The organism is Shinella fusca, assembly GCF_014203155.1.
Classification (GTDB): Bacteria; Pseudomonadota; Alphaproteobacteria; order Rhizobiales; family Rhizobiaceae; genus Shinella; species Shinella fusca.
The window spans coordinates 56770-114011 of record NZ_JACHIK010000015.1 but is presented as its reverse complement, the minus strand read 5'-3'; the positions used below and the strand labels follow the sequence as shown (position 1 = coordinate 114011).

At 65.3% G+C, this 57242-nt stretch carries 51 protein-coding genes (1 of these 51 running past the window's edge); 27 read left to right on the top strand and 24 right to left on the bottom strand.

The features are described 5' to 3' along the window. Positions 1–206 precede the first annotated feature (206 nt). A complete protein-coding gene (locus HNQ66_RS18600) occupies positions 207–413 on the bottom strand; it encodes a DUF1737 domain-containing protein (protein WP_184145674.1) in 207 nt (68 codons plus the stop codon). Continuing rightward, on the bottom strand, positions 410–1321 hold the full coding sequence (locus HNQ66_RS18595; RefSeq protein WP_184145673.1) for an HpcH/HpaI aldolase/citrate lyase family protein: 912 nt from the start codon (positions 1319–1321) through the stop codon (positions 410–412). The genes HNQ66_RS18600 and HNQ66_RS18595 overlap by 4 nt, the downstream gene beginning before the upstream one ends. Before the next feature lie 107 nt (positions 1322–1428). On the opposite strand from HNQ66_RS18595, the gene HNQ66_RS18590 reads away from it, so the two are divergent. From HNQ66_RS18590 to HNQ66_RS18570, 5 genes are all read left to right on the top strand, one after another. Then, a complete protein-coding gene (locus HNQ66_RS18590; RefSeq protein WP_184145672.1) occupies positions 1429–1677 on the top strand; it encodes a hypothetical protein in 249 nt (82 codons plus the stop codon). 149 nt (positions 1678–1826) lie between these two features. After that, the gene (gene leuD, locus HNQ66_RS18585; protein ID WP_184145671.1) at positions 1827–2432 is read left to right on the top strand and encodes a 3-isopropylmalate dehydratase small subunit; all 606 of its coding nucleotides are present in this window, start codon (positions 1827–1829) and stop codon (positions 2430–2432) included. Positions 2433–2436: 4 nt separating this feature from the next. Further along, entirely contained in the window at positions 2437–2817 is a 381-nt protein-coding gene (locus HNQ66_RS18580; RefSeq protein WP_184145670.1) for a RidA family protein, read from the top strand. Positions 2818–2914: 97 nt separating this feature from the next. Beyond that, positions 2915–4027 carry a 3-isopropylmalate dehydrogenase gene (leuB, locus tag HNQ66_RS18575; protein ID WP_184145669.1) on the top strand — a complete coding sequence of 371 codons (1113 nt, stop codon included), beginning with the start codon at positions 2915–2917 and terminating at the stop codon, positions 4025–4027. Positions 4028–4142: 115 nt separating this feature from the next. Continuing rightward, positions 4143–4838, top strand: a complete 696-nt coding sequence (locus HNQ66_RS18570) for a phosphatase PAP2 family protein (RefSeq protein WP_184145668.1) — start codon at positions 4143–4145, stop codon at positions 4836–4838. A gap of 55 nt (positions 4839–4893) precedes the next feature. Here the strand turns inward: HNQ66_RS18570 and HNQ66_RS18565 are convergent, their stop codons facing one another. Beyond that, entirely contained in the window at positions 4894–6783 is a 1890-nt protein-coding gene (locus tag HNQ66_RS18565) for an MFS transporter (protein ID WP_184145667.1), read from the bottom strand. 86 nt (positions 6784–6869) lie between these two features. Between HNQ66_RS18565 and HNQ66_RS18560 the strand changes: the two genes are divergently transcribed. The 3 genes from HNQ66_RS18560 to HNQ66_RS18550 all read left to right on the top strand — a co-directional run bounded on the left by HNQ66_RS18560 (position 6870) and on the right by HNQ66_RS18550 (position 9300). Further along, positions 6870–7145, top strand: coding sequence for a hypothetical protein (locus HNQ66_RS18560; RefSeq protein ID WP_184145678.1), 276 nt, complete (start codon positions 6870–6872; stop codon positions 7143–7145). A 113-nt stretch (positions 7146–7258) separates the two neighbouring features. Next, on the top strand, positions 7259–8293 hold the full coding sequence (locus HNQ66_RS18555; RefSeq protein ID WP_184145666.1) for an aspartate-semialdehyde dehydrogenase: 1035 nt from the start codon (positions 7259–7261) through the stop codon (positions 8291–8293). A gap of 185 nt (positions 8294–8478) precedes the next feature. Further along, positions 8479–9300 carry a lytic murein transglycosylase gene (locus HNQ66_RS18550; RefSeq protein ID WP_184145665.1) on the top strand — a complete coding sequence of 274 codons (822 nt, stop codon included), beginning with the start codon at positions 8479–8481 and terminating at the stop codon, positions 9298–9300. Between the two features lie 63 nt (positions 9301–9363). On the opposite strand, the gene HNQ66_RS18545 is transcribed toward HNQ66_RS18550, so the two are convergent. Then, positions 9364–10008: a carbonic anhydrase gene (locus tag HNQ66_RS18545; RefSeq protein WP_184145664.1), complete on the bottom strand. Its 645-nt coding sequence runs from the start codon at positions 10006–10008 to the stop codon at positions 9364–9366. A 98-nt stretch (positions 10009–10106) separates the two neighbouring features. After that, positions 10107–10982 carry a pyridoxal kinase PdxY gene (gene pdxY, locus HNQ66_RS18540; protein WP_184145663.1) on the bottom strand — a complete coding sequence of 292 codons (876 nt, stop codon included), beginning with the start codon at positions 10980–10982 and terminating at the stop codon, positions 10107–10109. Positions 10983–11255: 273 nt separating this feature from the next. On the opposite strand from pdxY, the gene HNQ66_RS18535 reads away from it, so the two are divergent. Further along, a complete protein-coding gene (locus tag HNQ66_RS18535) occupies positions 11256–16034 on the top strand; it encodes an NAD-glutamate dehydrogenase (RefSeq protein ID WP_184145662.1) in 4779 nt (1592 codons plus the stop codon). Positions 16035–16116: 82 nt separating this feature from the next. Next, positions 16117–17502: an MFS transporter gene (locus HNQ66_RS18530; protein ID WP_184145661.1), complete on the top strand. Its 1386-nt coding sequence runs from the start codon at positions 16117–16119 to the stop codon at positions 17500–17502. Between the two features lie 52 nt (positions 17503–17554). Here the strand turns inward: HNQ66_RS18530 and purH are convergent, their stop codons facing one another. From purH to htpX, 4 genes are all read right to left on the bottom strand, one after another. Next, on the bottom strand, positions 17555–19165 hold the full coding sequence (gene purH, locus HNQ66_RS18525) for a bifunctional phosphoribosylaminoimidazolecarboxamide formyltransferase/IMP cyclohydrolase (RefSeq protein WP_184145660.1): 1611 nt from the start codon (positions 19163–19165) through the stop codon (positions 17555–17557). A gap of 101 nt (positions 19166–19266) precedes the next feature. Beyond that, the gene (locus HNQ66_RS18520) at positions 19267–20949 is read right to left on the bottom strand and encodes a heparinase II/III family protein (RefSeq protein WP_184145659.1); all 1683 of its coding nucleotides are present in this window, start codon (positions 20947–20949) and stop codon (positions 19267–19269) included. A 114-nt stretch (positions 20950–21063) separates the two neighbouring features. Next, positions 21064–22473 carry an RsmB/NOP family class I SAM-dependent RNA methyltransferase gene (locus HNQ66_RS18515; RefSeq protein ID WP_380780304.1) on the bottom strand — a complete coding sequence of 470 codons (1410 nt, stop codon included), beginning with the start codon at positions 22471–22473 and terminating at the stop codon, positions 21064–21066. After that, the gene (gene htpX / locus HNQ66_RS18510; protein ID WP_184145658.1) at positions 22470–23435 is read right to left on the bottom strand and encodes a zinc metalloprotease HtpX; all 966 of its coding nucleotides are present in this window, start codon (positions 23433–23435) and stop codon (positions 22470–22472) included. The genes HNQ66_RS18515 and htpX overlap by 4 nt, the downstream gene beginning before the upstream one ends. A gap of 138 nt (positions 23436–23573) precedes the next feature. On the opposite strand from htpX, the gene HNQ66_RS18505 reads away from it, so the two are divergent. Continuing rightward, a complete protein-coding gene (locus HNQ66_RS18505; protein ID WP_184145657.1) occupies positions 23574–23771 on the top strand; it encodes a DUF1674 domain-containing protein in 198 nt (65 codons plus the stop codon). 276 nt (positions 23772–24047) lie between these two features. Here the strand turns inward: HNQ66_RS18505 and acs are convergent, their stop codons facing one another. Beyond that, positions 24048–26003, bottom strand: coding sequence for an acetate--CoA ligase (gene acs / locus HNQ66_RS18500; protein WP_184145656.1), 1956 nt, complete (start codon positions 26001–26003; stop codon positions 24048–24050). A gap of 233 nt (positions 26004–26236) precedes the next feature. On the opposite strand from acs, the gene HNQ66_RS18495 reads away from it, so the two are divergent. After that, positions 26237–26938, top strand: coding sequence for a DUF1013 domain-containing protein (locus HNQ66_RS18495; protein ID WP_184145655.1), 702 nt, complete (start codon positions 26237–26239; stop codon positions 26936–26938). 169 nt (positions 26939–27107) lie between these two features. Here the strand turns inward: HNQ66_RS18495 and HNQ66_RS18490 are convergent, their stop codons facing one another. Beyond that, complete coding sequence (locus HNQ66_RS18490; RefSeq protein WP_184145654.1) at positions 27108–29006, bottom strand: propionyl-CoA synthetase; 1899 nt, start codon at positions 29004–29006, stop codon at positions 27108–27110. A gap of 121 nt (positions 29007–29127) precedes the next feature. Beyond that, positions 29128–29787 (bottom strand): YggS family pyridoxal phosphate-dependent enzyme, encoded by a 660-nt coding sequence (locus HNQ66_RS18485; RefSeq protein ID WP_184145653.1) that lies wholly within the window; start codon positions 29785–29787, stop codon positions 29128–29130. A 171-nt stretch (positions 29788–29958) separates the two neighbouring features. Between HNQ66_RS18485 and leuS the strand changes: the two genes are divergently transcribed. The 3 genes from leuS to holA are packed head-to-tail and all read left to right on the top strand — an operon-like array spanning position 29959 to position 34142. Continuing rightward, positions 29959–32589: a leucine--tRNA ligase gene (gene leuS / locus HNQ66_RS18480; protein ID WP_184145652.1), complete on the top strand. Its 2631-nt coding sequence runs from the start codon at positions 29959–29961 to the stop codon at positions 32587–32589. After that, positions 32576–33100 (top strand): LPS assembly lipoprotein LptE, encoded by a 525-nt coding sequence (locus HNQ66_RS18475; RefSeq protein WP_184145651.1) that lies wholly within the window; start codon positions 32576–32578, stop codon positions 33098–33100. The genes leuS and HNQ66_RS18475 overlap by 14 nt, the downstream gene beginning before the upstream one ends. Before the next feature lie 7 nt (positions 33101–33107). Then, positions 33108–34142, top strand: coding sequence for a DNA polymerase III subunit delta (gene holA, locus HNQ66_RS18470; protein ID WP_184145650.1), 1035 nt, complete (start codon positions 33108–33110; stop codon positions 34140–34142). 15 nt (positions 34143–34157) lie between these two features. Here holA and HNQ66_RS18465 read toward each other — a convergent pair whose 3' ends face one another. The 8 genes from HNQ66_RS18465 to hemE form a co-directional block, all read right to left on the bottom strand. Further along, on the bottom strand, positions 34158–35048 hold the full coding sequence (locus HNQ66_RS18465; protein WP_184145649.1) for a ParB/RepB/Spo0J family partition protein: 891 nt from the start codon (positions 35046–35048) through the stop codon (positions 34158–34160). Positions 35049–35070: 22 nt separating this feature from the next. Then, positions 35071–35865, bottom strand: a complete 795-nt coding sequence (locus tag HNQ66_RS18460) for a ParA family protein (protein WP_184145676.1) — start codon at positions 35863–35865, stop codon at positions 35071–35073. A gap of 11 nt (positions 35866–35876) precedes the next feature. Further along, positions 35877–36512 (bottom strand): 16S rRNA (guanine(527)-N(7))-methyltransferase RsmG, encoded by a 636-nt coding sequence (locus HNQ66_RS18455; protein ID WP_184145648.1) that lies wholly within the window; start codon positions 36510–36512, stop codon positions 35877–35879. Then, positions 36509–38395, bottom strand: coding sequence for a tRNA uridine-5-carboxymethylaminomethyl(34) synthesis enzyme MnmG (mnmG, locus tag HNQ66_RS18450; protein WP_184145647.1), 1887 nt, complete (start codon positions 38393–38395; stop codon positions 36509–36511). The genes HNQ66_RS18455 and mnmG overlap by 4 nt, the downstream gene beginning before the upstream one ends. 69 nt (positions 38396–38464) lie before the next feature. Beyond that, positions 38465–39790 (bottom strand): tRNA uridine-5-carboxymethylaminomethyl(34) synthesis GTPase MnmE, encoded by a 1326-nt coding sequence (mnmE, locus tag HNQ66_RS18445; RefSeq protein ID WP_184145646.1) that lies wholly within the window; start codon positions 39788–39790, stop codon positions 38465–38467. 120 nt (positions 39791–39910) lie between these two features. Further along, positions 39911–41176, bottom strand: a complete 1266-nt coding sequence (gene rho, locus HNQ66_RS18440; protein ID WP_184145645.1) for a transcription termination factor Rho — start codon at positions 41174–41176, stop codon at positions 39911–39913. 186 nt (positions 41177–41362) lie between these two features. Beyond that, a complete protein-coding gene (gene hemJ / locus HNQ66_RS18435) occupies positions 41363–41902 on the bottom strand; it encodes a protoporphyrinogen oxidase HemJ (RefSeq protein WP_184145644.1) in 540 nt (179 codons plus the stop codon). Further along, on the bottom strand, positions 41899–42933 hold the full coding sequence (gene hemE, locus HNQ66_RS18430; protein WP_184145643.1) for a uroporphyrinogen decarboxylase: 1035 nt from the start codon (positions 42931–42933) through the stop codon (positions 41899–41901). The genes hemJ and hemE overlap by 4 nt, the downstream gene beginning before the upstream one ends. Before the next feature lie 406 nt (positions 42934–43339). On the opposite strand from hemE, the gene HNQ66_RS18425 reads away from it, so the two are divergent. From HNQ66_RS18425 to dnaQ, 5 genes are read left to right on the top strand one after another with little or no spacing between them, the layout of a single operon-like run. Continuing rightward, entirely contained in the window at positions 43340–44161 is an 822-nt protein-coding gene (locus tag HNQ66_RS18425; RefSeq protein WP_184145642.1) for a pyruvate, phosphate dikinase/phosphoenolpyruvate synthase regulator, read from the top strand. A gap of 24 nt (positions 44162–44185) precedes the next feature. Further along, positions 44186–44785 (top strand): Maf-like protein, encoded by a 600-nt coding sequence (locus tag HNQ66_RS18420; RefSeq protein WP_184145641.1) that lies wholly within the window; start codon positions 44186–44188, stop codon positions 44783–44785. Next, positions 44778–45638, top strand: coding sequence for a shikimate dehydrogenase (locus HNQ66_RS18415; RefSeq protein WP_184145640.1), 861 nt, complete (start codon positions 44778–44780; stop codon positions 45636–45638). Before HNQ66_RS18420 ends, HNQ66_RS18415 begins: the two co-directional genes overlap by 8 nt. Continuing rightward, the gene (gene coaE, locus HNQ66_RS18410; RefSeq protein WP_184145639.1) at positions 45635–46225 is read left to right on the top strand and encodes a dephospho-CoA kinase; all 591 of its coding nucleotides are present in this window, start codon (positions 45635–45637) and stop codon (positions 46223–46225) included. Before HNQ66_RS18415 ends, coaE begins: the two co-directional genes overlap by 4 nt. After that, entirely contained in the window at positions 46225–46929 is a 705-nt protein-coding gene (gene dnaQ / locus HNQ66_RS18405) for a DNA polymerase III subunit epsilon (RefSeq protein WP_184145638.1), read from the top strand. The genes coaE and dnaQ overlap by 1 nt, the downstream gene beginning before the upstream one ends. Positions 46930–47010: 81 nt before the next feature. On the opposite strand, the gene secB is transcribed toward dnaQ, so the two are convergent. After that, the gene (gene secB / locus HNQ66_RS18400) at positions 47011–47487 is read right to left on the bottom strand and encodes a protein-export chaperone SecB (RefSeq protein ID WP_184145637.1); all 477 of its coding nucleotides are present in this window, start codon (positions 47485–47487) and stop codon (positions 47011–47013) included. A 71-nt stretch (positions 47488–47558) separates the two neighbouring features. Then, complete coding sequence (locus tag HNQ66_RS18395; protein WP_184145636.1) at positions 47559–48017, bottom strand: FxsA family protein; 459 nt, start codon at positions 48015–48017, stop codon at positions 47559–47561. Between the two features lie 142 nt (positions 48018–48159). Here HNQ66_RS18395 and HNQ66_RS18390 point away from each other — a divergent pair, with 142 nt between their 5' ends. The 5 genes from HNQ66_RS18390 (at position 48160) to gyrB (ending at position 53486) form a co-directional block, all read left to right on the top strand. Continuing rightward, positions 48160–48861 carry a Tim44/TimA family putative adaptor protein gene (locus tag HNQ66_RS18390; RefSeq protein WP_184145635.1) on the top strand — a complete coding sequence of 234 codons (702 nt, stop codon included), beginning with the start codon at positions 48160–48162 and terminating at the stop codon, positions 48859–48861. An 11-nt stretch (positions 48862–48872) separates the two neighbouring features. Beyond that, positions 48873–49988, top strand: coding sequence for a murein transglycosylase A (mltA, locus tag HNQ66_RS18385; RefSeq protein WP_184145634.1), 1116 nt, complete (start codon positions 48873–48875; stop codon positions 49986–49988). After that, complete coding sequence (locus HNQ66_RS18380) at positions 49975–50541, top strand: Smr/MutS family protein (RefSeq protein WP_184145633.1); 567 nt, start codon at positions 49975–49977, stop codon at positions 50539–50541. Before mltA ends, HNQ66_RS18380 begins: the two co-directional genes overlap by 14 nt. Next, on the top strand, positions 50538–50918 hold the full coding sequence (locus HNQ66_RS18375) for a helix-turn-helix domain-containing protein (protein WP_184145632.1): 381 nt from the start codon (positions 50538–50540) through the stop codon (positions 50916–50918). Before HNQ66_RS18380 ends, HNQ66_RS18375 begins: the two co-directional genes overlap by 4 nt. A 135-nt stretch (positions 50919–51053) precedes the next feature. Beyond that, the gene (gene gyrB / locus HNQ66_RS18370) at positions 51054–53486 is read left to right on the top strand and encodes a DNA topoisomerase (ATP-hydrolyzing) subunit B (RefSeq protein WP_184145631.1); all 2433 of its coding nucleotides are present in this window, start codon (positions 51054–51056) and stop codon (positions 53484–53486) included. A 123-nt stretch (positions 53487–53609) separates the two neighbouring features. Here the strand turns inward: gyrB and HNQ66_RS18365 are convergent, their stop codons facing one another. Continuing rightward, the gene (locus HNQ66_RS18365) at positions 53610–54203 is read right to left on the bottom strand and encodes a nitroreductase family protein (RefSeq protein WP_184145630.1); all 594 of its coding nucleotides are present in this window, start codon (positions 54201–54203) and stop codon (positions 53610–53612) included. 120 nt (positions 54204–54323) lie between these two features. On the opposite strand from HNQ66_RS18365, the gene gabD reads away from it, so the two are divergent. Further along, on the top strand, positions 54324–55775 hold the full coding sequence (gene gabD / locus HNQ66_RS18360) for an NADP-dependent succinate-semialdehyde dehydrogenase (RefSeq protein ID WP_184145629.1): 1452 nt from the start codon (positions 54324–54326) through the stop codon (positions 55773–55775). A 61-nt stretch (positions 55776–55836) separates the two neighbouring features. Next, positions 55837–56637: an aldolase/citrate lyase family protein gene (locus HNQ66_RS18355; RefSeq protein ID WP_184145628.1), complete on the top strand. Its 801-nt coding sequence runs from the start codon at positions 55837–55839 to the stop codon at positions 56635–56637. A gap of 19 nt (positions 56638–56656) precedes the next feature. Here HNQ66_RS18355 and HNQ66_RS18350 read toward each other — a convergent pair whose 3' ends face one another. After that, on the bottom strand, positions 56657–57242 hold the 3' portion of the coding sequence (locus HNQ66_RS18350; RefSeq protein ID WP_184145627.1) for a GntR family transcriptional regulator. Its footprint extends 293 nt past the window's final position; 586 of the gene's 879 nt are visible here — the last part of the coding sequence; its start codon lies off the right edge, out of view — the gene reads right to left on this strand; the stop codon is at positions 56657–56659.

Here is a 57242-nt window from a genome sequence, read left to right as displayed (position 1 = left end):
AAGGGAGCAGGCAGGGCCTTGCTCGACCGCGGCCTTCAAAGCCAACCCGAGGGAACGGCCACCTGCCTGCATCGGCCGGGATGCGCATCCCGGCCCCTGCCTGCATCGGCCGGGATGCGCATCCCGGCCGATGCAAGCAAGTAAACCACATCTCATCCACACAAGCCCGAGGATGACGGAGGAGGGAGAGCTGGCTTAACGCGCCCTCACTGCTCCGACAGCTTGATATCCGGCGTATACTCCTTGCCCGGAACGTCCTTCACCACGGCCTGGCCGCATTGCATGACCTTGGCCTCGGCATTGTAGGCGTAGGTCGGCGAGCCGTGCAGGTCCCAGCCCTTGTTGAGGGCCAGCGTCACCTTGTGGCAGAAGGATGCATCGTCCGGGGCGGTCAGGAAGCGGTAGACTTTCATGTTTTCGTCTTTCTCTCGTTGATCAGGTCGACCTTGGCGAGCAGGCGCCCGGCCTGGTCGGCGTGGAGCTTTTCGACCATGCGGCCGGCAATGTTGACGACGGCCTTGCCGGCATTGTCCGGCGCGGCGAAGGCGGCGACGATGGCGAGCGCCTCGGCGGCCTCGGCCTCCGTCACGCCGAAGGCTGCGTTGGCCGCCTCGATCTGCACGGGATGGATCAGCATCTTGCCGTCGAACCCCATCTGGCGGGCCTGCCGGCATTCCGCCTCGAAGGCGTCCTCGTCGGAAAAGTCGTTGAAGACGGCGTCGACGACGTCGAGCCCCGAGGCGCGCGCGGCGACGACCACCTGAAGCAGCAGCGGCACGAGGAAGGGACGGCCGGCCATGTCGGCGATGCCGGTCTCCTTGCGCAGGTCGTTGAGGCCGACGACGAAGCAGTCGAGCCGGCCGCCATGGGTGCGGCCGATCTCGGCGATGGCGGCGAGGTTGAGGAGGCTGGCCGCCGTCTCGATCATCGCCCACAGGCGCGGCCCGTCATCCGCCCCGGCCTCGGAAAGCCAGTCGGCGACAGTGAGCACCTCCTGCGGCTCCGAGACCTTAGGCAAAAGCACCGCATCGGGCATGCAGGCGAGCACCGTTTCGAGGTCGAGCGCGCCGTCCGGTCCTTCGAGCGGATTGATGCGGATGACATGCTCGCGGCCGGACGTGCGGTCGAGCGCGGTGAAATGCGAAACGAGCGCGGCGCGCGCCTCCGCCTTCTTCTCCGGCAGGACGGAATCCTCGAGGTCGAAGATGATCGCGTCGCAATCGAGCGTCCTCGATTTGGCGAGCGCCCGGCCGTTGGCGGCGGGAACGCTGAGCACGGAGCGGCGAAGGCGAAGCGGGTGGTGGTGCGGTGTCCTGTTCATCCCACCTTTGTGCCGCGCTTTGCCGCAGCCGGCAAGCACCTGCGATTTCGGCCTTGCAATGGACAAAATCGACCCCCACATTGCTCTCAGAGAAAGGGCAAATCAAAATGCAGCGTATCCGCTCCATCGTCTTCACCATCCTCGCCATGATGATCGCCGGCGCGACGTTCCTGTTCGCCGCCTCCGTTGGCCTTGCCATCGCCGGCATCGTTTCCGTGCTGATGATCGGCTCCATGCTTGCCGCAAAGCTCCAGCCGGCTCCCGTGCGTGCGACCGCCCGCAACGATCGCCGGGCACCCGGCCAGCGCGAGCCGCGCATCTGGAACGACGGCCGCGGCACGATCATCGACCTCTGAGAGAGGCTTCGTTCCGACAAGGACACCCGGGCGTTTTTCACGCCCGGCGGCTGCGTTTGCGGCCCATCGGCAAGTTTTCCCTTCAAATCCCGGGAAAACTGCTCTAAACGCTTCAGCAACCGACATCACCGTATTCCGAGGGTTTCCGCATGGACAAGTTCGTCAAGCTGACCGGCGTCGCCGCGCCGCTTCCCGTCGTCAATATCGACACGGACATGATCATTCCGAAGGATTACCTCAAGACGATCAAGCGCACCGGCCTCGGCACGGGCCTCTTCGCCGAGGCGCGCTACAACGAGGACGGCACGCCGAACCCGGATTTCGTGCTGAACAAGCCCGCCTACCAGAACGCCACGATCCTGGTGGCCGGCGACAATTTCGGCTGCGGCTCCTCGCGTGAGCATGCGCCGTGGGCGCTGCTCGACTTCGGCATCCGCTGCGTCATCTCCACGAGCTTCGCCGACATCTTCTACAACAACTGTTTCAAGAACGGCATCCTGCCGATCGTCGTCAGCCCCGAAGACCTCGACAAGCTGATGGACGACGCCAGCCGCGGCTCCAACGCCGTGCTGACCGTGGACCTCGAAGCCCAGGAAATCACCGGCCCCGACGGCGGCCGCATCGGCTTCGAGATCGATGCCTTCCGCCGCCACTGCCTGCTGAACGGCCTCGACGACATCGGCCTGACGCTGGAAAAGGCGACCTCCATCGACAGCTTCGAGAAGAAGACCGCGTCCTCCCGCCCCTGGGCGTAAGGCCATGCGCCGGCTGATCTCGTCCGGCTCCCCATTCGAAGCGACGGCGGGCTATTCGCGCGCCGTCGTTTCCGGCGACTGGTGCTTCGTGTCCGGCACGACCGGCTACGACTATGCCACCATGGCCATGCCGGAGAGCGTCGAGGACCAGACGCGCAACTGCCTTGCCACCATCGGCAAGGTTCTGGACGAGGCCGGCTTTTCCTTTTCCGACGTGGTGCGCTGCCATTACTACGTGACCGAGGCCGCCTTCGCGACCCGCGTCTTCCCGATTCTCGGCGAGACGTTCGGCACGGTCCGCCCCGCCGCCACCATGGTGGTCTGCGGCCTGATCCGGCCGGAAATGCTGATCGAGATCGAGGTCACGGCGCTACGCCAAAGCTGAGCGGACCCGCGCAAAAATCTTTCCTTCGAATGATTTTCCTTGAACGGAAGTTGCGCTAAGAAGCGCGCAACCCTTCCGTGACATCAAGGAAAATCCCATGACAGCGCGTACCCTCCTCCTCCTGCCCGGCGACGGCATCGGCCCGGAAGCCATGGCGGAAGTCCGCAAGATCATCGCCTATATGAACGCCGAACTCGGCGCCGGCTTTGAGACCGACGAAGGCCTCGTCGGCGGCTGCGCGTACGATGCCCATGGCGCGGCGATCTCGGAAGGCGACATGGAGAAGGCGCTTGCGGCGGACGCCGTGCTGTTCGGCGCCGTCGGCGGCCCGAAATGGGATGCCGTTCCCTATGAAGTCCGTCCGGAAGCCGGCCTCCTGCGCCTGCGCAAGGACCTGAAGCTCTTCGCGAACCTGCGCCCGGCCATCTGCTATCCGGCGCTTGCCAACGCCTCCTCGCTGAAGCCCGAGCTCGTCGAAGGCCTCGACATCCTCATCGTGCGCGAACTGACGGGCGGCGTCTATTTCGGCGAGCCGAAGGAGATCATCGACCTCGGCAACGGCCAGAAGCGCGGCATCGACACCCAGGTCTACGACACCTACGAGATCGAGCGCATCGCCGGCGTCGCCTTCGAGCTGGCCCGCACCCGCAACAACCGCGTCTGCTCGATGGAAAAGCGCAACGTCATGAAGTCCGGCGTTCTCTGGAACCAGGTCGTGACGGAGACGCACAAGCGCAGCTATTCGGACGTGCAGCTCGAGCACATGCTGGCCGATGCCGGCGGCATGCAGCTCGTGCGCGCGCCCAAGCAGTTCGACGTCATCGTGACGGACAACCTCTTCGGCGACATGCTCTCCGACGTCGCGGCCATGCTGACGGGCTCGCTCGGCATGCTGCCGTCCGCCTCGCTCGGCGCCCCGGACGCCAAGACCGGCCAGCGCAAGGCACTCTACGAGCCCGTGCACGGCTCGGCGCCGGACATTGCCGGCAAGGGCATCGCCAACCCGATCGCCATGATCGCCTCCTTCGCCATGTGCCTGCGCTACTCGTTCAACATGGTCAAGGAAGCCGACAACCTTGAAAAGGCCATCGCCGAAGTCCTCGACAGCGGCGTGCGCACCGGCGACATCATGGCCGAAGGCTGCCGCAAGGTCGGCACCTCGGAAATGGGCGACACCATCCTTTCCGCCTTCCGGAAACTCTCGGCCTGAACCGGCTTATTGGACAGCGAGGCTCCCGGCATGTCCGGGAGCTTTTTTCGTTCGCCTCCCTTGAAAAGCCGGCTTTTCCCGACACATGGAAGCCACGTCTTTTCAAGGGATACTCATGAACCGATCGTTCGCGACCTCCTCGCTCTGGATCCTCGCCGCCACCGTCGTCCTCCTCGCGGCGCTCGTTCCCTTCGATCCCGCCATCTCCCGGCACGCCCGGGGCCTTCCCGGCGCCATCGTCGCCTTCAATGCGCATATCACCGATTTCGGCACGTTCCGGTGGATGATCTACGGCTCCGGCGTCCTCGTCATCCTCGCCTATGCCGTCCATCGGGCGCTCGGCAACGGAACGGCCGCCGGCCGGGCCCGGTCCGTAACGCGCCTGTCGCTCTACTTCTTCCTCACCATCGGCGCGACGAGCGCATTCGTGCACCTCGCCAAGCTGATCGTCGGGCGCGCCCGGCCGGAGCTTTTCGCCGATCTCGGCGCCTACAGCCTGACGCCCTTTGCCTATGACAACCTCTATGCCAGCTTCCCCTCCGGTCATTCGGCGGCGGTGGGTGCCTTCTTCGGCGCCTTTTCCATGCTGGTTCCGCGGCTGCGCCCGCTCTTCCTTGCCGGCGCGCTGGCGATCGGCGTCTCGCGCGTCATCCTCGGCGCGCACTATCCGAGCGATGTCGCCGCCGGGCTGCTGCTGGGCCTGTGGACGGCCATCGCCGTCGCCTTCCTCTTCGCCCGCCGGGACTGGCTCTTCCGCTTCGACGCGCGCGGCTGGCCGTTGCCGAAGGCGCTTTCCGGCAAGCCGAAATAAAACCGGCCCGCGTTAACGCGGGCCGGTTCGCCATGAACGGATCGGAAGGGGGAGATCAATCCATGGCGTGGATGTCGCGGTCCTTCGTTTCCGGCAGGAAGAGAAGGCCGATGACGAGCGTGATGCCTGCGAAGACGATCGGATACCACAGGCCGTAGTAGATATCGCCCTCCGCCGCGCTCATGGCGAAGGCCATGGCCGGAAGCAGGCCACCGAACCAGCCGTTGCCGATATGATAGGGCAGCGACATGCCAGTGTAGCGGATGCGGGTCGGGAAGAGCTCGACCAGCAGCGCGGCGATGGGGCCGTAGACCATCGTGACGTAGATCACGAGGACCGTCAGCACGGCGATGATCGTGACCCAGTTCACGTTGGCGGGGTCGGCGACCATGGTGTAGGCACCGCCGCCGGCAATCGTGTAAACGGCCATATCGGTGACGCCGTTGGCTTCGTCGGCCGTCAGCAGCTTGCCGGCGACGAGATCGGCGGCGGGCATGCTGGCCTTCTCGCCGGCGCGGATCGCGGTCGCATCCAGAGCGAGCTCCGGATTGGCGGCGACGAAGGCGTCGAGCTTGGAGTCCGGAACCTTCGCCGCGCCACGGACCAGCGGATAGCCGGCGTCGTGGAGCGCGATGTTCGTCTGCTTCTGGAACGCCGCGTCGAGACCCTTGGCCTGATCGCCTGCTGCGACGGCGTCGTAGCTGGCGATCGTCTTGTCGCCGATCTGGACCGTTGCGGGCGTGCCGGCCGCCGCCGTGGTGACGACGTCATAGGGCACGGAATTACGGGTCAGGAACGAGGTCGCGATGTCGCAGGACGTCGTGAACTTCGCCGTGCCGGTCGGGTTAAACTGGAACTTGCAGTCGCCCGGTGCGGCGGTGACCGTCGCGCGGATCGTGTCCTGCGCCTCGGCGAGCGCCGGGTTGCCGGCCCAGGTCAGGGCCTTGAACAGCGGGAAGTAGGTCAGCATGGCGAGCAGCAGGCCGGCCATGATGATCGGCTTGCGGCCGATCTTGTCCGACAGCCAGCCGAAGAAGACGAAGAAGCCGGTGCCGATCGCCAGCGAGATGGCGACCATGATGTTGGCCGACTGGCCGTCGACCTTCAGCACGCCCGTCAGGAAGAACAGCGCGTAGAACTGGCCGGCATACCAGACGACGGCCTGGCCGACGACGGCGCCGAAGAGCGCCAGAAGCGCGATCTTGGCATTGCGCCACTGGCCGAAGGCTTCCGTCAGCGGTGCCTTGGAGCCCTTGCCCTCTTCCTTCATCTTCTGGAAGGCGGGCGATTCGTTCATCTTCATGCGGATCCAGACGGACACGCCGAGCAGGACGACCGAGACGATGAACGGGATGCGCCAGCCCCAGGCGGCGAAATCTTCCTTGCCGAGGGCGAACTGCACCGCCAGGATGACGAGAAGCGACAGGAACAGGCCGAGCGTCGCCGTGGTCTGGATCCAGGAGGTGAAGTAGCCGCGCCGGCCGTCCGGCGCATGTTCGGCGACGTAGGTCGCGGCACCGCCGTATTCACCGCCGAGCGCCAGGCCCTGCAGCATGCGCAGCGCGATCAGGATGATCGGCGCGGCGATGCCGATCGTGGCGGCGCCGGGCAGGAGGCCGACGATAAAGGTCGACATACCCATGATCAGGATGGTGATGAGGAAGGTGTACTTGCGCCCGACGAGGTCGCCGAGGCGGCCGAACACCAGCGCGCCGAACGGGCGGACGAGGAAGCCGGCGGCGAAGGCGAGCAGCGCGAAGATGTTGCGCGTCGTTTCCGGATACTGGCTGAAGAAGGTGGCGCCGATATAGATCGCCAGCGAACCGTAAAGATAGAAATCGTACCACTCGAAGACGGTGCCGAGCGAGGAGGCGAAAATCACCTTCTTCTGCTCGCTCGTCATGGGCGCCGCCTTTGCGCTGCCCACGGTCGAAACATTTGCCATTTGATTGTCCTCCACAAAAACGGCGTGTCGGGCAGCCCCACGGAGAGGTCCGGAGTTTCTCCCGAAAACGCCAGACAGGGTGCGCCTTGGCGGAAGATGTCAGAATTCGCGCGGCGAAAGCAGCGCTGCTTTGGGCTTATGACTTTCGGCGTACGACTTTTGTCGCGGGCGGGCTTCCCCTCCACGCAAGGCTTGACTCTTCGGCAGATGAGCGTATTCAGCACGCACGCAAAGGAACCGCCATGTACCGCCTTGGGATCGCCATCGCCCGCATGATCGCTCCGGCCTTCAACGCCGGGCGGGTTCGCCATTGCGTATCGATTTCCAAAACAACGGCCAAAACGACGACGAAAACCGTCTGACGTCTCTGGCCCACCGCTCTCTCCCCGGTATGGCCGGGGACCGAAACCCGCGCTTCGGCCGGCGGGTTTTACCTCCTGAACCCGCGGAGAGACAGAGAAAGAGAGCTTTAGACATGGGTTTCAAGATCGCAATCGCCGGCGCGACCGGCAATGTCGGCCGTGAAATGCTGAACATCCTGTCCGAACGCGGTTTCCCGGCCGACGAAGTCGTCGCGCTCGCCTCCAGCCGCTCCATCGGCACCGAGGTCTCCTTCGGCGACAAGACGCTGAAGGTGCAGAACCTCGAGAACTACGATTTCTCCGACACGGACATCTGCCTGATGTCGGCCGGCGGCTCGGTCTCGCAGAAGTATTCGCCGAAGATCGGCGCGCAGGGCTGCGTCGTAATCGACAACTCCTCGGCCTGGCGCTACGACGCCGAGGTGCCGCTGATCGTTCCGGAAGTGAACCCCGACGCCATCGCCGGCTTCACCAAGAAGAACATCATCGCCAATCCGAATTGCTCGACCGCCCAGCTCGTCGTCGCGCTGAAGCCGCTGCACGACCGCGCCACGATCAAGCGCATCGTGGTGTCGACCTACCAGTCGGTCTCCGGCGCCGGCAAGGACGGCATGGACGAGCTCTTCAACCAGACCCGCGCCGTCTTCGTCGCCGACCCGATCGAATCGAAGAAGTTCACCAAGCGCATCGCCTTCAACGTCATCCCGCACATCGACGTGTTCATGGAAGACGGCTACACGAAGGAAGAGTGGAAGGTGCTGGCCGAGACCAAGAAGATGCTCGACCCGAAGATCAAGGTGACCTGCACGGCCGTGCGCGTTCCGGTCTTCATCGGCCATTCCGAATCGGTCAACATCGAGTTCGAGAAGGAAATCACCGCCGACGAGGCCCGCGAGATCCTGCGCGAGGCGCCGGGCTGCCAGGTCATCGACAAGCAGGAGAACGGCGGCTACATCACGCCGTACGAATCGGCAGGCGAGGACGCCACCTACATCTCGCGCATCCGCGAGGACGCGACGGTCGAGAACGGCCTCAACATGTGGGTCGTTTCCGACAACCTGCGCAAGGGTGCCGCCCTCAACGCCGTCCAGATCGCGGAACTGCTCATCGCCCGCGGCCTGATCAAGGCGAAGAAGCAGGCCGCCTGATCCGGGGCGGGACGGAGAATTTCCACGCTTCCTCACAAATGTGGCAACGATCCGTTAATCGGTTTTAAATAAAAGTCCCGGTTGTTCCGTCAAAGGACAATCGGGACTTCGCTTTGCAGCGACGACGCAGGACAGGGAGCGCGGCAGCTCCCGCAGCGCAAAAGACAAGGATCACGGGGTTTTTCATGGGCATGGCAAAGAGCGTGGCCAAGGTGCTGGCCGTAATGATCGCCACGGCAGCGGTTCCGGCAACTGCCGAAGCTGCCAGGTGCGGCAACGACGCGGGCGGTTTTCCGGCCTGGGCCGAGGCATTCAAGGGCGAGGCGGCCGCCCGCGGCATCAGCCGCTCGACGCTGGACAAGGCCTTCTCCAATATCGGCTATGCGCGCGCGACGATCCGCGCCGACCGCGGCCAGAAGAGCTTCAAGCTCTCGCTCGACCAGTTCATGCAGAAGCGCGGCGGCCCGACGATCATTCGCCGCGGCAAGAGCCTGAAGCAGCAGAACGCCGCCCTCTTCGCCCGCATCGAGAGCCGCTACGGCGTTCCGGCCGGCCCGCTGCTCGCCATCTGGGGCATGGAGACCGGCTTCGGCGGCTTCCTCGGCAAGGAGCACACGCTCTCGGCCGTCGCCACGCTCGCCTATGACTGCCGCCGCTCCGACTACTTCACCGACCAGTTCTACGCGGCCCTCCAGCTCGTGCAGAAGGGCATTCTCAGCCCCACGGCCCGCGGCGCGGCCCATGGCGAGATCGGCCAGACCCAGTTCCTGCCGGTCAACGTGCTGAAATACGGCGCCGACGGCGACGGCAACGGCCATATCGACCTCGTCGGTTCGAAGGCCGACGCGCTCGCCTCGACGGCGAACTTCCTGCGCGGCCACGGCTGGAGCGCCGGTGCCGGCTACCAGCCGGGCGAGCCGAATTTCGCGGCCCTGCAGGGCTGGAACGCGGCCAGCGTCTACCAGCGCGCCATCGCCATCATCGGCGCGGAAATCGACGGCCGCTGACCGCCGAAGGCGGGCACGACCCTCTATCGAAGACGAGCCCGGCCGGGGAAACCCGGCCGGGTTTTACATTTCGTCCGGCCGCAGGAAATCGCCGGTCTTGGCGTCCATGATCCACAATTCGCCGCTGGAGATGTCGAACCAGGCGCCGTGCAGTTGCAGGCGGCCCTTCTCCTCCAGGATGCGGACACAGGGGAACGTCCTGAGGTTGGAGAGCGAGTTGCGGATGGAAACGCGCTCCAGCGCGCGCTGGCGCTCCGCCTTGGTGAGGAGCTCGGCGCCCTGGATCTGCTCGGCGACGGGCTTCAGCATACCCATCCACTGGCCGATGAAGTCGCCGGGCGACAGCGGCTCGGCATCGGGGTCGAGCGCGGCGGAAATGCCGCCGCAGCGCCCGTGCCCCATCACCACGATGTCGCTGACCTTCAGCGACTGGACGGCGAATTCGAGGGCGGCGGAGGTGGCGTGGAACTGGCTGTCCGGCTCATAGGGCGGCACGAGGTTGGCGACGTTGCGCACGACGAAGAGCTCGCCCGGCCCGCAGTCGAAGATGGTCTCCGGCGCGGCGCGGGAATCGCAACAGGCGATCACCAGCGTCTTCGGTTTCTGGCCCGTCTCGGCCAGCGCCCGGTAGCGCGCCGATTGCTCGGCATAGCGGCCGGACATGAAGTTGCGGTAGCCATTCATGAGACGATCGGGAAAGCGGTTCATGGCGTCGGAATACTCCCGTGCGGACGATCCGCCGGACGAGGCTCCATCCGGCTTTCCGCATAAACCATTCCGGGCGGCACGGCGCAAGACCGGATCGTTCAGCGCCGGCGGATCTGGCCGGGATGCATCAGGCGGCGCATCTGCACCATGGCCATCGGCGTCGAAATGCTGGAGGCGTCCTGCTCCAGCGTCAGCTCGTCGGCACCGCGCTTTGCCGTGCGCGCGACGATCTCGAAGACGCTGGCCGTCGCCGTCATCAATGCGCGTTCCTCCGGCAGGCCTTCCATCAGGCGGGAGAGGAAGATCGCCGAAAGCAGGTCCCCCGTGCCGTTCGGCGGGTTCGGCACGATGCGGTGCTCGGCGAGCAGCGCGCCGGTGCCGGAGAGATACAGGTTGCCCGTGCTGCCCGCCATCATCGGCAGGGCGGAGGTGACGAGCATGCGCGGCGGGCCGAGCGACAGGGCCGCTTCCATGATCGCCGCATTGGTTTCCAGCGGCGCGCCGGCAAGCCAGGCGAGCTCGAAGCGGTTGGGCGTCGCCACCGAGGCGAGCGGAATGAGGCTGTCGCGGATTGCCGCCGCCGTTTCCTCCGGCACGTAGAGGCCGCGGTCGTCGCCGCAGACGGGATCGCACATGTAGAGCAGGTCGGGATTGTCGGCCCGAAGGCTCTCCACCAGCCGGGCCACGGAACGCGCCTGCGTGGCGCTGCCGAGATAGCCGGAGAGCACGGCCTTCACCTCGCCGCGCCAGGGCGCGCGGATGAGGTCGGAGACGATCGCGTCAAAATCCTCGGCCGAGACCGGCACCCGCGTCGACCGGCCGTGACCGGGATGCCAGGGCAGGATGACGGTCGGCAGCGCCCAGACCGGATGGCCGAGCGTTTCGAGCGCAAAGACGGCGGCGCGGTTGCCCACCGTGCCGCGCACCACATGGCTCGAAATCACGATGACCGTGCCCTTGTCGCTCTCGTTCATAGCCGGCTCCCTTTCCTGGCCGAGTGATCGCAAGGCGGCTCATTCCTGTCAACGCCCGCGGCATCGAACATCCATCCCGACAAGTGCCTCCGAGAGGCTTCGGCCGGTTTCGGGCTGCTTTTCGACGAAAAAACAGGAAATTCACGACGAAACGACAGTAGAACTGACCTGTTTTGGACAAAATCGATTGAATTTTCTCGGAAAATCACAAATTTCGCTGCAGGTGTTTTTTCTTCTGCTAACGTCCCGGCATCGGATTCGAGGGAGAATTCCATGGGTGCCAGGACCAACGTGAAACGAGAAAAACACATCGAGGCCGCAAAGGCCGCAGCAGCCGCCCTCGGCGCAAGGACATTGAACCCGGACATTCTTTTCGGGCGGGCCAGCAAGGACGACATCGAGCACTATACCGGCGAGATGCTGGCCGCCGCCGCCGCCCATGCCATGGCCGAGATCGAGGCCTTCGACGGCAGCGAGCCGCGCGTCACCGTCACGACGCTGCCGGAGGTGGCGCCGCAGGGCCAGCCCGTCTCGATCCTTTCCGTCACCGACCGCAACCAGCCGTTCCTTTACGATTCGGTGATGGGCGAGGTGACGAGCACGCACCGCGACATCCACCTTGCCGTCCACCCGATCCTCGTGGTGGCGCCGGGCGAGGCGCCGAAGCTCTTCTCGCCGGACGAGGAGAGCGATCCCGCCCAGCGCATAAGCCATATCGAGATCCACCTGTCCGAGCTTTCGCCGGGCGAGGCCGCCTCGCTCGTCGAGCGCATGAAGACCGTGCTGGACCAGGTCCACCTCGCCGTCGACGACTGGCCCGCCATGCTGGAAAAGCTCGGCAGCACCATGGCCGACATGGAGCGCTACGCCAAGGACAAGCCCGGCAAGAGCGAGGCGCTCGCCTTCCTCGACTGGCTGCGCGGCAACAACTTCACCTTCCTCGGCATGCGGGAATACACCTATTCCGGCAAGGGTGAGGCCGCCACGGTGGAACGCGGCGGCGAGGGTCTCGGCATTCTCTCCGATCCGGACGTGCGCGTGCTGCGCCTTGGCAAGGACGCCGTGACGACGACGCCGGAAATCCTCGAATTCCTCGAAGGCCCGGATTTCCTCATCGTCACCAAGGCCAACGTGAAGTCCCTCGTGCACCGCCGCGCCTATATGGATTATGTCGGCCTGAAACGCTTCGACGAGAAGGGCAAGGTGGTGGGCGAACTGCGCATCGTCGGCCTCTTCACTTCGACCGCCTATACGCACGCCGCCGGGCAGATCCCGCTCCTGCGCTCCAAGGTGGAGGCCGTCGTCGAGCATTTCGGCTACGACCCGAAGAGCCATTCCGGCAAGATGCTGATCAACACGCTGGAATCCTACCCGCGCGACGATCTCTTCCAGATCGACACCGGCCTGCTTTCCACCTTCTGCGAGCAGATCAACGAGCTCTCCGACCGGCCGCGCATCCGCGTGCTGCCGCGCATCGACCGCTTCGACCGCTTCGTCTCGGTCATCGTCTACGTGCCGCGCGAGCAGTACGATTCGGACGTGCGCGAGAAGATCGGCAATTTCCTGAAGTCGGCTTACGACGGCCGCGTCTCGGCCTATTATCCGGCTTTCCCGGAGGGCGGCCTTGCCCGCGTCCACTTCATCATCGGCCGATCCGGCGGCAAGACGCCACGCATTCCGCAGGCAAAGCTTGAACAGGCCGTGCGCGAGATCGCGACGCGCTGGACCGACCGCTTCGAGGCGCTGTCCGATCCCGACGGTGTGCGGCTCGTCACCGACCGCGGCTACCAGGAGGACTTCACGCCCACCGAGGCCCATGCGGACCTTGCCCTCATCACCACGGCGACGGCGGAGAATCCGATCCGCATCGCCTTCTACCGCAAGGCTTGGAACACCGATCCGAGCACGGTCGAATTGAAGATATTCCATGCCGGCGAGCCGGTCTCGCTGTCGCGGCGCGTGCCGCTGCTGGAAAACCTCGGTTTCAACGTCGTCAGCGAGCAGACGCACGTCCTGATGCTCACCGATCCCGACGGCAGCGAGCGCCGCGTCATCCTGCACGACATGGAGCTGAAGCAGCGCGAGGGGCTGGAGATCAATCCCAAGCTGAGCCCGATGCTGGAGGAGGCGTTCCTCGCCGCCTGGCACGGCGAGGTGGACGACGACGCGCTGAACCGCCTCATCCTCGCCGCCGGCCTTTCGGCCCGTGAGATCATGGCGCTGCGCACCTATTCACGCTACCTGCGTCAGACGGGCATCGCCTATTCGCAGGGTTATATCGCCGATACGCTGAACAAGTATCCGGCGATCGCCGCCGATCTCTTCCGCCTGTTCGACGCACGGCTGGACCCGAAACTCTCCGAACGGCAGCGGGAGAAGAAATCCACCGAGCTCTCGGCCGCCATCGAGGAGGCGCTGACAAAGGTGCCGAGCCTCGACGAGGACCGGATCCTGCGCCGCTACGTCAACGCCATCGGCGCGACGCTGCGCACCAACTACTTCCAGCACGATGCCGACGGCAGGCCGCGCAAGACGCTGGCGATCAAGCTCGACCCCAAACAGCTCGAAGGCCTGCCCGAGCCGCGGCCTTTCCGCGAGATCTTCGTTTACGGCGCGGAGGTCGAGGGCGTGCACCTGCGCTTCGGCAAGGTCGCCCGCGGCGGCCTTCGCTGGTCCGACCGCGCGCAGGACTACCGCACCGAAGTGCTCGGCCTCGTCAAGGCGCAGCAGGTGAAGAACGCGGTCATCGTGCCGGTCGGCGCCAAGGGCGGCTTCTATCCCAAGCAGCTTCCCGCCGGCGGCAACCGCGAGGCGGTCTTCAAGGCCGGCACCGAGGCCTACAAGACCTATATCCGCACCCTGCTTTCCGTCACCGACAATATCGTCGGCCAGGACGTCGTGCCGCCGGCCGATACGGTGCGGCTCGACGGGGACGACCCCTATTTCGTCGTCGCCGCCGACAAGGGCACGGCGACCTTCTCCGACACGGCGAACGGCCTTGCGCAGGAAGCCGGCTTCTGGCTCGACGACGCCTTTGCCTCGGGCGGCTCGGCCGGCTACGACCACAAGAAGATGGGCATCACCGCCCGCGGCGCCTGGGAAACCGTCAAGCGCCATTTCCGCGAGATGAACATCGACATCCAGAAGACGCCCTTCACCGTCGCCGGCGTCGGCGACATGTCGGGCGACGTCTTCGGCAACGGCATGCTGCTGTCGCGCAAGATCCGGCTGATCGCCGCCTTCGACCACCGCGACATCTTCATTGATCCCAACCCGGATATCGATACGTCCTTCGCCGAGCGCCGCCGCATGTTCAACCTGCCGCGTTCGAGCTGGCAGGACTATGACCGCTCGGTGCTCTCCAAGGGCGCGATGATCATTCCGCGCACGGAAAAATCCGTGACGCTGACGCCGGAGGCCATGGCCGCCATCGGCATCGACAAGGCCAAGGCCACCCCCTTCGAGATCATGACGGCGATCCTGAAGGCGCCGGTCGATCTTCTCTGGTTCGGCGGCATCGGCACCTATATCCGCGGCCAGAACGAGACGGACGCGGAGGTGGGCGACCGCGCCAACGACCCGATCCGCATCGTCGCCGACGACGTGCGGGCCAAGGTGATCGGCGAAGGGGCCAACCTCGGCGTGACGCAGCGCGGCCGCATCGCCTTCGGCCTCAAGGGCGGGCGCTGCAACTCCGACGCCATCGACAATTCGGCCGGCGTGAATTCCTCGGACGTCGAGGTCAACATCAAGATCGCGCTCGCCTCGGCCATGCGCGACGAGCGGCTGACGCGCGCCAAGCGCAACGTGCTGCTCGCCTCGATGACGGACGAGGTGGGCCATCTCGTGCTGCGCAACAACTACCTGCAATCGCTGGCGATCTCGCTCACCGAAAAGCAGGGCGCGGCCAACCGTGCGCCGCTGACGCGCCTGATGGACCGGCTGGAGGCCGCCGGCCAGCTCAACCGCAAGGTCGAGACGCTGCCCGACGACCGCACGCTCGCCGAGCGCTACCAGGCCGGCAAGCCGCTGACGCGGCCGGAGATCGGCGTACTGCTTTCCTATGCCAAGCTGGTGCTGTTCGACGAGCTGGTCCACACGAGCCTGCCGGACGAGCCCTATTTCGAGCCGACGCTGACCGGCTATTTCCCGGCCAAGATGCAGAAGGCCTATGCGGATGACATCCTCTCGCACCGCCTGCGCCGCGAGATCATTGCGACGATCCTCGCCAACGAGGTGATCAACCGGGGCGGACCGGCCTTCGTCACCACGCTCACCGACGGCACCGGCTTCGGCCCGGCAGACGCCGTGAAGGCGGCCGTCATCGCCCGCGACGGCTACGGCCTGCAAGCGCTCTATGCCGGCGTCGATGCGCTGGACAACGTGGTGTCCGGCTCCGTGCAGAACGACCTCTACGAGGAGATCGGCCGCATCTACGCCGCCGTCACCGGCCTGCTTTTGACGACGGGCGCCGTGTCCGGCCCAATGAGCGAGGCGATCCACAAGCTGAGGCAGGCGCTGAAGCAGCTCCGGCCGAACCTTGCCACGCTGGTCTCGGAGACCGCCGCCGACGAGACCCGCCGCAAGGCCCATGCCTATGAGGACGAGGGCGTGCCGACGGAGCTGGCGGAGGAGATCGCCACGCTCTCCATGCTGACCTTCGTGCCGGAGGTCATGCTGATCGCGAGCGCCACCGGCGACAACCTCGGCAAGACGGCGCAGACCTTCGCCGGCATCAGCGCCGCGCTGAACATCGGCCGGCTGCTGTCGTCCGCAAGCCGTATCCCGACGGGCGATCTCTACGAGGCGCTCGCCCTGCAGCGCAGCCTCACTGACATCGCCAATGCGCGCCGCGATCTCGCGACCGCCATCCTCACCCGCTACAAGGGCGACAAGGCGCCGCTTGCCGCCTGGCAGCAGGCGGAGAAGGGACGGCTCACGCGGGTGACGGCGAACCTCTCCGCGCTGACGGAAGCGGGCGAGGCGACCCTCGCCAAGGTCTCCGTCGCCGCCGGCGTCCTCAGCGACCTTGCGCAGGAAAGGGCGAAATGACACAGTCCGGGCCGGCTGACGGGCGGAAAGGTCCGTTAGCCGGCTGAGGACGGGCGCGATCGCCCTGTCGACGGGAGGGGCGATGACGGGTGTTTCGGAAGGCCGGGAGCCGCGCGCAAGCCGCCTCGGCATTGCAGGCTGGATGCTGTTCGACTGGGCGGCGCAGCCGTTCTTCACGGTCATCACCACCTTCATCTTCGGGCCCTATCTCGTCTCGCGGCTGGCGGCCGATCCCGCCGCCGGACAGGCCGCCTGGAGCTACACGCTCACCATCGCCGGCATCGTCATTGCGCTTCTTGCCCCGATCATGGGCTCCATCGCCGACGCCTCCGGCGCGCGAAAACCCTGGATCGCGACCTTTGCCGTCATAAAGATCCTCTCGCTTCTCCCCCTCTGGAACGCCGCGCCCGGCAGCAGCCTCGTCTTCGCCATGGCGATGATCGTGCTGGCAACCGTGGCGGCGGAATTCTCCATCGTCTTCAACGATTCCATGATGCCGCGTCTTGTCAGCCCGGCCGAGACGGGGCGCATCTCCAACATCGCCTGGGGCCTCGGCTATCTCGGCGGCATGATCGTGCTGATCGCGGTCGTGGCATTGCTGTCCGCCAACCCCGAAACCGGCAGGACGGCGATCGGCATTCCCCCGCTCTTCGGTCTCGATCCGGCGACGGGCGAGGATGCGCGCATCACCGGGCCGATCTCGGCCGTCTGGTATTTCGTCTTTATCCTGCCGATGTTCTTCTTCACGCCGGACCAGAGACGCGGCCTGCCGATCGCTGCCGCCGTGCGCGCCGGTTTCACCGATCTTTCCGCCGCCCTCCGCGATCTCAGGAACAAGCCGGGCATCCTGCGCTTCCTCGTGGCGCGCATGATCTACCAGGACGGCGTCAACGGCCTCCTGGCGCTCGGCGGCACCTTCGCGGCCGGCATGTTCGCCTGGCAGACCTTCGAACTCGGCGTCTACGGCATCATCCTCAATGTCGTCGCCATCGGCGGCTGCCTCTATGCCAGCCGGCTGGACGCGCGCCTCGGCTCGAAGAGCGTGGTCGTCGTCAGCCTCGTCTGCCTGACGGTCGCGACCGTCGGCATCGTCTCCACCGGCCCGGGCTTCACCCTGTTCGGGCTCATCCCCCTGCCGGCAGCCGATTCCGGCGGGCTTTTCGGCACCGCCGCAGAAAAGGCCTATATCCTCTACGGCCTCCTTATCGGCCTCGCCTTCGGCCCCGTGCAGGCCTCCGCGCGCTCCTATCTCGCAAGAAGCGTCCATCCCGACGAGGCCGGCCGCTATTTCGGCCTCTATGCCCTTTCGGGCCGCGCGACGTCCTTCCTCGCCCCGCTCTCCGTCGCGCTCGTCACCAGCGCCACGGACTCGGCGCGGCTCGGCATGATGGCGCTCGTCGTCTTCCTTCTCGCCGGCTTCCTGCTCCTCCTGCGCACACCCTATCCGGCCGCCAAGGTCGAGGCCTGAAACGCAAAACGCCCCGCAAGCGGGGCGCTTCGACACCGGCGAAGACTCCGGCTCAGTGGCGGAAATGGCGCATGCCGGTGAAGACCATGGCGACGCCCGCCTCATCGGCGGCGGCGATCACCTCCGCATCGCGCATCGAGCCGCCTGGCTGGATCACCGCCGTGGCGCCCGCGGCAATCGCCGAGAGGAGGCCGTCGGCGAAGGGCAGGAAGGCTTCCGAGGCGACGGCGGAGCCGCGCGTCAGCGGCTCGGCAAGGCCCATGGCCTTGGCCGCTTCCTCGGCCTTCAGCCCGGCGATGCGGGCGGAATCGACGCGGCTCATCTGGCCGGCGCCGATGCCCGCCGTCTGCCCGTCCTTGGCATAGACGACGGCATTCGACTTGACGTGCTTGGCGACCTTGAAGGCGAACTTCATGTCCTCAAGCTCCTGCGCCGTCGGCGCGCGCCTGGTGACGACCTTCAGCTCCAGGTCCTCGACCATGCCGTTGTCGCGGCCCTGCACGAGGAAGCCGCCGGAGACCGTCTTGGCGGAAAGGCCGGGGGTACGCGGATCGGGCAGGGCACCGGTGACGAGGAGGCGCAGGTTCGGCTTGCCGGCGATGATGGCGCGGGCCTTCTCGTCCGCATCCGGCGCGATGATGACCTCGGTAAAGAGTTTGACGATCTCCTCCGCCGTCTCGCCGTCGAGCGTCGAGTTGAGCGCGATGATGCCGCCGAAGGCCGAGACCGGATCGCAGGCGAGCGCCCGGGCATAGGCCTCCTTCAGCGTCTTGCCGGTGGCGACGCCGCAAGGGTTGGCGTGCTTGATGATTGCGCAGGCCGGGCCGTTCTCCGGCAGGAACTCGGCGACCAGCTCGAAGGCGGCGTCCGTGTCGTTGATGTTGTTGTAGGAAAGCTGCTTGCCCTGCAGCAGCGTTGCGGTGGCGACACCGGGCCGGTTCTCGCCGGTGACGTAGAAGCCCGCCTTCTGGTGCGGGTTCTCGCCGTAGCGCATCTCTTCCTTCAGGACGCCGCCGAGGACCCGGTGGCGCGGCATGGAAATGTCGAGCGCCTCGGCGAACCAGTTGGAGATCGCCGCGTCATAGGCCGCCGTGCGGGCATAGGCCTTTGCCGCCATGCGCTGGCGGAAGGCATAGGAGGTCGAGCCCTCGGCAAGCTCCTCGATGAGCGCGGCATAATCCGCCGGATCGGTGAGGATCGTCACATAGGCATGGTTCTTGGCCGCCGCGCGGATCATCGCCGGGCCGCCGATATCGATGTTCTCCACCGTCGTCGGATAGTCGCCGCCCTTGGCGCGCACCTCCTCGAAGGGATAGAGGTTGATGACGGCAAGGTCGATGGCGCCGATGCCGTGCGCCTTCATCGCCTCGACATGCTCGGCATCGTCGCGGATCGCCAGAAGCCCGCCATGCACGGAGGGATGCAGCGTCTTGACGCGCCCGTCCATGATCTCCGGAAAGCCCGTGACCTCGGAAACGTCCGTCACGTCGAGGCCGGCGTCACGAAGCGCCTTGTGCGTGCCACCGGTCGACAGCAGCCTCACGCCCTTTGCGGCGAGCGCCCGGGCGAGATCGACGATGCCCGCCTTGTCGGACACCGACAGCAGCGCGGTGCGCAGGGCAACGCGATCGGGGGCGGGGATTTTCTTGGAAATGACGGCCATGGGACGCTCCGTTCTGGTGCCCCGGGGAGGAGGGGCGGGATGGTCATGCGCCCCGTTATCACAGCCGCCGCCGCGAGAAAACCGCGAAGCGCCGGGAAATCTCAGCGCTGGCGCACCAGCGACCACTGAACCTCCGGCAGGGCGGCAAGCGGCATGGTGAGGGAGAGCTGGCGCGAGGCCCGGATGCCGGACGGATCGGCGAAGAAGACGTCCTCTTCCTCCTCCACCGGCACGTCGAGGCAGATGAGCGCCCAGACCTCGCCGTCCGGCGCCACCAGCCGCGTCTCGTTGTCCGAGGCGCGATAGAGCTGGATGGTCGGGTGGATATGGAAGCGCACGACGGCCGTTCCGGCGCCGGGCGGAGCCGAGGGATCGGCCGGCTTGAAGAAACGCTCCCGCCCGCGGATTTCCCGTCCCGAGGAGGCGATGAGGATATCCCGCTCGTAGAGGAGGCCGAACCGTTCGAGATAGCCGTCATGCGTCGCGGTGATCCCGTCGGCGCCCGATTCCCGCTCGGTCCGCGCCACCTCCACCTTGCTGACGCCGCCGATGACGATCGGCCCGAGGAAGCGGGAGGTCGAGATGCGGGAGGAGGAGCTATCGTTCAGCGTCGCGACGGAATGGGCGGCCGTGGTGCGCGACATCTGCCGCAGCGCCTCGCCGGCAAAGCGCGGCCGGCCGGAATTGACGATGAAGCGGTTGCGCCCGGAGGACATCTCGATGGAGAGCGTGCCGGCGGCAGCGGTCGCGGAAAGGTCGACGGATTTCGGCCGGCCGGTATCCATCAGCACGACCGTGTCCTTCACGGCGAGGCGGTCGTAATTGATCGACGGCAGGGCCTTGAACGGCGCCCCGCCGGTCTCGTCGTAGCGCAGCGCCGACATCAGCTCGTTCGCCAGCGTATAGGTCGCGCCGTTGAAGAGCGCGAGTTCCCCGCCCTGGTGGCGGAAGAAGCGCAGCGCCGGATAGATCCGGTCGATGGAGGGGATGAGCTGCGCCGGCATGTCGTGGCCGAGATTGACATAGGTCTGGCGCAGCGGCAGCAGGTCGAGCAGGAGATCGAGCGCGGCGCGCGGATTGCGCGAGCAATGGCCGCCGTCTGGCAATATCTGCCGGTCGAGCTCTTCATTGAGGTGGCGCGCGGCACGCCGCATCCTGGAGCCGGACGCCGGCATGGCGATCGAGGCCATGGCGAGCGCGATGCGCACGCGCAGCCGCGGCTCCCCGTCGCGCGTCGTATCGGCCACATGGCGCAGGTACCGCACCTGGAAGGCGAGGCTCTTCAGGAAGCGGCGGTAGAAGGGATAATCGGCATCCTTCAGCACGACGGGCGAGTGGGAAAGCCAGGCGATGATGCGCTGCGCCGCCACGTCCGGCCGCCAGGCAAGCCCGCCGATGACGCGGCCGTGGCTGTGCAGCCAGTCGTCGACGATGAAGCGGGCGGTATGCGCGGCCTTTTCCGGATCGACCAGCCGCAGGTGGCGCAGCCAGCCGAAGGAATGGAGGCGCACGGCGAATTCCTCGGACGGAAGCTCCAGCGCGAAGGGCGATTCGCCGTCGCATTCGAGAACGCGGCCGGCGAGCGGAAAGCGGCCGCCGACAATTTCTTCGCCGGCAAAGGAATCGGCGGGATGCAGGTCCGTCGGCGCGACGACGAGGCGGTCCGGCGCGCCGCCGGAAAAGCGCAAGGCACTGATGCGGCCCACGGCGAGCCTTCGCGAGAACCGGCGCCAACCCTCACGCAGATACAGATAGAGAAGCCGCTGCCGGTCGGAAAGCTGCATGGTTAACGAGTGCCTCCTTGCCTATAGGTAGGCCGAGGAGAGGAGCGGCGTCAATTCACCGCCTGCCGATGGACTGTTGATGACGGCGGCCAGATCCGGGAGGGAATTTTCCACTCAGCCGCCGTTCTTCAGCCGAACGGCATAAAAGCCGTCGAGGCCGCCGGCATGGTCCTCGGTCGCCGGCAGCATGGCGGGCGTGGTGCGGAACTCGCCGCGCGGGGAGATCGCCGCTTCCAGCCCTGGCCAGTCGGCGGGATCGACGGGCACGACATGCCAGGACGGATGGTCGGTCAGCACGCGGGTGACCATCTCCTCGCCCTCGGCGGGATCGAGCGAGCAATTGGAGAAGACCAGCTCGCCGCCGGGCTTCACCAGCGTCAGCGCATGGCGCAGCAGCCGCTCCTGCAGGCGCGCGAGCTTTCCGATATCCTCCGGCCCCTTGGTCCACAGCACGTCCGGATGCTTGCGGATCGTGCCGGTGGAGGAGCAGGGCGCATCGAGCAGCACCGCGTCGAAAAGAGCGTCGGGCCGATAGTCCGCCATGTTCGCTTCGACCGCCGTAGCGGAGAGGCCGAGCCGGTCGAGATTGCCGATGAGCCGCTTCAGGCGATTGCCGGACTGGTCGAGCGCGGTGACGTCGGCGCCGGCAAGCGCAAGCTGCGCCGTCTTGCCGCCGGGGGCTGCACAGAGATCGGCGACGCGCTTTCCCGCAAGATCGCCGAACAGCTTTGCCGGAAGGCTTGCGGCGGCGTCCTGAACCCACCATTCGCCGGCCTCGAAGCCTTCGAGCGCCGGGATGGCGCCCGAGCCGGCGGGAAGGCGGACGGAACCCGTCGGCAGGACGAGCCCGCCGAGCCGCGCGGCCCAGCCCTCGGGATCGGACTTGACGGTGAGGTCGATGGCGGAAGGTTCGAGCAGCGATTGCGCGATGCGCGCCGCATGCTCCCGCCCGTAGATGGCGACGAGCCGCTCATGGAACCAGGCGGGGACGACCGAAACCACATGGGTCGCATCGAGATGCGCACCCTTTTCGCGCGACAGCCGGCGCAGCACCGCATTGGTGAGGCTGGCGAAACGGCGGTTGCGCGGGTCGATCTGCGCCTGCTCGACGGCAAGGTCGACGGCGGAATGATCCGGCACATCGAGATAGAGGATTTGCGCGGCGGCGACCGTCAGGACATGGTGAAGGGCCCGGGCGCCCTCCGGCAGCGGCGTGCCGACGAGCGTGTCGAGGATCGCCTCGATACGCGGAAGATGACGCAGCGCCGTGTTGAGGATGGCGCGCACCAGCGCCCGGTCGGCATCGTTCAGCTGCTTATAGGCCGGGTTACCGTTCTCGAGGTCCAGCATGCCGTCGAGCGGCGTCCGGCGGTCCACCACGGCGGCAAGGATCTTCGCAGCGGCCTGGCGGGCACGCAGGCCCGGCTTTTCCGGATGGCCGGCGGCCGCATCGGCAACGGGCCTCGGGCCCCTGCCGGGGCGGTGTTTCGGATGCGTTCTTTTCTTCTGCGTGTCGTCGTTCAAGACCAGGGACCTTTGGGCGGTTCGGAACCACCGCGGCCCCAGCCGGTCGTCGGAACGGAGCGCGATTTGCGTGACGGATTATCAGCCCGGACAGGTTCCGTCGAGCGGGCCTGCATCCCGCGCGCCATTTCCTGCAGCGCCGCGATGCGGTTTTCCGTGTCCGGATGGGTCGAGAACAGGTTATCCATACGCTCGCCCGAGAGCGGATTGATGATGAACATATGCGCCGTCGCGGGATTGTGCTCGGCCGCTTCGTTGGGGATGCGGCCGGCGGCCGTGGCGATCTTCCGCAGGGCGGAGGCGAGCGCCAGCGGGTTGCCGGAGATCTCCGCGCCGCGCCGGTCGGCGGAATATTCGCGCGTGCGGCTGATCGCCATCTGCACCAGCATGGCAGCGAAGGGCGCGACGATCATCGCGATCAGGACGCCGATGAAGCCGAGCGGATTGTTGTTCTCGCGGCTGTGCCCGCCGCCGAAGAACATAGCGAAGTTGGCGAGCATGGAGATCGCGCCGGCGAGCGTCGCCGTCAGCGTCATGGTCAGCGTATCGCGGTTCTGCACATGGGCGAGCTCGTGCGCCATCACGCCCGCCACCTCCTCGTAGGAGAGAGCATTGAGAAGGCCGGTCGAGGCGGCGACGGCGGCGTTTTCCGGGTTGCGGCCCGTGGCAAAGGCATTCGGCTGGTCGCTGTTGATGACGAAGACGCGGGGCATCGGAAGGCCGGCCCGCTGCGCGAGATCGCGCACGATGCCGTAATATTCCGGCGCGGAGCGCTCATCGACCTCCTTGGCGCCATACATGGACAGCACCATCCGGTCGGAGTTCCAGTAGGAGAAGAAGTTCATCGCCACCGCGACGAGAAAGGCAATCATCATGCCGCCCTTGCCGCCGATGAGCAGGCCCACGCCCATGAAAAGCGCCGTCATGACGGCGAGAAGCATGGCTGTGCGAACGAGGTTCATGCGGTTTCGGCTCCTGTCGGACTGTGCGTGTCAAGCATATGTTTCACGTGAATCAGCGCTTTCCACAGCGCCGTCACGCTCCTATATGATGGGAAGCAGGCAGGAATTCTTCAATATCCGGACAGGATGCCGATTTTCATGCAGAACGACAACGACAATCATTCCGACGGCCGCAAGGTCCTTTCGCCCGCCGCCCAGCGCGCGCTGCAGGAGGCCGAGGAGCGCCGCAAGGCCGCAAGGCCCGTCGAGCGGGCGCCGGAGATCGGCGGCCGCGGCGGCGAGGACCCGGCCCGCTTCGGCGATTGGGAGATCAAGGGCCGGGCGATCGACTTCTGAGGAGGAATCCGGCTCAGGATTTCGTTCCCCCGGCGTTTCTCCGCGCCTTCGTCTTCCTCTTCACCTTCTCCCTTCCTCGCCCCCTCTGTCGTCATGGTCGGGCTTGACCCAACCATCCACGCAATCGGTACACCGTGGAGATGGATCCTCGGGTCAAGCCCGTGGATGACGGCGGAGGGAGTGGAGGGCAGGGCCGGCTTACTGGAGTGCACCACACACACCCTCAAATGAAAACGGCGGCCGATGGCCGCCGTTTCGTTTTCCCTGGGGCGCCGGTCAGTCAGCTGCCTTGTTCTGGCGATTGGCGATCAGGTCGTCGACGACGGCCGGATCGGCGAGTGTCGAGGTGTCGCCGAGCGAGCCGAAATCGTCCTCGGCGATCTTGCGCAGGATGCGGCGCATGATCTTGCCGGAGCGGGTCTTCGGCAGGCCGGGGGCGAACTGGATCTTGTCCGGCGTGGCGATGGGGCCGATCTCCTTGCGCACATGCTTGACGAGGTCCTGGCGGAGCGCGTCGGTGCCTTCCTCGCCGGCCATCAGCGAGACGTAGCAATAGATGCCCTGTCCCTTGAGGCCGTGCGGATAGCCGACCACGGCCGCTTCCGAGACGAGATGGTGCGAGACGAGCGCCGATTCGATTTCCGCGGTGCCGAGCCGGTGGCCGGAAATGTTGAGCACGTCGTCGACGCGGCCGGTGATCCAGTAATAGCCGTCCTCGTCGCGACGGCAGCCGTCACCCGTGAAATACTTGCCCTTGTAGGTGGAGAAGTAGGCCTCGACGAAGCGCTTGTGGTCGCCGTAGACGGTGCGCATCTGTCCCGGCCAGCTGTCGACGATGCAGAGGTTGCCGTCGGCGGCACCCTCCTGCACCTTGCCCTCGCCATCGACGATCTGCGGATTGACGCCGAAGAAGGGCCGCGTCGCCGAGCCGGGCTTGAGGTCCGTCGCGCCGGGAAGCGGCGAGATCATGATGCCGCCGGTCTCCGTCTGCCACCAGGTATCGACGATCGGGCTGCGATCCTCGCCGACCGTGTGGTAGTACCATTCCCAGGCTTCCGGGTTGATCGGCTCGCCGACGGAGCCGAGCAGGCGCAGCGAGGTGCGCTCGGAGCGCTTGACGAACTCGTCGCCCGCGCCCATCAGCGCGCGGATCGCGGTCGGGGCGGTGTAGAAGATGTTGACCTTGTGCTTGTCGATCACATCCCAGAAGCGGCCGGCATCGGGGAAGTTCGGCACGCCCTCGAACATCAGCGTGGTCGCGCGGTTGGCGAGCGGGCCGTAGACGATGTAGGAATGGCCCGTCACCCAGCCGACATCGGCCGTGCACCAGTAGATATCGCCGTCGTGATAATCGAAGACGTACTGGTGGGTCATCGAGACATAGACGAGATAGCCGCCCGTCGTGTGCAGCACGCCCTTCGGCTTGCCGGTCGAGCCGGACGTGTAGAGGATGAAGAGCGGGTCCTCGGCCTTCATGCGGGCCGGCGGACAATCGCGCGGCACCGTCAGCACTTCCTTGTGGTACCAGATGTCGCGGCCCGGCGCCCAGCCGGTCTTGCCGCCGGTGCGGCGGACGACGAGCACCTTGTCGACGATGACGTGCTGCTTGGCGGCGATGTCGATCGCCGTGTCGGTATTCTCCTTGAGCGGGATCGGCTTGCCGCCGCGCACGCCCTCGTCGCAGGTGATGACGAAGGTGGATTCGCAGTCGACGATGCGGCCGGCCAGCGCATCCGGCGAGAAGCCGCCGAAGACGACGGAATGGATGGCGCCGATGCGCGCGCAGGCGAGCATCGCATAGGCCGCTTCCGGGATCATCGGCATGTAGATGGTGACGCGGTCGCCCTTCTTCACGCCGTGCTTCTTCATCACGTTCGCCATGCGGCAGACGTGCTCGTAGAGCTCGTTATAGGTGATCTTCTTGTCGATATAGGGGTTGTCGCCTTCCCAGATGATGGCGACCTGATCGCCGTGCGCCTTCAGGTGCCGGTCGATACAGTTGTAGGAAACGTTGGTGATGCCGTCCTCGAACCACTTGATCGGGACCTTGCCGTTGAACGAGGTGTTCTTGACCTTGGTATAGGGCTTGAACCAGTCGATCCGCATGCCGTGCTTGTCCCAGAAACGCTCCGGGTTCTCGATGCTCTCGCGATACCAGTTCTGGTAGGTGGCATTGTCGATCAGCGCGCGGCTTTTCGCGGATTTCAGCACCGGATAGGTCTTTGCGGACATGGTTTCCTCCTCACTGCGCATGTAGGCGCAAGGCCGATCTCCTCCGGCCCCACGCGGCTCCGTCGCCATACATAACAGGTCAGGCCCCCCGGGCAATTAGACAAAAGGTCATTTGCGCTTGAAGAATTGCATTTCTGAGACAGTGAGGTTATAGAGGGCCGAATTCTCGGAAATATAGTGGTTACACCCCACGGCCCGCGACACCGGCGCGGACGGACAGAAGGATTATATCCATGGCTCAACAGCTTCTCATGCCAAAGGCGACAGCGGTCTGGCTGGTCGACAACACGGCGCTGTCGTTCGACCAGATCGCCACGTTCTGCAAGCTGCATCCCCTCGAAGTGAAGGCCATCGCCGACGGCGAATCGGCGCAGGGCATCAAGGGCCTCGATCCGATCTCGACCGGCCAGCTCTCCCGCGAGGAGATCGCCCGCGCCGAAGCCAACCCCGCCCACAAGCTGAAGCTTTCCGAACCCAAGGTCCGCGTGCCGGAATCCAAGCGCAAGGGCCCGCGCTACACCCCGGTCTCCAAGCGTCAGGACCGCCCGAACGCCATCCTCTGGCTCGTTCGCAACCATCCCGAACTGAAGGATGCGCAGATCTCGCGTCTCGTCGGCACCACCAAGTCGACGATCGAGCAGATCCGCGAACGCACCCACTGGAACTCGGCGAACCTGACGCCGATGGATCCCGTCACCCTCGGCCTCTGCTCGCAGATCGACCTCGACCTCGAAGTCGAACGCGCATCGAAGGGCCGTCCGCTGCCGACCGCCGCCGAGCTCGGCGCCACGCTCGAATCCGCGCAGGAAACGGAAAAGCTGCCCTACAGCACCGACCGCGAGGAAGAGAAGGAAATCGATGCCGACGCCGTCTTCGCCAAGCTGAAGTCGCTGAAGTCCTCCACGCCGGACGACGACGAAGACGACCAGTTCTGAAGGGCGTTCCCGCCCACCCCGCACTCTGCCGTCATCCTCGGCCTTGAGCCGAGGATCCAGGCCGCGGGTGGGGCGTGGATGGTCGGGTCAAGCCCGACCATGACGGAGGAGAAGCTGGCGGGCTTTGCCTGCCTATCCGACCCGGCCCTTCGGCCGGGTTTTTTCATGTTCAACCGATCCGCCGCTCCGACAGAACCCCTGCGATCTCGTCGAGGATCGCCGGATCGTCGATGGTCGCCGGCATCTTCCAGTCGAGCCCGTCGGCGATCTTCTGCATGGTGCCGCGCAGGATCTTGCCCGACCGCGTCTTGGGCAGGCGCTTCACGCAGATCGCCGTCTTGAAGGCCGCAACCGGACCGATGCGATCGCGCACCAGGCCCACCACCTCCTGCTCCACCACCGATGATTCACGTGAAACACCGCTCTTGAGCACGAGGAAGCCGGCCGGCACCTGGCCCTTCACGGCATCCGCGACGCCGATGACCGCACATTCGGCAACGTCGGGATGGCTGGCGCAGACCTCCTCCATCGCTCCCGTCGACAGGCGGTGGCCTGCGACATTGATGATGTCGTCGGTGCGCGCCATGACGAAGACATAGCCGTCCTCGTCGACATAGCCGGCATCGGCCGTCTTGTAATAGCCGGGAAACTCCGAAAGGCAGGCCGTGCGGAAGCGCTCGTCGGCATTCCAGAACGTCGTCAGGCAGCCCGGGGGAAGGGGAAGGCGGAGCGCGATATTGCCGAGCGTGCCGGGCGGCACCTCATGGCCGGCATCGTCCAGCACGCGAAGATCGTAGCCCGGCATGGTCACGGTCGGCGAGCCGTGCTTGACGGGAAGCGCGCCGAGCCCGAGCGGATTGCCGGCGATCGCCCAGCCCGTCTCCGTCTGCCACCAGTGATCGATGACCGGCACGCCCAGCACCGCCTCCGCCCAGCGGATCGTGTCCGGATCGGCCCGCTCGCCGGCAAGGAAGAGAGCCCTCAGGCTGGAAATGTCGTGGCGTTTCACGAAGCGCCCTTCCGGATCCTCCTTGCGGATCGCGCGGAAGGCGGTCGGCGCGGTGAAGAGGACCGAGACCTTGTATTCCTCCACCACGCGCCAGAAGGCCCCGGCGTCGGGCGTGCCGACCGGCTTGCCCTCGTAGAGCACCGTGGTGCTGCCGTTGAGAAGGGGCGCATAGACGATGTAGGAATGGCCGACGACCCAGCCGATATCCGATGCCGCCCAATAGACCTCGCCGGGCTCCACGCCGTAGAGCGCGCGCATGGTCCAGGCGAGCGCCACCATATGCCCGCCATTGTCGCGGATGACGCCCTTCGGCTGTCCCGTCGTGCCGGATGTATAGAGGATATAGAGCGGATCGGTGGCCGCAAGCGCCGCGCAGGGCACCATACGCCCCGCAGCCGCCGAAAGCGCCTGCCCGAGATCGACATCGCGACCGGGCACGAGGTCTGCCGCAAGCTCCGGCCGCTGCAGGACGAGGCAGCGCTCCGGCTTGTTGCGGGCAAGGTCGATAGCCGCATCGAGCAGGGGCTTGTAGGCCACCACCCGGTTCGGCTCCACGCCGCAGCTTGCCGTGACCACCAGCTTTGCGGCCGAATCGTCGATGCGCGCCGCAAGCTCGCTTGCGGCGAAACCGCCGAAGACCACGGAATGGATCGCGCCGATGCGCGCGCAGGCGAGCATGGCGAAGATCGCTTCGGGGATCATCGGCATGTAGACGATCACGCGGTCGCCCTTGGCGACACCCGCATCGGCGAGCACCGCCGCCATCGCGTTCACCTGCGCCAGAAGCGCTTCATAGCTGTAGCGCGCCTTCCGGCCTGTCACGGGGCTGTCGTAGATCAGGGCTGTCGTATCGCCGCGGCCCGCCGCCACATGCCGATCCACGCAGTTGTGACAGGTATTGCCCGCCGCGTCGGGAAACCATCGGCCGTAGACGCCGTCATTGCCGTCGAAAATCCGCGACGGCGGCGTGAACCAGTCTATGTCCCGCGCCAGTTCCGCCCAGTACCCGTCGGGGTCGTCCCTCCAGGCGTGATAAATCTCGGCATAGGTCCCTTGCATTGCTTCCTCCCGCATGCGCCCGGCCGCAAGCGGCCGGCTCCTCGACGAGAAGAATAGGAGAGGGCGGGCTTTCCGCAAAGCCAGACGAAAGCCTGAGGCGGAAATTGCGCGGAAAATAATGTCAGCGCGACCCGAAGATCGCCGAGCCGACCCGCACGCTCGTCGCGCCGAAGCCGACGGCGGTTTCATAATCGCCGGACATGCCCATCGACAGCCGGTCGAGATCGCACCGTGCGGCGAGCTTGGCGAGCAGCGCGAAATGCGGCCCGGGATTCTCGTCCGCCGGCGGAATGCACATCAGCCCTTCGATCGCAAGGCCGAGCTCCTCCCGGCAGAAGGCGACGAAGGAGACCGTGTCGTCCGGCGCGATCCCCGCCTTCTGCGGCTCGAGTCCCGTATTGACCTGCACATAGAGCCGAAGCGCGCGGCCCTGCTTCGTCATCTCGGCGGCAATCGCCCGTGCGATCTTCTCGCGGTCGACCGTCTCGATGACGTCGAACAGCGCGACGGCATCGGCGGCCTTGTTGGACTGCAGGGGGCCGATCAGATGCAGCTCGATGCCCTTCGTCCCGGTGCGCAGTTCCGGCCATTTGCCCTCGGCCTCCTGTACGCGGTTCTCTCCGAAGACGCGCTGGCCGGCGGCGATCGCCGGGCGAATCGCCTCCGCGTCGAAGGTCTTCGACACGGCCACGAGCGTGACGGCATCCGGCTGCCGGCCGGCTTCCTTCGCCGCCTTGGCGATCCGGCTGCGAACGTCCGCAAGACGATCCTGCAAATCCATGGTCCCTCTCCGTCGAAATCCTCTCCCGCACTAGCGAAATCGGCGGCGCTTGCCAAGCGCAGCCCGGAAAACTTGACGCTTCGGCGGTTTCATGATGAAGGTCTCGGCACCATATTCGCATGGGCGGACCACCCGCCAAGACTCCCAAAAGACTCCCGGAACATCAAAGACATGGCCACCGAACGTTACAATCCGCGCGATGCCGAGCCCCGCTGGCAGGCAAAATGGAACGACGAAAACGTCTTCCTGACCAGGAACGACGACCCGCGCGAGAAGTACTATGTCCTCGAGATGTTCCCCTATCCGTCGGGCCGCATCCACATGGGCCATGTGCGCAACTACGCGATGGGCGACGTCGTCGCCCGCTACAAGCGCGCCCGCGGCTACAATGTGCTGCACCCGATGGGCTGGGACGCCTTCGGCATGCCCGCCGAGAACGCCGCCATGCAGAACAAGGTCCACCCGAAGGGCTGGACCTATGACAATATCGCGGCGATGCGCAAGCAGCTCAAGTCCATGGGCCTGTCGCTCGACTGGTCGCGCGAATTCGCTACATGCGACGTCGACTACTACCACCGCCAGCAGTACCTCTTCCTCGATTTCCTGGAAAAGGGCCTCGTCTACCGCAAGCAGTCCAAGGTGAACTGGGACCCGGTCGACCATACGGTGCTTGCCAACGAGCAGGTGATCGACGGCCGCGGCTGGCGCTCCGGCGCGCTCGTCGAACAGCGCGAGCTGACGCAGTGGTTCTTCCGCATCACCGATTTCAGCCAGGACCTGCTGGATTCGCTGGAAGCGCTCGACCAGTGGCCGGAAAAGGTCCGGCTGATGCAGAAGAACTGGATCGGCCGCTCCGAGGGCATGCTGGTGCGCTGGGAAGTCTGCGACAGCGCGGGCCTGACGGGGGAGAAGGACGTGACGGTCTACACGACCCGTCCCGACACGCTGTTCGGCGCCTCGTTCCTCGCCATTTCCGCCGATCATCCGCTGGCCAGGGATGCATCCGCCAGGAACCCCGAGATCATGGCCTTCTGCGAGGAGTGCCGCCGCGCCGGCACCTCGCTCGCCGCCCTCGAAACGGCGGAGAAGAAGGGCATGGATACGGGCATCCGCGTCCGCCACCCCTTCGATCCCGCCTGGGAGCTGCCGGTCTATGTCGCGAACTTCGTGCTGATGGATTATGGCACGGGCGCCATCTTCGGCTGCCCCTCCGGCGACCAGCGCGACCTCGACTTCGCCCGCAAATACGACCTGCCGGTCGTGCCCGTCGTCATGCCGAAGGAAGCGGATGCCGCCACCTTCGCGATCGGCGACGAGGCCTATGTCGGCGACGGCGTGATGATCAATTCCCGCTTCCTCGACGGCCTTTCCGCCGAGGAAGCCTTCGAGGAGGTCGCAAGGCGCCTCACCGCCGCAACGCTCGGCAATGCGCCGGTGGGCGAGCGCAAGGTGAACTTCCGCCTGCGCGACTGGGGCATTTCGCGCCAGCGCTATTGGGGCTGCCCCATCCCGGTCATCCATTGCGAGGCCTGCGGCGTGGTTCCCGTGCCGAAGGCGGACCTGCCGGTGAAGCTGCCCGACGACGTCACCTTCGACAAGCCGGGCAACCCGCTCGACCGTCATCCGACCTGGCGGCATGTCGCCTGCCCGCATTGCGGCAAGGACGCCCGCCGCGAGACGGACACGATGGACACCTTCGTCGATTCGTCCTGGTATTTCGCCCGCTTCACCGCGCCGTGGGAAGATGCCCCGACGGATCCGGCGGCCGCCAATGCCTGGCTCCCCGTCGACCAGTATATCGGCGGCATCGAGCATGCGATCCTGCATCTTCTCTATTCGCGCTTCTTCACCCGCGCCATGCAGGCGACCGGCCATCTCGACCTGAAGGAACCCTTCAAGGGCCTCTTCACGCAGGGCATGGTCGTGCACGAGACCTATAGCCGCAGCATCGACGGCAAGCGCGAATGGGTGATGCCGGCCGAGATCCGCATCGAGGAGATGGACGGCCAGCGGCGCGCGGTGCATCTCGAATCCGGCGAAGAAATCGCCATCGGCTCCATCGAGAAGATGTCGAAGTCGAAGAAGAACGTCGTCGATCCGGACGATATCATCGCCTCCTACGGCGCCGATACCGCCCGCTTCTTCGTGCTCTCTGACTCCCCGCCGGACCGTGACGTGATCTGGTCGGAAGCCGGCGTCGAAGGCGCGCACCGCTTCGTCCAGCGCGTCTGGCGCCTCGTTTCGGAAGCCGCTCCCGCCCTCAAGGCCGCCGAAAGCCGCCCCGGCACGGAAGGCGAGGCGCTTGCCATCTCGCAGGCCGCGCACAAGACGCTGAAGGCGGTGCAGGCGGACTACGACAAGCTTGCCTTCAACAAGGCCGTCGCACGCATCTACGAATTCGTCAACGCGCTGGCCGCTCCGCTGGCGACGGCGGCCTCCGGCAAGGCCTCGCCCGAACTTACGGGCGCCCTGCGTGAAGCCGTCGGCATCCTGATCCGCATCGTTGCGCCCATGACGCCGCATCTTTCGGAAGAATGCTGGCGCGAGATCGGCGGCGAAGGCCTCGTGGCAACCTCGGGCTGGCCGGCCTATGACGAACGGCTGGTCGCCGAGAACGAGATCACGCTGCCGGTGCAGATCAACGGCAAGAAGCGCGCCGATTTGACAATCGCCCGCGACGCGGACCAGAGTGCGGTCGAAGAGGCCGTGCTCGCGCTCGAGGCGGTCCAGGCCGCACTCGGCGGCCAGCATCCCAAGAAGATCATCGTCGTACCGCAGAGGATCGTGAATGTTGTTGTCTGACGGAACCGGCTTCTCGCGGCTTGTGAAGACGATAGCCGGCATCGCTATTCTCGGCGCTGTCGCCGGCTGCCAGGTGCGGCCGCTCTATTCCACGCCTGGCGTGGTGGAGGGCAAGCTCGCGTCCGTTTCCATTTCGGAAGCGGACGACCGCATAGAGCAGCAGGTCCGCAACCAGCTCGTCTTCCTGTTCGGGGGCGGCGCCGGCGAGCCGCAGAATGCGGCCTATCGCCTGGAGCTCCACGTCACCAGCCGGTCGCTCGGTGTCCTCGCCGACGTTGCGAGCGATACGATGCGCGCCGGCCGCATCATCGTTTCGGCGGACTACAACCTTGCCCGCGCCGACACCGGCGAAACGGTGGCTTCGGGAAAACGAACGGCCTCGGCCATGGTCGATTTCCCGGCGCAGGAATTCGCCAAGCTTCGTGCCATCCGCGAGGCCGAGGAGCGGGCGGCGCGCGAAGCGGCCGAGTTCGTGCGCGCGGACGTGGCGGCGGCGCTCGCCCGTCGCTGATCCGGCCATGGCGGAAGTCAAGTCGCACGAATTCGACGCTTTCCTGAAACGGAAGCCGCTGCCCGTGCGGCTTTTTCTCATCTACGGCCCCGACCGTGGCCTGGTTTCCGAGCGCGCGGCGGCACTGGCGGCAGCAAGCGGCGTTGCCCTCGACGATGCCTTCTCCGTCGTAAAGCTCGACGCCGGCGACATCGGCAGCCAGCCGGGTCGGCTCATCGACGAGATGAACGCCATCGGCCTTTTCGGCGGCGAACGCCTTATCTGGATTCGCAACGCCGGCAGCGAGAAGGGTCTTTCCGATGGCCTCGATATCCTTGCCGATATGCCGGCCGGCCCCTCCACGCTCATCATCGAGGCGGGGGACCTCAAGAAGGGCGCCGCCCTGCGCAAAGCTGCCGAATCCATCTCCGCCGCTGTCGCGATCCCCTGCTATGCCGATGACGGCCGCGCCCTCCAGGTACTGATCGATCAGGAGCTTTCCGCCGAGAATCTCAGGATTTCCCCCGCCGCGCGCGAGCGCCTGGTCGAAACGATCGGTGGTGACCGCCTCGCATCGCGTAACGAGGTGCGCAAGCTCGCTCTCTATTGCCGCGGCAAGGAAATGGTCGAGGAACAGGATGTCGCGGAGATTGTCGGGGATGCCAGTGCGATTTCGACGGACGACGCCGTCGACGCCATTCTCAAGGGGGACCGGGACGGCTTTCTCCACGCGATCCAGAAGATCGTCTCGTCCAAGACCGCGGTTTTCCTGGTCTTGCAGGGCTGCCTCAGGCAGTTCCAGCTCCTGGAGCTGATGCGCGCCGAGATGGACGAGAAGCGCGTTCCCCCCGCGCAGGCGATGGCGAGCCTCGGGCGGCGTTTGCATTTCCGCCGCAAGCCGATCGTCGAGAATGCGTTGAGAACCTGGACCGGCCCCGCCATCCGGCGTGAAACCCAGCGCCTCCAGGCCGCCATCCTGCAAAGCCGGCAGCGGCCGGCCCTGGAGGATACCATCGCCGTGCAGACGATGCTGGCGACCGTCCTTCAATCCGCTCGCCGCTGAATCCGGCTAAGGAGATTATCTCCGCTCGAGAAGCCGGCAGATTTCTTCCAGTTGTTCCAGGGTTTTGTAGGCGATCTTCAGGTGGCCGCCGCTGCCCTTGTGATTGACCGTCACGTCAAGGCCGAGAACGTCGGACAGCGTGCGCTCCAGCGCCACCGTATCGGCGTCCTTCTCTTCCTTCCGCGATGCCTGGCCCTGGTCCGGATCGCTCTGCGCCTTTATGTCGTTCTGCGCGAGACGCTCGGCATCGCGCACGGACATGCCCTTAGCGACGATCGACCGCGCCAATGCCACGGGATCGGACGTGGGAATGAGCGCACGGGCGTGGCCTGCGGAAAGCGTGCCCGAGGCAAGCATTTCACGCACCGGCTCCGGCAGCTTCAGAAGGCGGAGGCTGTTGGCGACATGGCTCCGGCTCTTGCCGATAATCTCGCCGAGATCGTTCTGCGTATAGCCATGATCGGCGATCAGCAGCTCGTATCCCATCGCCTCTTCCAGTGGATTGAGGTCCGACCGCTGGACGTTCTCCACGATGGCGATCTCCAGCGCCGTCCGGTCGTCGACATCCCGGATGATCACCGGAATCTCGATCAGGCCGGCAAGCTGGGCAGCGCGCCAGCGCCGCTCGCCGGCGATGATCTCATAGCGATTGTCGGCCGTGGTGCGAACGACGACAGGCTGGACGATGCCGTGCTGGCGAATGGAGGACGCCAGATCCTGCAGTTCCGATTCATCGAAATAGCGGCGCGGGTTGCGCGGGTTGCGGCCGACGAATTCGATCGGAACCAGCCGGTCCGGGTTGACGGCCGGCCGGGCGCCGATATCGGCAGCGGGAAGCTGGTCCATTTCACCGATCAGGGCAGCAAGGCCGCGGCCAAGGCGCCGCCTGGAGTTGTCGTCAGTCATCGGTTCTACTCACGGATACGGTTTACGCAGCCTTCCGCTGCCTTTCACGCTGGATCACCTCGGAAGCAAGCTGAAGATAGGCCTGGCTTCCGGCGCATTTGAGGTCGTAGAGAATGGCCGGCTTGCCGTAGGACGGCGCCTCGGAAACGCGCACGTTCCGCGGAATGAGCGTGTGGTAGACCTTCTCACCGAGATGGATGCGCACGTCGTTGACGACCTGCTGGGCCAGGTTATTGCGCGAATCGAACATCGTCAGCACGATACCCTGGATATCGAGGCGCGGATTGACCGTCCGGCGCACTTGATCGACGGTTTCCAGAAGCTGGCTCAGGCCCTCCAACGCGAAGAACTCGCACTGGAGCGGCACGAGAACGGAATGCGCCGCCGCAAGCGCGTTCATCGTCAGGAGATTGAACGACGGCGGGCAATCGACGAGAACGTAAGAGTAAGACAGCGCCTCGACCGAGGCAAGGGCGCGCTTGAGGCGGAAGACGCGATCGCTCTGCTGCGCGATCTCCATCTCGATCCCGAGAAGGTCCATGGTGGACGGGATGATGGAAAGGTTCGGAACCGCCGTCGCCAGCGCCGTCTCGGCAACGCCCTGGCTGCCGATCATAAGATCGTAGGAGGAAAGCTCACGGTTACGCCGGTCGATGCCGAGGCCGGTGCTGGCATTGCCCTGCGGATCGAGATCGACGATCAGGACGCGTTCGCCGATTGCGGCAAGCGCAGTCGCCAGATTGATCGCGGTCGTCGTCTTGCCGACGCCGCCCTTCTGGTTCGCAATGGTGATGATCCGGTTCTTCTCGCCTATCATGGACGTGCCGTTCACTGGAGTTTTCGCGAAAGATTCGACAATTCGAGCACAACGGAGTCGGGCTCGACGATGCTGGCATGTTTTACCAGATCGAATCTCCACCGACCAAGCGCTTTATCGACTTCGCGCTGGTAATCCCGGCCTTTGTGCAGGAAAAAGCGGAGCGAAGGGTTCTGCTCGGCCCAAGGCATGCCGAATTGCATCAATAGATCGAGATCGGCGAGAGCTCGCGCCGAAATGGCGTCGCAACGCTGGATTTCCGCCGGTGCATCCTCGATCCGGATCGCATGGACGGATGCGCGGGCGCCGGTTTCGAGAATGGCGGTGCGAAGGAATGCCGCCTTCTTGTTGCTGCTCTCGACAAGATGAACCCAGCCATCTCCTTTACCGGCAAGAAGAATCCCGGTCACGATGCCGGGAAAACCGCCGCCGCTGCCGAGATCGACCCAGGTTCGCGGGCCGGGATGCAGCGCATAGATCTGCATGCTGTCAACGACATGCCGCCTCCATGCCTCGGCAAGCGTCGATGGCGCGACGAGATTGATTGCCTTCGCCCATTTCTGAAAAAGCGCGATAAAGGTTTCAAGCCGTCCCATCGTTTCACGTGAAACATCCAGGGCGCTCAACTCGCGGGGAAGGGAGCTCATGCGGTTGCGACCCGGCGAGATTGCTCAAGTGGCAATCGCTTGAGATAGGCCAGGAGAAGGGTCAAGGCCGCCGGCGTCATCCCATCGATGCGTGCCGCTTGCGCGAGGTTGGCAGGCCGTGCAGCGGTCAACTTCTGGCGCAGTTCAATGGAAAGGCCCGGCAGCATGCTGAAATCGAAATCGTCAGGGATACGGCGTTCCTCTTCCCGGCGCGCCTCGGCAATATCCGTTTCCTGCCGATTCATGTAAACCGCATATCCCGCCTCGATCTCGATGGCCTCGCATGTGCGAGGCGAGAAGGCTTTCAACTCCTCAGGCCAGATTTCGGCCAGGCGCACATAGTCGATGGCGGGGTAGGCAAGCAAGTCGTAAGCACTGCGCCGTACCCCGTCACGGTTGATCTGAATCCCGTGACTGGCGGCTTCGTTCGGCGATAGCTGCAGGGAACGAAGCCGGTCTCGCGCAGCATCCATCTCGGAAGACCATGCCGAAAAACGCTGCCGACGATCCGCGCCGACAAGGCCCAGCACCATCCCTAGCGGCGTCAAGCGAACATCGGCATTGTCTGCGCGCAGGGAAAGGCGGTACTCGGCGCGAGAGGTGAACATGCGGTAGGGTTCGGCGACGCCACGCGACGTCAAGTCATCGATCATCACACCAATATAGCTGTCCGTCCGGCTGAAGATGTGGCCATCGACCCCCGCGGCGCGACGCGCGGCGTTCAGGCCGGCGACCAGGCCTTGGGCCGCGGCTTCCTCATAACCGGTCGTGCCGTTGATCTGCCCGGCGAGAAACAGGCCGGGCTGCCGTTTGACTTCGAGGGTAGCGGAGAGCTCGCGCGGGTCGATATGGTCATACTCGATCGCATAGCCCGGCTGAAGGATGGTGACCTTTTCCAGGCCGGGGATCGTCCGTATGAATGCGTCCTGCACGTCGGCGGGCAGGGAAGTGGAGATACCGTTCGGATAGACGGTCGGATCATCCAGCCCTTCGGGCTCGAGAAAAATCTGATGGCCATCCCGTTCGCCAAACTTTACGATCTTGTCCTCAATCGAAGGGCAATAACGCGGACCCACACCCTCGATCTGGCCGGAATACATGGCCGACTTGCCGATATTCTCCTCGATAATACGATGCGTGGCGGGTGTCGTCCGGGTCACGCCGCATTCGATCTGGGGCGTGGTAATCCGATCCGTCAGGAAGGAAAAGGGAACCGGATTTTCATCCGCAGCCTGCCTGCCGACCGACTGCCAGCCGATCGTGCGGCCATCCAGGCGGGCCGGGGTCCCGGTCTTCAAACGGCCGAGACGAAGGCCAAGACGCTCGAACGTCGCGGAGAGGCCAAGCGAGGGCTCTTCACCGACGCGGCCGGCGGGAATCTTTTCGTTGCCGATATGAATGAGGCCCCGCAGGAAGGTACCGGTCGTGACCACCACGGAGCGGCAAGTCAGATGCCTTCCATCCTTCAGGACAACGCCCGCAACCTTTCCGTCCTCAAAGCTGAGATCGAAGGCATCGCCTTCAATGACATCGAGCTCGGCGATGGCAGCAATCTCCTCCTGCATTGCCTCACGATAAAGCTTGCGATCGGCTTGCGTCCGCGGCCCCCGTACGGCCGGTCCCTTGCGTCGGTTGAGCAAACGAAACTGGATACCGGCCCGGTCCGCAACCCGCCCCATCAAACCATCCAGCGCATCCACCTCGCGGACGAGATGACCTTTTCCAAGGCCACCAATCGCGGGATTGCACGACATAACGCCGATCGTTGCCGCCTTGTGCGTTACGAGTGCGGTTTTGGCCCCGCAACGAGCGGATGCGGCCGCGGCTTCCACGCCCGCATGACCGCCGCCGATGACAACGACATCATAGGTAAAGTTACTCATTCTATTGTTCCACCTGTTTCACGTGAAACGCTCGCTGCGACTCGCATGCGTTGTAGTGTTTCACGTGAATCATTTGCCAATGCAGAATTCCGAGAAGATGATATCGAGCAGATTCTCGACATCAACCCGACCCGTCACGCGTCCAAGAGCCTGTCCCGCCAAGCGAAGATACTCGGACTGAATATCCAATCCATCCAGACACGCAAGGGCCCGCTCGATCTGGATCCGGGCCTCCGCCAAGCTCTCCATGTGCCGCTGCCGTGTCGGCAGGGCCAATGCACTTCCAGCTTCGATATCCGGAAGATGATCCGCGACAGCTTCAAGCAGATCGTCAATGCCGCTTCCCGTCCTTGTCGAGATCATAGCATCGGAACGAACGGAAGGCCACGCCGTGTCTCGCGTATCGGATTTCGTCAGAACTCGAATGATCGGGCCTTCATAGCCGTGGGCAAGCGCTGGCCAATCCTCATCCGGTCGGTCCGACAACAGAAGGACGAGATGCGCTTCCGCCATCGAGAGCTGGGTCCGTCGAATGCCCTCGCGCTCAACCACATCCTCCGTCTCCCGCAGGCCGGCCGTATCGAAAAGCCGGACAGCAAAACCGAGAAGATCGAGATCGACGTGGAGAACATCGCGCGTCGTCCCGGGAACATCCGTGACGATGGCGACTTCCCGACGCGCAAGGTAATTGAGAAGACTGGATTTTCCGGCGTTCGGCGGACCGGCGATGACGACTTTCAAACCATCGCGAACGATTTCGCCGATTCGGCCTTCGCCCAGATGGTTAAATATTTCCTTCTGCAAGACGCGCATGTCGTCCCAGATCGATGCAGCAACGGAACCCGGTACATCGTCTTCATCGGCGAAATCAAGCTCCGCCTCGATCATTGCCCGCGCATGGGTCAGTCGTTTCGCCCACGAATCGTAAAGGCGGGAGAGACCGCCGGCGGCCTGTTCAGCCGCCAGCCGGCGTTGCATCTCCGTCTCGGCCGCGATCAGGTCGGCAAGACCTTCCACTTCGACGAGATCCATGCGGCCGCTCATAAAGGCCCGACGGGAGAATTCTCCCGCTTCGGCCGGCCGCAATCCCTCCAACTCCCCCAGCGTTGCCAGGACGGCGCGTACGGTCGCCCGCCCGCCATGAATCTGGAGTTCGGCGCAGTCTTCACCCGTGAAGGAATTCGGAGAGGGGAAAAAGAGGACAAGGCCCTTGTCCAGCTCCTCACCGTTCCGGGACCGAATCGGGCGTAGCGTAGCGCGGCGGGACGCCGGAACGCCTCCGCAGAGAGAAACCAAGGCATTTCGCGTCGCGGGTCCGCTTATGCGGACAACCGCCACGCCCGACGGCAAGCCGCCGCTCGAAAGCGCGAAAATTGTGTCCGAGCCGTGCGTCATCTGGCGTTCCGGATACGAATCGATTCTGTCGTTTCGGACGAGAATCGATAGTGATGGATCAAACGAAAATGGCCCCGCCTCGTCGGCGGGACCATCGAAAAGGCGTTGGCGATGCCTTAATCAGGTGTTCATCGAGTCGAAGAAGTCGCCGTTGTTCTTCGTCTGCTTGAGCTTGTCGATGAGGAACTCGATCGCGTCGGTCGTGCCCATCGGAGCCAGGATGCGGCGGAGCACGAAGATCTTCTGCAGGTCCTGGCGCGGCACCAGCAGGTCTTCCTTGCGGGTACCGGACTTGAGGATATCCATCGCCGGGAAAATGCGCTTGTCGGCAACCTTGCGGTCGAGCACGATTTCCGAGTTGCCGGTGCCCTTGAACTCTTCGAAGATCACTTCGTCCATGCGGCTGCCGGTATCGATGAGCGCCGTCGCGATGATCGTCAGCGAGCCGCCTTCCTCGATATTGCGTGCCGCGCCGAAGAAGCGCTTCGGGCGCTGGAGGGCGTTGGCGTCGACACCGCCCGTCAGCACCTTGCCGGAGGACGGAACGACGGTGTTGTAGGCGCGGCCAAGACGGGTGATCGAATCGAGCAGGATGACGACGTCACGGCCGTGCTCGACGAGGCGCTTGGCCTTCTCGATGACCATCTCGGCAACCTGGACGTGGCGCGTCGCCGGTTCGTCGAAGGTCGAGGAGACGACCTCGCCCTTCACCGAGCGCTGCATGTCCGTCACTTCTTCCGGACGCTCGTCGATCAGAAGGACGATGAGGTAGCATTCCGGATGGTTGGCGGTGATCGAATGGGCGATGTTCTGCAGGAGAACGGTCTTACCCGTACGCGGGGGCGCGACGATCAGTGCACGCTGGCCCTTGCCGAGCGGCGCGACCAGGTCGATGACGCGCGGGGAAAGATCCTTCGAGGTCGGGACGTCGAGCTCCATCTTGAAGCGCTCGTTCGGGTAGAGCGGCGTCAGGTTGTCGAAATGGACCTTGTGGCGGATCTTTTCCGGATCGTCGAAATTGATCGTGTTGACCTTGAGAAGGGCGAAATAGCGCTCGCCTTCCTTGGGGCCGCGGATCGGGCCCTCCACCGTGTCGCCGGTCTTCAGCGAGAAGCGGCGGATCTGCGAGGGGGAGATGTAGATGTCGTCCGGGCCCGGCAGGTAGTTCGCATTGGCCGAACGCAGGAAGCCGAAACCGTCCTGCAGCACTTCCACGACGCCTTCGCCGATGATTTCGACATCCTGCGAGGCCAGCATCTTGAGGATGGCAAACATCAGTTCCTGCTTGCGCATCGTGCTCGCGTTCTCGACCTCGAGCGATTCGGCAAAGGCGAGGAGGTCGGTCGGAGTCTTGTTCTTGAGGTCTTGTAGCTTCATTTCGGCCATGAATGGTCCATGCTGCGGGTCATCGGGTGGGGAAAGGCGTGCGGGTCAAGGACGAACTGCGCGGGATACGGTGCAGTCCACTGAACGAATACACATGCCATGAAGATGAGATGGGCGGAAAATAGCGATTCCGGCCGAGGCCCGCAAGGGGGGCGATGCATTTCGTCCGATTTGTCGCGGATGGCCTCAGAACGGCTTGACGATCACCATGATGACGATGAGGACCATCAGCAGCGCCGGCGCCTCGTTCCAGATGCGCCATTGCCGGCCCGTGCGGGTGTTGCGGTCTTCGGCAAAGGCCTGCACGGCACGGCCGTAGAACTGATGCACGCCGGACAGAAGCACGACGAAGGCGAGCTTGGCATGCAGCCAGCCGCCCTGGAAGCCATAGACGGACCAGGCGAGATACAGGCCGAGCAGCCAGGAAAGGCCCATGGCGGGCTGCATGATGACCCGGTAGAGCCGCTTTTCCATCACCTTGAAGGTTTCCGAAAGGGCCGAACCGGCCGGCGCGTCGGTATGGTAGACGAAGAGCCGCGGCAGGTAGAGAAGGCCGGACATCCAGGAAATCACGGCGACGACGTGCAGCGCCTTGATCCACGATACGGGGTCCTCCGGCGGATGGAGGATGACCAGAAGGGCGACCAGCGCGAAGACGGCGATGGCGATGGCCGCCCGTATCTGCGCCCGCCGCCCGGCGCCCGCGCCCGTCTGTTTCTCGCTCACGGGGTTTCCCCACGCACCCGCGCGACGAGGCGCGTCACATGATCGGGATCGGCCTGCGGCGTGATGCCGTGGCCGAGATTGAAGATGAGGGGGCCGTTGCCGAGCGCCTGAAGGATCGCATCCACGCCGGTATCGAGCGCCGCGCCTCCCGCCACCACCCGCATCGGATCGAGATTGCCCTGCACCGGGCCGTCCTTCTGCAGCTCGGCCGCGAAGGACAGCGGCACCGACCAGTCGAGGCCGATAGCATCGGCGCGCGTCTCCTGCCGGTAGGACCTGAGGAGAAGGCCCGCGCCCTTGGCGAAGGCGATGATCCTGGCTCCGGGCCGGCGTGCCTTCACCGAATCGACGATGCGCCGAACAGGGCGGAGGGCATAGTCGGCAAACTCCGTCTCGCCGAGCACGCCCGCCCAGGAATCGAAGATCTGCACGGCATCGGCGCCGGCATCGATCTGCGCCACGAGATAGTCGGCGGAAAGATCGGCCAGCATATCGAGAAGGCGGGCGAAGGCCTTCGGCTCGCGATAGGCGAAAAGCCGCGCCGGCGCCTGGTCCGGCGTGCCGTGGCCGGCGATCATGTAGGTCGCCACCGTCCAGGGCGCGCCGCAGAAGCCGAGCAGCGCCGTTTCATCCGGCAATGCCCCGCGGATGCGCCCGACCGCCTCGATGACGGGCCGAAGATGATCCAGAACGCCGTCCTCCTTCAGCGCGAGAATGCCGTCGACGTCGATCGGGTCGAGCCGCGGTCCATGGCCTTCCTCGAAGCGCACGTTCCGCTTCAGGGCATCGGGGATGACGAGGATATCGGAGAAGAGGATCGCCGCGTCGAAGCCGTAGCGGCGGATCGGCTGGAGCGTCACTTCCGTCGCCAGCTCCGGCGAATAACACAGATCGAGGAAGCTTCCCGCCTCCGCACGCGTTGCCCGATACTCCGGCAGATAACGGCCTGCCTGGCGCATCAGCCAGAGGGGAGGGGGAGAAACCGTCTTCCCGTTCAGGACCTCGACGATCTTCCGGCTTTTCTCAGACACGCGGGGGCTTCTCCCAATAAAGAAATAATCTCTTTGAAAAGGTTTCTATTTCTTAGAGTCGGTGACTATCAAGGATTAAATCCTTTCCACAAAATCCCGGCAGAAGCACGAGGGACCGGGAAAAGGCGACCGGCAATCGGCTTTTGCGAAGTGAAAACCGGGAAAACCGGATTCTCCTTTTGGAATCAAGACGGTTCGAAGCGGTCGGGAAAGTCGCTTCCTGTGGACAGGCTGTGGAAAGGCGCGACACTATGCCGTGACCGCGAGTCTTATCCACATGTGCGGTGAATCGCTTTCCCGCCATTCGCCGATTGTGGAAAAGTCGGCACTTATCCTCTTGCCTCCGGCCCCGTCCCGTTTTTAGCTCCCGGTTCTCCCGGGCCATCAACAGGGGGCGGAGGATATTGTGGAAAGCACCAGAAACTACTTCCATCTGCACCTCATATCGGACTCGACGGGCGAAACCCTGATCGCCGCGGGCCGGGCGGCGGCGGCGCAGTTCCAGTCCTCGCAGGCGCTGGAGCATGTCTATCCGCTGATCCGCAACCGCAGGCAGCTCATGCCGGTGCTCGATGCGATCGATGGGGCGCCGGGCATCGTGCTCTATACGATCGTCGATCGGGAACTTTCGGGCATCATCGACCAGCGCTGCCGGGAAATGGGCGTGCCCTGCGTTTCCGTGCTGGAGCCGGTGATCGATCTTTTCCAGTCCTATCTCGGTGCGCCCTCGCGCCGGCGGGTCGGCGCGCAGCATGTGATGGATGCGGATTACTTCGCACGTATCGAGGCGCTGAATTTCACGATGGACCATGACGACGGGCAATTGCCGGCCGATCTGGAAGAGGCGGATGTAATCCTCGTCGGCATCAGCCGCACCTCCAAGACGCCGACCAGCATCTATCTTGCAAACCGCGGCATCAAGACCGCGAACGTGCCGATCGTGCTGGGCGTGCCGCTGCCGGAGCGCCTCTCGGCAGCGGTAAGGCCGCTGATCGTCGGCCTTATCGCCACGACAGACCGGATCGCCCAGGTCCGGCAGAACCGCGTGCTCGGCCAGACTCAGGATTTCCGCGGCGACGATTATATCGACCGCGCGCAAATCTCCGAGGAACTGAAATATGCAAGGGCGCTCTGCTCGCGCAACAACTGGCCGGTGATCGACGTCACGCGCCGCTCCATCGAGGAAACGGCCGCCGCCATCGTTGCTCTTCGCCCCAAGCTCCGCTAACGCGGAAGGCGAATGGAGATCGTCATGACGCCGCCGCTGATCCTTGCCTCGCAAAGCCCCTTCCGCCGCATGCTGATGGAAAATGCCGGCCTCGCCTTTTCGGCCGAAGCCGCGGCCATCGACGAGCGCGCGGTCGAGGCGGCCCTGTCGAAGCGAAACCCGACGCCGCCGGAGGTGGCCGAGGCGCTGGCCGTGGAGAAGGCGCGGGACGTTGCCGGGCGCAATCCCGGTGCTCTCGTCATCGGTTCCGACCAGACGCTTTCGTTGGAAGGACGCGTGTTCCACAAGCCGGCCGACATGGCGGAAGCGAAATCCCACCTCCTCTCCATGTCCGGACGGACGCATGAATTGAACTGCGGCGTCGCGCTCGTCCGCGACGGTGAAACGCTGTGGAACCATGTCTCCATCGCCCGCCTGACGATGCGGTCGCTTTCGGAGGATTTCGTCGATCGCCATCTCGCCCGTGTCGGAACGCGGGTGCTGGCGAGCGTCGGCGCCTACCAGCTTGAAGGCGAGGGCGTGCAGCTCTTCGAGCGGATCGACGGCGACTATTTCACCATTCTCGGCCTTCCGCTCCTGCCGCTGCTGGCCAAACTTCGTAATCTCGGTGCCATCGATGCATGATTCACGTGAAACATCCGCCTGCCACGCCTTCGTCGTCGGCTATCCGATCAAGCATTCGCGCTCGCCGCTGATCCACGGCCATTGGCTGGAAAGGGCAGGCCTCGCTGGCTCCTACACACGGCAGGCCGTCGCTCCCGAGGATTTCGCCGGCTTCATATCCCGGCTGAAGAGCGGTGAATCCGGCTTCGTCGGCGGCAATGTCACCATCCCCCACAAGGAGGCGGCGTTCACGCTGGCCGACCGGCCGGACGACCTCAGCGCCGAGCTCGGCGCGGCAAACACGCTCTGGCTGGAGGAGGGGCGCCTTCATGCGACCAACACGGACGGCTACGGCTTCCTTGCCAATCTCGATGCCGCGGCACCGGGCTGGAACAGGACCGACCGCGCCGTCATCCTCGGCGCGGGCGGAGCCAGCCGGGCGATCATCCAGGCGGTTCGCGACCGGGGTGTCGGGGAAATTCACGTCGTCAACCGCACGGCCTCACGGGCGCAGGAGCTTGCCGACCGTTTCGGGCCGAAGGTCCACGCCCATCCCATGGAAGCGCTCGGGGAGGCGACGAAGGGCGCCGGCCTGTTCGTCAACACCACGTCGCTCGGCATGGACGGTGCACCGGCGCCGGCCATCGATTTCTCGCCGCTTGCCGGCGGCGCGGTGGTGACCGATATCGTCTATGTGCCGCTCGTCACGCCCATTCTCCGCCAGGCCATCGACCAGGGCTTCGCTACGGTCGACGGTCTCGGCATGCTGCTGCATCAGGCAGTGCCCGGCTTCGAGAAATGGTTCGGCGTGCGGCCGCACGTCGATGCGGCACTGCGTGACATCATCCTCGCCGACATGGAGGCGCACGGATGATCGTGCTCGGCCTCACCGGATCGATCGGAACGGGCAAGTCGACGACGGCCGCCATGTTCGGGGATCTCGGCGTGCCGGTTCACGACGCCGATGCAACGGTGCACGATCTTTACCGGACGGACGCCGTCGCGCCCGTCGCGTCCCTGTTTCCCGAGGCGCTGGCCGATGGCGTGATCGACCGAAAGGCGCTTTCCGCCGCGCTTGCCCGCGCGCCTGAACGGTTCGGGGAACTGGAAGCCGTCATCCATCCGCTGGTGCGGGCGCGCGAACAGGCCTTCCTCGAAGCCGAGCGCCGGAACGGGTCTCCCCTCGTTCTCCTCGATATCCCGCTGCTCTTCGAGACGGGCGGCGAGGCACGGGTGGACAAGGTGGTGGTCGTTACCTGCGATCCGCAGATCCAGCGGGAACGCGTGCTCGCCCGGCCCGGCATGACGGAGGAAAAATTCCGGCTCATCCTGTCGCGCCAGATGCCGGATGCGGAAAAGCGCCGCCGGGCCGATTTCCTCATCGATACCGGAAAGGGGCTTGAAGCGGCGCGTAAACAGGTGGAAGAGATCGTAGGGAAGCTGACGGAACGGAAAGACTGATGCGCGAGATCATCTTCGATACGGAAACGACGGGCCTCGACAGCAAGCTCGACCGTGTTATCGAAATCGGCGGCGTGGAACTGGAGAACCATTTCCCGACCGGCCGGTTCCTGCACATCTATATCAACCCCGGCGACCGCAAGGTACATCCCGATGCGCTCGCGGTGCACGGAATCACGGACGAGTTCCTGCAGGACAAGCGCTCCTTCGCCGAGGTTGCGCAGGAAATCGTCGATTTCTTCGGCGATGGCCGCTGGGTGGCGCACAATGCCAACTTCGACATGGGCTTCATCAATGCCGAGTTCGAGCGGATCGGTCTGCCGCCGGTGGCATCCGACCGGGTGACCGATACGCTGGCGCTCGCCCGCCGCAAGCATCCGATGGGGCCGAATTCGCTCGATGCGCTCTGCCGGCGCTACGGCATCGACAATTCCCGCCGCACCCATCACGGCGCGCTTCTCGACTCCGAACTGCTCGCCGAGGTCTATATCGAGATGATCGGTGGCCGGCAGGCGGCCCTCGGTCTCGGCACGGCCGAAGCCGGGCGGAAGACGCTGGTCGAGGTGGAAGACGAGGTCGTCCTGCCGCTCGGCGCGCGTCCGCGTCCGCTCGCCCCCCGGATTTCGGAGGAGGACCGCGCCGCCCATGCCGCCATGGTGGAGAAGATGGGCGCGAAGGCGATCTGGGCGAAATACGGTGCCTGAATCCGGCTCACGATCCATCGACAAAAGAAAACGCCCGGCCACATCGTGACCGGGCGTCGTTGTCTGGAAATGTCGTCAGGCTTAGTTGGCCTGGACCTTTGCCTTGACCTGTTCCTCGGCCATGCGCTGGGTGAACATCTGGGCAAAGTCGATCGGGTCGATCATCAGCGGCGGGAAGCCGCCGTTGCGGGTGGCGTCGGCGATGATCTGGCGGGCGAAGGGGAAGAGCAGGCGCGGGCACTCGATGAAGAGGACCGGCAGCATGTGCTCCTGCGGGAAGCCCGTGACGCGGAAGACGCCGCCATAGGCGAGCTCGGCGTTGAAGAGCATCTTGTCGCCGTCCTTGGCTTCCGCGTTCAGCGAAAGGATGACGTCGAAGTCCGTGTCGGAGAGCGGGTTGGCATTGACGTTGACGCTGATATTGATCGCCGGCGCGTTTTCACGGGCCTGAAGCGAGCGCGGCGCACCCGGATTTTCGAAGGAAAAATCCTTCACATACTGCGCCAGGATATTGAGCGAAGGGCTCGCGGCGTTGTTCTCGGTGGCTGCGTCGGTCATGGAGATATCCTCGGGACTCTGGAAAGTCAGGCCATCTAGCATTTCGGCCGGGGGCTTACAACCCTGGGCCCTCAGCGCGGACCGTCGCGATGGAAGTCGTCTTCGTCAAGGTCGATGGTGCGCTGCGGCCCGGTTTGCGGCGCCTGGCCCGGCGGCACGCCGCCGATATCCACGACAACGACATTGCGCACCAGCCGGTTCCAGAGGAAGCGCCGCACCGGCGGCAGGAGAAGCGCAAGCCCGATGACGTCGCTGAGGAAGCCGGGCACGAGGAGCAGGGCGCCGGCGATGAAGATCATCGTCACATCGGCCAGTTCCTTGCCGGGTGCCTGACCCTCCCGGCCTGATTGCCGAAGCCTCGCCAGCGCGCCGAAGCCGGCCATGCGCATCAGGAAGAGGCCGGCAAAGGCCGAGAGGACCACCAGCGAAAGCGTCGCAAGAAGGCCGATGCGCCGCCCGACGAGAATGAAACAGGCGATTTCCGCAAGCGGCAGGACGAGGAAGAAGAAGGCAAGAAGGCGTCTCGGCATGGCCGCCAGTGTCGCACAGATTCGCCCGGGCCGATACGGCCCCCGAGACCCTTCGTCCTATTCGCAGGATCGCTATTTGAATGATCCGGCTTTGCGGACTATATGGAAAGGAACAAAAAACAGAAACCGGCAGCGGATCATAATGGGCTCATTCGATTTCGTAACGATTTTCTTCCTCGTGGCTGCGGTGGTCATCTTCCTGCAGTTGCGCAGCGTGCTCGGCCGGCGCACCGGCAGCGAGCGCCCGCCCTTCGATCCGTATTCCAAGCGCGAAACGGTCGAGCCGGCCGATTCGGCCGACCGCGGCAAGGTGGTGACCCTGCCCCGGCGCGATGCGGACGAGGAGGAAAACCCCTTCGCCGCCGTCGACAGCTTCGCCCCGGCCGGAACGCCGCTCAACGACCAGCTCCGGGCGATCGTCAAGGCCGACCCCTCCTTCAACCCGAAGGAATTCGTCGCCGGCGCCCGCATGGCCTATGAGATGATCGTCGTCGCCTTCGCCGACGGTGACCGCAAGGCGCTGAAGAACCTCCTGTCGCGCGAGGTCTACGAAGGCTTCGATGCCGCGATCTCCGAGCGCGAGAGCAAGGGCGAGGTCGTGCGCTCCAGCTTCGTCGGCATCGAGAAGGCCGATATCGTCGGCGCGGAGGTCAAGGACAGCGAGGCGAATGTCACGCTGCGCATCGTCAGCCAGCTCATTTCCGCCACCTACGACAAGGCCGGCGCGCTGGTCGAGGGCGATGCCGAGAGCGTCGCGGAGGTGAATGATCTCTGGACCTTCGCCCGCGACATCCGCTCGCGCGATCCGAACTGGAAGCTGATCGCCACCGAGTCGGAAGGCTGAGCGAGGCTCCCATGGACTACCGCCTGGTTCCGGCCCGGTTTTCGGCGCTTCCCGGCTGGGACGAGGACGATCCGACACCGCTTCTGGCGGCGATGGCCCGCTGCCGCGCGCATATTCGCACCGTCAAGCCCTATAGGACAGGCTCGCTCGGCATCACCGCCGGCGAGCTTCTGGCATTGCTGGATGCGGCAGATGTGGAAAAGCCGGAAGGCGCCGGCGCGGTGCGCGCTTTCTTCGAGACCCATTGCGTGCCCTTCCGCATCGAGGAGATGGACGGCTTCAGCGGCTTCGTCACCGCCTTCTACGAGCCGGAAGTGGCGGTGAAGGCGGCGCCGGACGCGGAGTATCGCTACCCCTTCTATCGCCGCCCGGACGATCTCGTCGACGTCGACGACACCAACCGCCCGGCAGGCTTTCCGGCGGGCTACGCGTTCGGGCTGGAGAGGGATGGCAAGATCGTCGAGCATCCCGACCGCGGCGAGATCGAGCGTGGCTGTCTTGCCGGCCGTGGGCTGGAGATCGCCTATGCCCGCTCGAAGGTCGATGTGTTCTTTGCCCATGTGCAGGGCGCGGCGCGGCTCGTCTATCCGGACGGATCGGTAAGGCGCATCACCTATGCGGCGAAATCCGGCCATCCCTTCTCCGCCATCGGCAAGCTGCTGATCGACCGCGGCGAGATCGATGCCGCGACCGTCTCCATGGCCTCGATCCGCGACTGGCTGGCGCAGCATGAGGATCAGGTGGACGGCGTGCTCTGGCACAACCACTCCTTCATCTTCTTCAAGGAGGCCGCGGTCGACGACGGCGCGCTCGGGCCGATTGCCGCCGCCAAGGTGCCGCTCGTTGCCGGCCGCTCGCTCGCGGTCGACCGGGCAATCCACACCTTCGGCCTGCCCTTCTTCATTTCGAGCGAGACGCTCACCCACATGGACGGCGGAAAACCCTTCCGCCGGCTGATGCTGGCGCTCGACACGGGCACGGCCATCGTCGGCCCGGCGCGCGGCGACATCTTCACCGGATCGGGCGATGCGGCGGGCGCATTGGCGGGCCATGTCCGCAACGCGGCGACCTTCCATATCCTCATCCCGCGCGCTGCGGCGGAGCGCTATCTCCATGCCCAGGGATAAGGCGCTTTCGAGCGAGGACCGCATCCTCTGGGGCAAGGTGGCGCGCAGCACGCGGGCCATGCCCGGCAAGCTCGATGCGCTGACGGAGTTCGAAGCCGCCTTCGCCGGGAAGGTCGAGGAGGAAAAGGCGCCGGAGCCGACGAAGACAAAGGCCGGCAAGCCGGTTTCCGAAGGCATCGCGCTCACCGTCGGCCGCGGTAAGGAGACCCGGCACCATCCGCTGGAGCGTCCCGTCAAGCGCAAGATCGCCAAGGGGCGGCTTGCCCTTGAGGCACGCATCGACCTGCACGGCATGATCCAGAGCGAGGCGCACGGCTTCCTGCTCGGCTTCCTCATCAAGGCGCACGAGCGGGGCCTTCGCCATGTCCTGGTCATCACCGGCAAGGGCACCTCGCTCGGCAGCGACGGCGCCTTGAAGCGGGCGGTGCCGCTCTGGTTCGCCCTGCCGGAATTCCGCCCGCTGATCTCCTCCTACGAGCCGGCGGCGCGCAACCACGGCGGCGAGGGCGCGCTCTACGTGCGGCTCGCCCGCCAGCCGGGGGAGAAGCGATGACGACGCCCTTCGGCAAGGCCGTTCGGCACCTGCGCGACCGCAAGGGCGTCTCGCAGAAGGAGATGGCCAAGGCCCTCGGCGTCAGCCCGGCCTATCTCTCGGCGCTGGAGCACGGCAAGCGCGGCATGCCGAGCTTCGATTTCCTCCAGCGCGTCGCCGGATACTTCAACGTCATCTGGGACGAGGCCGAGGAACTCTTGCGCATCGCGCAGATCTCCGACCCGCGCGTCGTGGTCGATACCGCCGGCCTGCCGCCGGAATACACGGCCTTCGCCAACCGGCTTTCGGCCGAAATCGCAAGCCTTCCGCCCGAGACGGTGCGCCGTCTTGCCGGCATTCTGGAAAAAGCGTGCAATAACCGGGTAAAACCCGGTTGATCCCCGGATTTCTGCCGTGTTTGCCTGCTCTGCGGTTTGGAACTTGAGGGCAAAATCCCTATATTCGAAAGACCCGGAAAGCCGTGATTCGCCTGGCTTCCCCGCCTTCCGTGAGAACCCTGGAAAGACGTTTGAATGACTGACACACCCGAGACCGAAAACGGCCCGGCCGAGTATGGCGCAGATTCGATCAAGGTCCTGAAGGGGCTCGATGCGGTGCGCAAGCGCCCCGGCATGTATATCGGCGATACCGACGATGGTTCGGGCCTGCACCACATGGTCTACGAGGTGGTCGACAATGCGATCGACGAGGCGCTGGCCGGCCATGCCGACATCGTGACGGTGACGCTCAATGCCGACGGCTCGGTCACGGTGACGGACAACGGCCGCGGCATCCCGACCGACATCCACAAAGAAGAGGGCGTTTCGGCGGCCGAGGTCATCATGACCCAGCTCCATGCCGGCGGCAAGTTCGACCAGAATTCCTACAAGGTCTCCGGCGGCCTGCACGGCGTCGGCGTCTCGGTGGTGAACGCGCTTTCCGTCAAGCTGAAGCTGAAGATCCGCCGCGCCGGCAAGATCCACGAGATGAGCTTCACGCACGGCGTTGCGGACGGCCCGCTGGCGGTGACGGGCGAGGCGGGCGGGGAGACCGGCACGGAAGTGACCTTCCTGCCCTCGACGGACACCTTCTCCAACATCGAATTCAACTATGCGACACTGGAGCATCGCCTGCGCGAGCTCGCCTTCCTCAATTCCGGCGTGCGCATCCTCCTCACCGACCGCCGCCATTCGGACATCAGGCAGGACGAGCTGATGTACGAAGGCGGTCTCGAAGCCTTCGTCGCCTTTCTCGACCGCGCCAAGAAGCCGCTGGTCGAAAAGCCGATCGCCATTCGCGGCGAGAAGGACGGCATCACCGTCGAAGTCGCCATGTGGTGGAACGACAGCTACCACGAGAACGTGCTCTGCTTCACCAACAACATCCCGCAGCGCGACGGCGGCACGCATATGGCGGGCTTCCGCGGCGCGCTGACGCGCCAGGTCGTCTCCTATGCCGAAACCACCGGCATCATGAAGAAGGAAAAGGTCTCGCTGACCGGCGACGACTGCCGTGAAGGCCTGACCGCCGTTCTCTCGGTGAAGGTGCCGGATCCGAAATTCTCCTCGCAGACCAAGGACAAGCTCGTCTCGTCCGAAGTCCGCCCGGTCGTCGAAAGTCTCGTCAACGAGGCGCTTTCCACCTGGCTGGAAGAGCATCCGGCCGATGCGAAGACGCTCGTCGGCAAGGTCGTCGAGGCCGCCGCGGCGCGTGAGGCCGCCCGCAAGGCGCGCGAGCTGACGCGGCGCAAGGGTGCGCTCGACATCTCCTCGCTTCCCGGCAAGCTCGCAGACTGCTCCGAGCGCGACCCGGCCAAGTCCGAAGTCTTCCTCGTCGAGGGCGATTCGGCCGGCGGTTCGGCCAAGCAGGGCCGCTCGCGGGAGAACCAGGCTATTCTGCCTTTGCGCGGCAAAATCCTCAATGTCGAGCGGGCACGCTTCGACAAGATGCTGTCCAGCCAGGAGATCGGCACGCTGATCACCGCGCTCGGCACCTCCATCGGCAAGGATGAGTTCAACGCCGACAAGCTGCGCTACCACAAGATCATCATCATGACGGACGCCGACGTCGACGGCGCCCATATCCGCACGCTGCTGCTCACCTTCTTCTTCCGGCAGATGCCGGAGCTGATCGAGCGCGGCCATCTCTATATCGCCCAGCCGCCGCTCTATAAGGTCTCGCGCGGCAAATCGAGCCAGTACCTGAAGAACGAGAAGGCGCTGGAAGACTACCTGATCGGCGCCGGCCTCGACGATGCGGCGCTGGAGCTATCCTCCGGCGAGGTGCGTGCCGGCCAGGATATCCTCGAGCTGATCCAGGACGCGCTGCGCCTGCGCACGCTGCTCGATGGCCTGCATTCTCGCTACAACCGTTCCATCGTCGAGCAGGCGGCGATCGCCGGCGCGCTGAACCTCGAGCTCAGCCATGACCGCGAAGGCTATGCGGCGATGGCGCAGGAAGTCGCCCGCCGCCTCGACCTCATCGCCGAGGAGACGGAACGCGGCTGGGAGGGCTCCGTCGCGGCGGATGGCGGCCTGCGCTTCGAGCGCATGGTGCGCGGCGTCAAGGAATTCGCCCATCTGGACATGGCGCTGATCGGCTCGTCCGACGCCCGCCATCTCGACCAGCTCGCTCCCCGCCTCAAGGAAACCTATGCGATGCCGCCGGTCCTGCGCCGCAAGGACGGGCAGACCGAGATCACCGGTCCGCGCGCCCTGCTGGATGCGATCTTCGCTGCCGGCCGCAAGGGCCTCTCCATGCAGCGCTACAAGGGCCTCGGCGAGATGAACGCCGAGCAACTCTGGGAAACGACGCTCGACCCGAACGTCCGCTCGCTGCTGCAGGTGAAGGTCACGGATGCGACCGATGCCGATGGCCTCTTTGCCCGCCTGATGGGTGACGAGGTGGAGCCTCGCCGCGATTTCATCCAGGAAAACGCCCTCAGCGTCGCCAACCTCGACATCTGACGAGAGAGCCGCCGAAAGGCGGCTTTCTTTTTGCTGGCCGGCTCTACCCCACCCTCGATGGATCCTCGGGTCAAGCCCGAGAGTGACGGAGGGGAGCGTCGAGGGGCGGTATCGCTAGCCGGCTCAGGAAGCGAAGCGGCCTTCCGAAACGAACTCCGCAACCGGCTTGCGCAAGCTCGGCACCTCGCGCTTCATCAGGTCTTCCGGCAGGGTCTCCTTCGGGGCGATCTTGCCGATGGCGACGGCCGCCTCCACGCGAAAACCTTCCGGAATGCCGAGCACCTCCATGGCTCTGGCGCGGTCGATGCCGCCCATGCCGTGGGCGTGATAGCCGGCATGGATCGCCTGGAGGGCGAGGCAGGCCCAGGCGGCACCCGTGTCGAAGGCGTGGGTATAGGCGGGCCGCATCTCGCCGTCGGCGCTCTTGCGGTGGGTCTGCGAGACGATCACGGCAAGGACGGAAGCCTTGTCCGCCCAGCGGCGATTGCCCTCGTCCAGCGTGACGTAGATCCGGTCGAAGGCCTCGGTGCCGCGATGGCCGTAGATGAAGCGCCAGGGCTGGCCGTTGGCGGCCGAAGGCGCCCAGCGCGCGGCCTCGAACAGCGAAAGAAGCGTCTCGTGCGGCATGGCCTCGCCCGTGAAGGCGCGGGGCGACCAGCGGTCGAGAAAGATGGGGTCGATGGGGTGGTCGGCGATACGGCCGGTTGTCTCGGTCATTGCAAGCCTCGAATTTCCTGTCGCCGCCCGGCCTCCGACGCCATTGTCGAAGGGGCGGCGCAGGCAATATAACCGCTTGGACACGTCTTGGAACGGCATTGCGAAAATGGGAGAGATGCGATGAACCTCAAAGACCCGAGCCTGCTGCGCGAGGCGGCCTTAGTCGGCACGCGCTGGATCGAAGCCGGCGGTGCCGGCATAGCGGTGACGAACCCGGCGACGGGCGAGCTGATCGGCCATGTGCCGAAACTGGGAGGCAAGGAGACGCGCGAGGCCATCGAGGCCGCCGCCGAGGCGCAGAAAGGCTGGGCCGCCCGCACGGCCAAGGAGCGCGCCGGCGTGCTGCGCAGGTGGTTCGAGCTGATGATCGAGAACAAGGACGATCTCGGCCGCATCCTGACGGCGGAGCAGGGCAAGCCCCTTGCCGAGGCCACCGGCGAGATCGTCTACGGCGCGAGCTTCGTCGAATGGTTCGCAGAGGAAGCCCGCCGCCTCTACGGCGACATCGTGCCCGGCCACCAGAAGGACAAGCGCATCCTCGTCATGAAGCAGCCGGTCGGCGTCGTCGCGGCGATCACGCCCTGGAACTTCCCGAACGCCATGATCACCCGCAAGGCGGGCCCCGCTTTTGCCGCCGGCTGCGCCATGGTGCTGAAGCCCGCCTCGCAGACACCCTTCTCCGCCATCGCGATCGCCGTGCTCGCCGAGCGCGCCGGCCTTCCCGCCGGCCTCTTCTCGGTCGTCACGGGTTCCGCCCGCGAGATCGGCGCGGAGCTGACGGCCAATCCCATCGTGCGCAAACTCACCTTCACCGGCTCGACGGAGGTCGGCGCGGAACTCTACAAGCAATGCGCCCCGACCATCAAGAAGCTCGGCCTCGAGCTCGGCGGCAATGCGCCCTTCATCGTCTTCGACGATGCCGATCTCGACGCGGCGGTGGAAGGCGCGCTGATCGCCAAGTTCCGCAACAACGGCCAGACCTGCGTGTGCGCCAACCGGCTCTATGTGCAGGACGCCGTCTATGATGCCTTCTCCGAAAAGCTCGCCGCCGCCGTCGGCAAATTGAAGACCGGCAACGGCTTCGACGAGGGCGTGGTGCTTGGGCCCCTCATCGACCAGGCGGCGCTCGACAAGGTCGAGGAGCATGTCTCCGACGCGGTGAAGAAGGGCGCGCGGGTCATCTCCGGCGGCAAGCGCCATGCGCTCGGCGGCACCTTCTACGAGGCGACGGTGATCGCCGGCGTGACGAAGGACATGGCGGTGACGCGCGAGGAGACCTTCGGTCCCGTCGCGCCGCTCTTCCGTTTTTCGGACGAGAACGATGTCATCGCGCAGGCGAACGACACGGAATTCGGCCTTGCCTCCTATTTCTACGCTAAGGACCTGTCGCGGGTGTTCCGCGTCGCCGAGGCACTGGAATACGGCATGGTCGGCGTCAACACGGGCCTCATCTCGACGGCGGAAGCCCCGTTCGGCGGCGTAAAGCTCTCCGGCCTCGGCCGCGAGGGCTCGCGCTACGGCATCGAGGAATTCACCGAGATCAAATATGTCTGCCTCGGCGGCATCGCCTGAGGCAATTCTGCAATGACCCGGCCGGGCGATCCGGCCGGCTTCCATTTTCGAGGGAAAAATCGTGGCAGCACCGAAAAATGCCTTCAAGGCCGCCCTTGCCGAAGGCCGGTTCCAGCTTGGCCTGTGGGTGGCGCTCGGCAGCGCCTATGCGGCCGAAATCCTGTCGACCAGCGGCTACGACTGGCTGCTGATCGACGGCGAGCACGGGCCCAACGACCTGCCGTCGATGGGCGCGCAGATCGGGGCGCTCCGCCATGCGCCGGCCCATGCCATGGTACGCCCGCCGATGGGCGAGGCCTGGCTCCTGAAGCAACTGCTCGACCAGGGCGCCCAGACCTTCCTGATCCCGATGGTCGAATCGGCCGCGCAGGCCGAGGCGCTGGTGCGCGCGCTCCGCTATCCGCCGCACGGTATCCGCGGCGTCGGCGCGGGGCTCGGCCGGGCGAGCGATTTCAACCGCGTGCCGGACTATGTGACGACCGCCAACGCGGAGATCTGCCTGATCGTGCAGGTCGAGAGCCGGGCCGGCCTTGCGGCGATCGACGAGATCGCCGCCGTGGACGGGGTCGACGGCGTCTTCATCGGCCCCTCGGACCTTGCCGCGGACATGGGCCATCTCGGCAATCCCGGCGCGCCGGAGGTGCTGGCGGCGATCACCCACGCCTTCGCGCGGATCAAGGCCCACGGCAAGGCGCGCGGCATCATGACGGTCTCGCTGGCGCAGGCCGAGGTCTACCGCGATCTCGGGGCGGATTTCATGGCGATCGGCACCGACGTCAATTGCCTGGTCTCGGCGGTGGACGGCCTGCGTCGCCGCTTCCTCGGCGAGGCGCCGGCGACAGGGTCCGGCGGCGGCTACTGAGCAGCCGGCACCGCAGCGGTCAGTTGATCGATTGCAGCAGGGTCTCGCGCGCGGATTTCAGGTGCTGCCGGCAGGCGGTCTCGATGCCGGCCGCATCGCGCGAGCGCAGCGCGGCGATATAGGCGAGGTGCTCTTCCAGGGCCCGGGCGTTGCGCGCGCGGGCATTCGTCTTGTTCCACTGGTAATGGTAGTGGAAGACGATGGCGATCACGTCGTAGAAATCGACGATGAAGCGGTTCTTCGAGGCGCGGTGCACCAGAAGGTGGAAGCGCTCGTCGAGTTCGGAGAAATCCGGATAGCGCGCCTCGATATCGGCGAGGATCTCGTGGTGCACGGCCTCGATCGCGTCGAGTTCGCGCCAGGCCGGATGGTCCTCCGGCAGGTGGGCGAAGGCGGCGGCCGAGCGCAGCTCGAACATCTCGCGCACTTCCGTCAGCTCCAATGCGAATTCGCTGGTAAAGCCCTTCAGCACCCAATGGCTGTTCGGCCGCTTCTCTATGAGGCCGAAGCGGCTGAAGCGGATGAGAAATTCGCGGACGCTCGTGGTGCCGATGCCGATCTCGCGGGCAAGCTCCAGCTCGTTGATCTGCATGCCCGGCTGCGCC

Excerpts from the sequence above, each read along its gene's own strand:
- HNQ66_RS18505 (WP_184145657.1), top strand. The coding sequence starts at position 23,574 with ATGCAGAACGACAACGACAATCATTCCGACGGCCGCAAGGTCCTTTCG.
- HNQ66_RS18545 (WP_184145664.1), bottom strand. The coding sequence starts at position 10,008 with ATGAACCGCTTTCCCGATCGTCTCATGAATGGCTACCGCAACTTCATG.
- dnaQ (WP_184145638.1), top strand. The coding sequence starts at position 46,225 with ATGCGCGAGATCATCTTCGATACGGAAACGACGGGCCTCGACAGCAAG.
- HNQ66_RS18475 (WP_184145651.1), top strand. The coding sequence starts at position 32,576 with ATGTTGTTGTCTGACGGAACCGGCTTCTCGCGGCTTGTGAAGACGATA.
- HNQ66_RS18595 (WP_184145673.1), bottom strand. The coding sequence starts at position 1,321 with ATGAACAGGACACCGCACCACCACCCGCTTCGCCTTCGCCGCTCCGTG.
- HNQ66_RS18550 (WP_184145665.1), top strand. The coding sequence starts at position 8,479 with ATGGGCATGGCAAAGAGCGTGGCCAAGGTGCTGGCCGTAATGATCGCC.
- HNQ66_RS18415 (WP_184145640.1), top strand. The coding sequence starts at position 44,778 with ATGCATGATTCACGTGAAACATCCGCCTGCCACGCCTTCGTCGTCGGC.
- HNQ66_RS18420 (WP_184145641.1), top strand. The coding sequence starts at position 44,186 with ATGACGCCGCCGCTGATCCTTGCCTCGCAAAGCCCCTTCCGCCGCATG.
- HNQ66_RS18455 (WP_184145648.1), bottom strand. The coding sequence starts at position 36,512 with ATGAGCTCCCTTCCCCGCGAGTTGAGCGCCCTGGATGTTTCACGTGAA.
- HNQ66_RS18580 (WP_184145670.1), top strand. The coding sequence starts at position 2,437 with ATGCGCCGGCTGATCTCGTCCGGCTCCCCATTCGAAGCGACGGCGGGC.
- holA (WP_184145650.1), top strand. The coding sequence starts at position 33,108 with ATGGCGGAAGTCAAGTCGCACGAATTCGACGCTTTCCTGAAACGGAAG.
- purH (WP_184145660.1), bottom strand. The coding sequence starts at position 19,165 with ATGGCCGTCATTTCCAAGAAAATCCCCGCCCCCGATCGCGTTGCCCTG.
- leuD (WP_184145671.1), top strand. The coding sequence starts at position 1,827 with ATGGACAAGTTCGTCAAGCTGACCGGCGTCGCCGCGCCGCTTCCCGTC.
- HNQ66_RS18375 (WP_184145632.1), top strand. The coding sequence starts at position 50,538 with ATGACGACGCCCTTCGGCAAGGCCGTTCGGCACCTGCGCGACCGCAAG.
- leuB (WP_184145669.1), top strand. The coding sequence starts at position 2,915 with ATGACAGCGCGTACCCTCCTCCTCCTGCCCGGCGACGGCATCGGCCCG.
- HNQ66_RS18520 (WP_184145659.1), bottom strand. The coding sequence starts at position 20,949 with ATGCAGCTTTCCGACCGGCAGCGGCTTCTCTATCTGTATCTGCGTGAG.
- HNQ66_RS18555 (WP_184145666.1), top strand. The coding sequence starts at position 7,259 with ATGGGTTTCAAGATCGCAATCGCCGGCGCGACCGGCAATGTCGGCCGT.
- leuS (WP_184145652.1), top strand. The coding sequence starts at position 29,959 with ATGGCCACCGAACGTTACAATCCGCGCGATGCCGAGCCCCGCTGGCAG.
- HNQ66_RS18465 (WP_184145649.1), bottom strand. The coding sequence starts at position 35,048 with ATGACTGACGACAACTCCAGGCGGCGCCTTGGCCGCGGCCTTGCTGCC.
- htpX (WP_184145658.1), bottom strand. The coding sequence starts at position 23,435 with ATGAACCTCGTTCGCACAGCCATGCTTCTCGCCGTCATGACGGCGCTT.
- HNQ66_RS18495 (WP_184145655.1), top strand. The coding sequence starts at position 26,237 with ATGGCTCAACAGCTTCTCATGCCAAAGGCGACAGCGGTCTGGCTGGTC.
- gyrB (WP_184145631.1), top strand. The coding sequence starts at position 51,054 with ATGACTGACACACCCGAGACCGAAAACGGCCCGGCCGAGTATGGCGCA.
- mnmG (WP_184145647.1), bottom strand. The coding sequence starts at position 38,395 with ATGAGTAACTTTACCTATGATGTCGTTGTCATCGGCGGCGGTCATGCG.
- HNQ66_RS18460 (WP_184145676.1), bottom strand. The coding sequence starts at position 35,865 with ATGATAGGCGAGAAGAACCGGATCATCACCATTGCGAACCAGAAGGGC.
- HNQ66_RS18565 (WP_184145667.1), bottom strand. The coding sequence starts at position 6,783 with ATGGCAAATGTTTCGACCGTGGGCAGCGCAAAGGCGGCGCCCATGACG.
- HNQ66_RS18570 (WP_184145668.1), top strand. The coding sequence starts at position 4,143 with ATGAACCGATCGTTCGCGACCTCCTCGCTCTGGATCCTCGCCGCCACC.
- secB (WP_184145637.1), bottom strand. The coding sequence starts at position 47,487 with ATGACCGACGCAGCCACCGAGAACAACGCCGCGAGCCCTTCGCTCAAT.
- HNQ66_RS18485 (WP_184145653.1), bottom strand. The coding sequence starts at position 29,787 with ATGGATTTGCAGGATCGTCTTGCGGACGTTCGCAGCCGGATCGCCAAG.
- rho (WP_184145645.1), bottom strand. The coding sequence starts at position 41,176 with ATGGCCGAAATGAAGCTACAAGACCTCAAGAACAAGACTCCGACCGAC.
- HNQ66_RS18590 (WP_184145672.1), top strand. The coding sequence starts at position 1,429 with ATGCAGCGTATCCGCTCCATCGTCTTCACCATCCTCGCCATGATGATC.
- HNQ66_RS18490 (WP_184145654.1), bottom strand. The coding sequence starts at position 29,006 with ATGCAAGGGACCTATGCCGAGATTTATCACGCCTGGAGGGACGACCCC.
- gabD (WP_184145629.1), top strand. The coding sequence starts at position 54,324 with ATGAACCTCAAAGACCCGAGCCTGCTGCGCGAGGCGGCCTTAGTCGGC.
- HNQ66_RS18380 (WP_184145633.1), top strand. The coding sequence starts at position 49,975 with ATGCCCAGGGATAAGGCGCTTTCGAGCGAGGACCGCATCCTCTGGGGC.
- HNQ66_RS18395 (WP_184145636.1), bottom strand. The coding sequence starts at position 48,017 with ATGCCGAGACGCCTTCTTGCCTTCTTCTTCCTCGTCCTGCCGCTTGCG.
- pdxY (WP_184145663.1), bottom strand. The coding sequence starts at position 10,982 with ATGAACGAGAGCGACAAGGGCACGGTCATCGTGATTTCGAGCCATGTG.
- acs (WP_184145656.1), bottom strand. The coding sequence starts at position 26,003 with ATGTCCGCAAAGACCTATCCGGTGCTGAAATCCGCGAAAAGCCGCGCG.
- HNQ66_RS18600 (WP_184145674.1), bottom strand. The coding sequence starts at position 413 with ATGAAAGTCTACCGCTTCCTGACCGCCCCGGACGATGCATCCTTCTGC.
- HNQ66_RS18390 (WP_184145635.1), top strand. The coding sequence starts at position 48,160 with ATGGGCTCATTCGATTTCGTAACGATTTTCTTCCTCGTGGCTGCGGTG.
- coaE (WP_184145639.1), top strand. The coding sequence starts at position 45,635 with ATGATCGTGCTCGGCCTCACCGGATCGATCGGAACGGGCAAGTCGACG.
- mltA (WP_184145634.1), top strand. The coding sequence starts at position 48,873 with ATGGACTACCGCCTGGTTCCGGCCCGGTTTTCGGCGCTTCCCGGCTGG.
- HNQ66_RS18530 (WP_184145661.1), top strand. The coding sequence starts at position 16,117 with ATGACGGGTGTTTCGGAAGGCCGGGAGCCGCGCGCAAGCCGCCTCGGC.
- HNQ66_RS18365 (WP_184145630.1), bottom strand. The coding sequence starts at position 54,203 with ATGACCGAGACAACCGGCCGTATCGCCGACCACCCCATCGACCCCATC.
- HNQ66_RS18535 (WP_184145662.1), top strand. The coding sequence starts at position 11,256 with ATGGGTGCCAGGACCAACGTGAAACGAGAAAAACACATCGAGGCCGCA.
- mnmE (WP_184145646.1), bottom strand. The coding sequence starts at position 39,790 with ATGACGCACGGCTCGGACACAATTTTCGCGCTTTCGAGCGGCGGCTTG.